Source organism: Pseudoclavibacter helvolus (assembly GCF_049707175.1).
GTDB classification, from domain to species: Bacteria; Actinomycetota; Actinomycetes; order Actinomycetales; family Microbacteriaceae; genus Pseudoclavibacter; species Pseudoclavibacter helvolus_A.
The window spans coordinates 1-57671 of the sequence record NZ_JBNAFM010000017.1 but is presented as its reverse complement, the minus strand read 5'-3'; the positions used below and the strand labels follow the sequence as shown (position 1 = coordinate 57671).

General features: G+C 69.7%; 48 protein-coding genes, 1 tRNA gene and 1 pseudogene (1 of these 50 running past the window's edge). 13 read left to right on the top strand and 37 right to left on the bottom strand.

Translation table 11 applies throughout. The features are described from left to right. Both ACPYN9_RS13765 and ACPYN9_RS13760 read right to left on the bottom strand, forming a co-directional pair. On the bottom strand, positions 1-2599 hold the 5' portion of the coding sequence (locus ACPYN9_RS13765; protein ID WP_424467110.1) for a DEAD/DEAH box helicase. Its footprint begins 23 nt before the window's first position; 2599 of the gene's 2622 nt are visible here — the first part of the coding sequence; the start codon lies at positions 2597-2599; its stop codon lies beyond the left edge, outside the window. A gap of 18 nt (positions 2600-2617) precedes the next feature. Then, positions 2618-6481 carry a chromosome segregation SMC family protein gene (locus ACPYN9_RS13760; protein ID WP_424467109.1) on the bottom strand — a complete coding sequence of 1288 codons (3864 nt, stop codon included), beginning with the start codon at positions 6479-6481 and terminating at the stop codon, positions 2618-2620. A 21-nt stretch (positions 6482-6502) separates the two neighbouring features. Here ACPYN9_RS13760 and ACPYN9_RS13755 point away from each other — a divergent pair, with 21 nt between their 5' ends. The 5 genes from ACPYN9_RS13755 (at position 6503) to ACPYN9_RS13735 (ending at position 10018) form a co-directional block, all read left to right on the top strand. Then, positions 6503-7732 (top strand): GNAT family N-acetyltransferase, encoded by a 1230-nt coding sequence (locus tag ACPYN9_RS13755; RefSeq protein WP_424467108.1) that lies wholly within the window; start codon positions 6503-6505, stop codon positions 7730-7732. A gap of 154 nt (positions 7733-7886) precedes the next feature. Then, complete coding sequence (locus tag ACPYN9_RS13750; RefSeq protein ID WP_424467107.1) at positions 7887-8576, top strand: class I SAM-dependent methyltransferase; 690 nt, start codon at positions 7887-7889, stop codon at positions 8574-8576. A 61-nt stretch (positions 8577-8637) separates the two neighbouring features. Beyond that, positions 8638-9123 (top strand): hypothetical protein, encoded by a 486-nt coding sequence (locus ACPYN9_RS13745; RefSeq protein ID WP_424467106.1) that lies wholly within the window; start codon positions 8638-8640, stop codon positions 9121-9123. A 56-nt stretch (positions 9124-9179) separates the two neighbouring features. Next, a complete protein-coding gene (rnhA, locus tag ACPYN9_RS13740; RefSeq protein WP_424467105.1) occupies positions 9180-9629 on the top strand; it encodes a ribonuclease HI in 450 nt (149 codons plus the stop codon). A gap of 23 nt (positions 9630-9652) precedes the next feature. After that, positions 9653-10018 carry an iron chaperone gene (locus tag ACPYN9_RS13735; protein ID WP_424467104.1) on the top strand — a complete coding sequence of 122 codons (366 nt, stop codon included), beginning with the start codon at positions 9653-9655 and terminating at the stop codon, positions 10016-10018. 254 nt (positions 10019-10272) lie between these two features. Here ACPYN9_RS13735 and mutM read toward each other — a convergent pair whose 3' ends face one another. From mutM to ACPYN9_RS13685, 10 genes are all read right to left on the bottom strand, one after another. After that, positions 10273-11142 carry a bifunctional DNA-formamidopyrimidine glycosylase/DNA-(apurinic or apyrimidinic site) lyase gene (gene mutM / locus ACPYN9_RS13730; RefSeq protein ID WP_424467103.1) on the bottom strand — a complete coding sequence of 290 codons (870 nt, stop codon included), beginning with the start codon at positions 11140-11142 and terminating at the stop codon, positions 10273-10275. Positions 11143-11144: 2 nt separating this feature from the next. Further along, positions 11145-11891, bottom strand: coding sequence for a ribonuclease III (rnc, locus tag ACPYN9_RS13725; protein ID WP_424467102.1), 747 nt, complete (start codon positions 11889-11891; stop codon positions 11145-11147). A 10-nt stretch (positions 11892-11901) separates the two neighbouring features. Then, complete coding sequence (gene rpmF, locus ACPYN9_RS13720; protein WP_068484295.1) at positions 11902-12105, bottom strand: 50S ribosomal protein L32; 204 nt, start codon at positions 12103-12105, stop codon at positions 11902-11904. A gap of 41 nt (positions 12106-12146) precedes the next feature. Beyond that, positions 12147-12725: a YceD family protein gene (locus ACPYN9_RS13715; protein WP_424467101.1), complete on the bottom strand. Its 579-nt coding sequence runs from the start codon at positions 12723-12725 to the stop codon at positions 12147-12149. A 62-nt stretch (positions 12726-12787) separates the two neighbouring features. Continuing rightward, positions 12788-13288 carry a pantetheine-phosphate adenylyltransferase gene (coaD, locus tag ACPYN9_RS13710; RefSeq protein ID WP_424467100.1) on the bottom strand — a complete coding sequence of 167 codons (501 nt, stop codon included), beginning with the start codon at positions 13286-13288 and terminating at the stop codon, positions 12788-12790. Positions 13289-13418: 130 nt separating this feature from the next. Continuing rightward, positions 13419-14153, bottom strand: coding sequence for a copper resistance CopC family protein (locus ACPYN9_RS13705; protein ID WP_424467099.1), 735 nt, complete (start codon positions 14151-14153; stop codon positions 13419-13421). Between the two features lie 37 nt (positions 14154-14190). Beyond that, positions 14191-16341, bottom strand: a complete 2151-nt coding sequence (locus ACPYN9_RS13700; protein ID WP_424467098.1) for an ATP-dependent DNA helicase RecG — start codon at positions 16339-16341, stop codon at positions 14191-14193. Further along, positions 16341-18779, bottom strand: coding sequence for a transglutaminaseTgpA domain-containing protein (locus ACPYN9_RS13695; protein ID WP_424467097.1), 2439 nt, complete (start codon positions 18777-18779; stop codon positions 16341-16343). The genes ACPYN9_RS13700 and ACPYN9_RS13695 overlap by 1 nt, the downstream gene beginning before the upstream one ends. After that, entirely contained in the window at positions 18776-20098 is a 1323-nt protein-coding gene (locus tag ACPYN9_RS13690; RefSeq protein WP_424467096.1) for a DUF58 domain-containing protein, read from the bottom strand. The genes ACPYN9_RS13695 and ACPYN9_RS13690 overlap by 4 nt, the downstream gene beginning before the upstream one ends. Before the next feature lie 3 nt (positions 20099-20101). Beyond that, complete coding sequence (locus ACPYN9_RS13685; RefSeq protein WP_424467095.1) at positions 20102-21157, bottom strand: AAA family ATPase; 1056 nt, start codon at positions 21155-21157, stop codon at positions 20102-20104. Between the two features lie 106 nt (positions 21158-21263). Here ACPYN9_RS13685 and rsmD point away from each other — a divergent pair, with 106 nt between their 5' ends. Next, complete coding sequence (gene rsmD / locus ACPYN9_RS13680; protein ID WP_424467094.1) at positions 21264-21875, top strand: 16S rRNA (guanine(966)-N(2))-methyltransferase RsmD; 612 nt, start codon at positions 21264-21266, stop codon at positions 21873-21875. Here rsmD and thiL read toward each other — a convergent pair. Further along, positions 21824-22957 carry a thiamine-phosphate kinase gene (thiL, locus tag ACPYN9_RS13675; protein WP_424467093.1) on the bottom strand — a complete coding sequence of 378 codons (1134 nt, stop codon included), beginning with the start codon at positions 22955-22957 and terminating at the stop codon, positions 21824-21826. The two genes, rsmD and thiL, sit on opposite strands and share 52 nt — an antisense overlap. A gap of 24 nt (positions 22958-22981) precedes the next feature. Here thiL and ACPYN9_RS13670 point away from each other — a divergent pair, with 24 nt between their 5' ends. Then, positions 22982-23479: a DUF3515 domain-containing protein gene (locus ACPYN9_RS13670; protein ID WP_424467092.1), complete on the top strand. Its 498-nt coding sequence runs from the start codon at positions 22982-22984 to the stop codon at positions 23477-23479. 77 nt (positions 23480-23556) lie between these two features. On the opposite strand, the gene ACPYN9_RS13665 is transcribed toward ACPYN9_RS13670, so the two are convergent. The 17 genes from ACPYN9_RS13665 to ACPYN9_RS13585 all read right to left on the bottom strand — a co-directional run bounded on the left by ACPYN9_RS13665 (position 23557) and on the right by ACPYN9_RS13585 (position 48239). Next, the gene (locus ACPYN9_RS13665) at positions 23557-24747 is read right to left on the bottom strand and encodes a D-alanine--D-alanine ligase family protein (RefSeq protein ID WP_424467136.1); all 1191 of its coding nucleotides are present in this window, start codon (positions 24745-24747) and stop codon (positions 23557-23559) included. A 72-nt stretch (positions 24748-24819) separates the two neighbouring features. Then, on the bottom strand, positions 24820-25824 hold the full coding sequence (locus tag ACPYN9_RS13660) for an NAD(P)H-dependent glycerol-3-phosphate dehydrogenase (RefSeq protein ID WP_424467091.1): 1005 nt from the start codon (positions 25822-25824) through the stop codon (positions 24820-24822). Next, a complete protein-coding gene (locus tag ACPYN9_RS13655; RefSeq protein WP_424467090.1) occupies positions 25821-26609 on the bottom strand; it encodes a lysophospholipid acyltransferase family protein in 789 nt (262 codons plus the stop codon). The genes ACPYN9_RS13660 and ACPYN9_RS13655 overlap by 4 nt, the downstream gene beginning before the upstream one ends. 2 nt (positions 26610-26611) lie before the next feature. Beyond that, positions 26612-27982 (bottom strand): UDP-N-acetylglucosamine 1-carboxyvinyltransferase, encoded by a 1371-nt coding sequence (gene murA, locus ACPYN9_RS13650; RefSeq protein WP_424467089.1) that lies wholly within the window; start codon positions 27980-27982, stop codon positions 26612-26614. Continuing rightward, positions 27979-28608: a 3-isopropylmalate dehydratase small subunit gene (leuD, locus tag ACPYN9_RS13645; RefSeq protein ID WP_424467088.1), complete on the bottom strand. Its 630-nt coding sequence runs from the start codon at positions 28606-28608 to the stop codon at positions 27979-27981. The genes murA and leuD overlap by 4 nt, the downstream gene beginning before the upstream one ends. Then, positions 28608-30098 (bottom strand): 3-isopropylmalate dehydratase large subunit, encoded by a 1491-nt coding sequence (gene leuC, locus ACPYN9_RS13640; RefSeq protein ID WP_424467087.1) that lies wholly within the window; start codon positions 30096-30098, stop codon positions 28608-28610. The genes leuD and leuC overlap by 1 nt, the downstream gene beginning before the upstream one ends. 161 nt (positions 30099-30259) lie before the next feature. Next, positions 30260-30826, bottom strand: coding sequence for an FHA domain-containing protein (locus ACPYN9_RS13635; RefSeq protein ID WP_424467086.1), 567 nt, complete (start codon positions 30824-30826; stop codon positions 30260-30262). Then, on the bottom strand, positions 30819-33176 hold the full coding sequence (locus ACPYN9_RS13630) for a transglutaminase domain-containing protein (RefSeq protein WP_424467085.1): 2358 nt from the start codon (positions 33174-33176) through the stop codon (positions 30819-30821). The genes ACPYN9_RS13635 and ACPYN9_RS13630 overlap by 8 nt, the downstream gene beginning before the upstream one ends. Then, a complete protein-coding gene (locus ACPYN9_RS13625; protein ID WP_424467084.1) occupies positions 33173-34399 on the bottom strand; it encodes a DUF58 domain-containing protein in 1227 nt (408 codons plus the stop codon). Before ACPYN9_RS13625 ends, ACPYN9_RS13630 begins: the two co-directional genes overlap by 4 nt. Beyond that, the gene (locus ACPYN9_RS13620; protein WP_424467083.1) at positions 34396-35364 is read right to left on the bottom strand and encodes an AAA family ATPase; all 969 of its coding nucleotides are present in this window, start codon (positions 35362-35364) and stop codon (positions 34396-34398) included. The genes ACPYN9_RS13625 and ACPYN9_RS13620 overlap by 4 nt, the downstream gene beginning before the upstream one ends. Positions 35365-35526: 162 nt before the next feature. Further along, on the bottom strand, positions 35527-40878 hold the full coding sequence (locus ACPYN9_RS13615; RefSeq protein ID WP_424467082.1) for an Ig-like domain-containing protein: 5352 nt from the start codon (positions 40876-40878) through the stop codon (positions 35527-35529). A gap of 96 nt (positions 40879-40974) precedes the next feature. Continuing rightward, positions 40975-41766 carry a hypothetical protein gene (locus ACPYN9_RS13610; RefSeq protein WP_424467081.1) on the bottom strand — a complete coding sequence of 264 codons (792 nt, stop codon included), beginning with the start codon at positions 41764-41766 and terminating at the stop codon, positions 40975-40977. Between the two features lie 26 nt (positions 41767-41792). Beyond that, positions 41793-43580 (bottom strand): serine/threonine-protein kinase, encoded by a 1788-nt coding sequence (locus ACPYN9_RS13605; RefSeq protein ID WP_424467080.1) that lies wholly within the window; start codon positions 43578-43580, stop codon positions 41793-41795. Between the two features lie 2 nt (positions 43581-43582). Then, positions 43583-45214, bottom strand: coding sequence for an FHA domain-containing protein (locus tag ACPYN9_RS13600; protein WP_424467079.1), 1632 nt, complete (start codon positions 45212-45214; stop codon positions 43583-43585). Between the two features lie 3 nt (positions 45215-45217). Continuing rightward, a complete protein-coding gene (locus ACPYN9_RS13595) occupies positions 45218-46108 on the bottom strand; it encodes a PP2C family protein-serine/threonine phosphatase (protein ID WP_424467078.1) in 891 nt (296 codons plus the stop codon). A gap of 132 nt (positions 46109-46240) precedes the next feature. After that, the gene (locus ACPYN9_RS13590) at positions 46241-47923 is read right to left on the bottom strand and encodes an ABC-F family ATP-binding cassette domain-containing protein (protein ID WP_424467077.1); all 1683 of its coding nucleotides are present in this window, start codon (positions 47921-47923) and stop codon (positions 46241-46243) included. Positions 47924-48163: 240 nt separating this feature from the next. Continuing rightward, positions 48164-48239, bottom strand: a tRNA-Glu gene (locus tag ACPYN9_RS13585). Positions 48240-48413: 174 nt separating this feature from the next. On the opposite strand from ACPYN9_RS13585, the gene ACPYN9_RS13580 reads away from it, so the two are divergent. Further along, positions 48414-49076 carry an MBL fold metallo-hydrolase gene (locus ACPYN9_RS13580; RefSeq protein WP_424467076.1) on the top strand — a complete coding sequence of 221 codons (663 nt, stop codon included), beginning with the start codon at positions 48414-48416 and terminating at the stop codon, positions 49074-49076. Positions 49077-49158: 82 nt separating this feature from the next. Here the strand turns inward: ACPYN9_RS13580 and ACPYN9_RS13575 are convergent, their stop codons facing one another. From ACPYN9_RS13575 to ACPYN9_RS13560, 4 genes are all read right to left on the bottom strand, one after another. Beyond that, complete coding sequence (locus ACPYN9_RS13575; RefSeq protein ID WP_424467075.1) at positions 49159-49485, bottom strand: DUF7218 family protein; 327 nt, start codon at positions 49483-49485, stop codon at positions 49159-49161. 38 nt (positions 49486-49523) lie between these two features. After that, entirely contained in the window at positions 49524-50405 is an 882-nt protein-coding gene (locus ACPYN9_RS13570) for an SDR family oxidoreductase (protein WP_424467074.1), read from the bottom strand. Between the two features lie 138 nt (positions 50406-50543). Continuing rightward, complete coding sequence (locus ACPYN9_RS13565; RefSeq protein WP_424467073.1) at positions 50544-51776, bottom strand: MFS transporter; 1233 nt, start codon at positions 51774-51776, stop codon at positions 50544-50546. Then, a complete protein-coding gene (locus ACPYN9_RS13560; RefSeq protein ID WP_424467072.1) occupies positions 51773-52207 on the bottom strand; it encodes an Lrp/AsnC family transcriptional regulator in 435 nt (144 codons plus the stop codon). Before ACPYN9_RS13560 ends, ACPYN9_RS13565 begins: the two co-directional genes overlap by 4 nt. Before the next feature lie 79 nt (positions 52208-52286). On the opposite strand from ACPYN9_RS13560, the gene ACPYN9_RS13555 reads away from it, so the two are divergent. After that, the gene (locus ACPYN9_RS13555; RefSeq protein ID WP_424467071.1) at positions 52287-53204 is read left to right on the top strand and encodes an AzlC family ABC transporter permease; all 918 of its coding nucleotides are present in this window, start codon (positions 52287-52289) and stop codon (positions 53202-53204) included. After that, entirely contained in the window at positions 53197-53520 is a 324-nt protein-coding gene (locus ACPYN9_RS13550; protein ID WP_424467070.1) for a branched-chain amino acid transporter permease, read from the top strand. Before ACPYN9_RS13555 ends, ACPYN9_RS13550 begins: the two co-directional genes overlap by 8 nt. Here the strand turns inward: ACPYN9_RS13550 and ACPYN9_RS13545 are convergent. Both ACPYN9_RS13545 and ACPYN9_RS13540 read right to left on the bottom strand, forming a co-directional pair. After that, a complete protein-coding gene (locus ACPYN9_RS13545) occupies positions 53468-54403 on the bottom strand; it encodes a type II CAAX prenyl endopeptidase Rce1 family protein (protein WP_424467069.1) in 936 nt (311 codons plus the stop codon). The genes ACPYN9_RS13550 and ACPYN9_RS13545 overlap by 53 nt on opposite strands. A 94-nt stretch (positions 54404-54497) precedes the next feature. Further along, positions 54498-54644, bottom strand: a complete 147-nt coding sequence (locus ACPYN9_RS13540) for a hypothetical protein (protein WP_424467068.1) — start codon at positions 54642-54644, stop codon at positions 54498-54500. Positions 54645-54739: 95 nt separating this feature from the next. Here ACPYN9_RS13540 and ACPYN9_RS13535 point away from each other — a divergent pair, with 95 nt between their 5' ends. The 3 genes from ACPYN9_RS13535 (at position 54740) to ACPYN9_RS13525 (ending at position 57324) form a co-directional block, all read left to right on the top strand. Beyond that, positions 54740-56206 carry a PLP-dependent aminotransferase family protein gene (locus tag ACPYN9_RS13535; protein ID WP_424467067.1) on the top strand — a complete coding sequence of 489 codons (1467 nt, stop codon included), beginning with the start codon at positions 54740-54742 and terminating at the stop codon, positions 56204-56206. Between the two features lie 3 nt (positions 56207-56209). Continuing rightward, positions 56210-57019 (top strand): Cof-type HAD-IIB family hydrolase, encoded by an 810-nt coding sequence (locus ACPYN9_RS13530; RefSeq protein WP_424467066.1) that lies wholly within the window; start codon positions 56210-56212, stop codon positions 57017-57019. Positions 57020-57186: 167 nt separating this feature from the next. Further along, positions 57187-57324 (top strand): hypothetical protein, encoded by a 138-nt coding sequence (locus ACPYN9_RS13525; RefSeq protein WP_424467065.1) that lies wholly within the window; start codon positions 57187-57189, stop codon positions 57322-57324. A gap of 130 nt (positions 57325-57454) precedes the next feature. Here ACPYN9_RS13525 and ACPYN9_RS13520 read toward each other — a convergent pair. Further along, positions 57455-57671: pseudogene (locus ACPYN9_RS13520) on the bottom strand (hypothetical protein); the annotation flags it as partial.

Here is a 57671-nt window from a genome sequence, read left to right as displayed (position 1 = left end):
CGCGAACGATCGCCTCGCCGGCCTCGTGCGACGCAGCGAGGTCAACCTCGGCGCGGATGCGCCAGTCGTGGTCGCCCGCCGGGTCGACGATGATCTGCTCAACGCGCCACACGCCGCTCCAGAGCCCGCCGGACTGGCGGCCCGCCGAGTCGTCGATCGTGAGGAGCTTCGGTGACCTGGCGGCCGCATCCACCCCCATCGTGTCGTGGTCGGCGAAGTAGTCGTCGAGGGCCTTTGACCAGTCGACGCCCGGGTCGAGTTCGGCGAGCGCCTCGTCGCGTTCGAGGGCGGCGAGCTGCACGCGCCGGAACATCTCGTTGCGCACGAGCACCGTGAAGGCGCGGCGGTTACCGACGACGCTCGGGGGCGCTGGCGGCACGACAGGCTCGTCGCTCGCGGCCTGCTGCTCCGGGTCGACGAGCGACGCCCACTCGTCGATGAGGCTCGAATCGACCTGACGTACCAGCTCGCCGAGCCACTCGATGATATCGAGCAGCTCTTCGGTCTTGGCCTCGTCCGGCACCGTCTGGCGGATGGCCTTGTACGCGTCGCTGAGGTAGCGCAGCACGAGCCCCTCGCTGCGCATGAGCTGGTAGAAGTTCACGTACTCGGCGAAGCTCATCGCGCGCTCGAACATGTCGCGCACCACCGACTTCGGCGAGAGCTCGAAGTCGCGCACCCAGGGTTCGTGCTGCGCGAACAGCTCGAAGGACTGGTCGAGGAGCCCCGCGAGCGGCTTGGGGTGCGTGATCTCCTCGAGGCGCTCCATGCGCTCGTCGTACTCGATACCGTCTGCCTTCATCTGCGCGACCGCCTCGCCTCGCGCCTTGAACTGCTGCTGCGAGAGCACCGGCCTCGGGTCGTCGAGCGTGGACTCGATGATGCTCACGACGTCGAGCGCGTAGTGGCCGGAGCCGACGGCGCCTTCCCCGCTCGTGTTCTCCTCGGAGCCGCGATCGCCCGGTGCGGCTTCCGCCTCGGGGTCGAGCAGCTCGATGGCGGCCAGCGCGAAGGGCGAGAGCGGCTGGTTCAGCGCGAAGTTCGCCTGCAGGTCGACGGTGAGGGTGATGCGCCCCTGCCTGCCGATCTCGACGATGCCTGCGGTCACGAGCGTGCGGAAGATGCCGATCGCGCGCAGCGCGAGCTCACGCTGGCGCGCCGGCTTCTCGTGGTTGTCGTAGACGAGCTTCTTGGCGTTGCCGAAGACGTCTCCCCCGCGCGCGATGACGTTGATGAGCATCGACGCGGTGATGTGCATGTGCGAGGTGAGCGGCTCGGGCTCCGCGCTCACCAGCTTCTCGAACGACTTCTCGCCCCAGGAGACGAAGCCCTGCGGGGCCTTCTTCTTCACGATGCGCTTGCGCTTCTTCTCGTCGTCGCCGGCCTTGCGCACGGCGGCAGCGTTCTCGATCTCGTGCTCGGGCGCCTCGACGACCACCGTTCCGGCCGTGTCGTACCCCGCCCGGCCCGCGCGCCCCGCGATCTGGTGAAACTCGCGCGCCGACAGGTGGCGCATCCGCTGCCCGTCGAACTTCGAGAGGGCCGTGATGAGCACCGTGCGGATTGGCACGTTGATGCCGACCCCGAGGGTGTCGGTTCCGCAGATGACACGCAGGAGGCCCTTCTGCGCGAGCGTCTCGACGAGGCGGCGGTACCTGGGCAGCATGCCCGCGTGATGCACACCGATCCCGGCCCGGACGTAGCGCGAGAGCACCTTGCCGAACGCAGTCGTGAACCGGAACCCGCCGATGGCCTCGGCAATCGCATCCCGGCCCGCGCGGTCGACGACCTTGAGGCTCGACAGCGCCTGCGCCCGCTCGATGGCCGCGGCCTGGGAGAAGTGCACGATGTAGATGGGCGTCTTGCGCTCCTCCACGAGCCGCTCGACCGTCTCGTGGGTCGGTGACACCACGTACGAGAAGTCGAGGGGCACCGGACGCTCGACGCCGGTCACGAGCGAGACGTCGCGCTGCGTGCGCCGCTCGAGGTCGTCGACGATCTCGGTGACGTCGCCGAGGGTCGCCGACATGAGCAGGAACTGCGCGTCGGGCAGCATGAGCAGCGGCAGCTGCCAGGCCCAGCCGCGGTCCGGGTCGCCGTAGTAGTGGAACTCGTCCATGACCACCTGGTCGACGTCGGCGTCCGAGCCGTGGCGCAGGGCGAGGTTCGCGAGGATCTCGGCCGTGCAGCAGATGATCGGCGCGTCCGGGTTCACGGAGCTGTCGCCCGTCACCATGCCGACGTTCGCCGCTCCGAAGATGTCAACGAGCGCGAAGAACTTCTCGCTCACCAGCGCCTTGATGGGGGCCGTGTAGTAGCTGCGTCCGCCCTGCGCGAGACAGGCGGCGTGGGCGGCGATCGCGACGAGCGACTTGCCGGTTCCTGTGGGCGTCGACAGGATGACGTGCGCCTCGGAGACGAGCTCCATGACGGCTTCTTCCTGCGCCGGGTACATCGTGATGCCGCGGCTCGTTGTCCACAACTCGAACGCCTCGAACATGGCGTCGGCGTCGTAGGGGTCCGGCAGCAGGGTCACGAGACCAAGCTTGGGCTCTGGCGTGGCTGGTGCTGGGGCTGAGGTGCCGTCGACGGAAGTCATTACCCCCATCGTCCCACGCTACGCGGCGGGCTGCTCCTCGTCGCGGTGGATGCGCTGGCCGACCACCGCGGAGACGCCGTCCTGGCGCATCGAGACGCCGTAGAGCGCGTCGGCGATCTCCATCGTGCGCTTCTGGTGCGTGATGACGATGAGCTGGCTCGACGCGCGCAGTTCCTCGAACACGGCGAGGAGGCGGCCGAGGTTCGCGTCGTCGAGGGCGGCCTCGACCTCGTCCATGATGTAGAACGGGCTGGGCCGCGCCTTGAAGATCGAGACCAAGATCGCGACGGCCGCGAGCGAGCGCTCGCCACCCGAGAGCAGCGAGAGTCGCTCGATCTTCTTGCCGGCCGGTCGCACCATGACCTCGATGCCGGTTGTGAGCATGTCGTCGGGCGCCGTGAGGGTGATGTCGCCGGAACCACCGGGGAAGAGGATCGGGAAGACCGTGTGGAACGCCTCGCGCGTGTCCTCGAACGCCGCCTCGAAGACGGTGCGCATGCGCTCGTCGATGTCGCCCACGATGCGCAGCAGGTCCGCCTTCGTCGCCGCGAGGTCGTCGAGCTGGTCGGCGAGGAACGCGTGGCGCTGCTCGAGCGCCGCGAACTCCTCGAGGGCCAGGGGGTTGATGCGGCCGAGGGTCGACATCTTGCGCTCCGCCGCCGCGAGCCGCGCCTGCTGCTCCGAGCGCACGAAGGGCACGCCAACGATCTCCTCGGTGTCGTCCTCTTGGAGGCTCGCCGCGAGGTCGGCGTCGAGCTGCCCCGCGAGCGCGGCGTCGGCGGTGTTGCCTTGGGTTTCGTCGGCGTCGGCGGATGCGCCCGGCTGGCCGGACGTGCCCGGCTCGACTGGTGCATCCGCACCGCCCGCTTCGCCGGTCGGCTCGGGCTCGCCGCTCGACCCGTATTCCTCGCCTGCAGCGCCCGCCTCGCCTGCGGTGCCGTCCTCGCCCTCGGCGGCGACCTCGTGCCTGGCTCGTTGTTCCGCGAGCGCCGAGGCGATGCGTTCCGCCTTTGCACGCAGCGCGTCGTCGTCGGCGGGCACGAGCTGGTCTGGCCCGTACTCGGCGACGAGCACGGCCTCGGAGAGCCGTAGCTCGCTCGCGGCGCGTTCGAGCGTCGACCGGAGCGAGCTCTTCTTCTCGTAGATCTGCAGCTCGATCGAGTGCACGTCTTCCGTGATCTCGCTGAGCCTGGCGCGCAACTGCTGCTCCGTCTGCCGCAGCTGGCCGAGCTCCTCGTGCTGCGCCGCGCGTTCGCGTTCGGCCTCGGCGAGCTGCTGCTGCGCTTCGGCGAGCGAGTCCTGCACGGCGAGGGCGAGGGCCGGGATGGCGCCGAGCACGCGTTGCGTCTGGGCGAGCTCCGCGCGGCGCACGACGGTCTCACGGGCGGCCTTGTCTGCGGCTTGGCGGTCGGCTTCGAGCTGCCGATCGAGTGCCTCGGCGCGCAGGCGCTCGCTGCGGGACCGCTCGCGCAGCGTCTCGAGCTGGAGGCGAGCCTCGACCTCGGCCTCTCTGGCGCGTTCGACGTCTGCGTTGGCGTCGACTCTGGCGGAGGAGTCGAGTTCGGGGCGTGGGAGGGCTTCGTGCTCGGCGAGGGCCGCCTTGGCCGCGCTGGCCGCCTGCTCGGCCGCGTCGACGCCGCTGGAGGCAAGGTCGAACGCCTTCGCGGCGCGCGCGAGCTCGGACGTGCCCGCATCGACGCGCGCGCTGGCGCGGTTCAGCTGCTCGCGTTCGGCCGCGAGCGCCCCGTCGAAGGCGCGCAGGGCGTCGAGGGCGCGTTTCGCCTCGGCCTTCGCGGCCTGCGAGGCGGCTCGGTGCTCGGCAAGCGCGAGGGCAGCCTGGTCGAGGTCGTCGCTGACGACGCTCAGGCGTGCGGATGCGCGATCGCGGGCCGCGAGGAGCTCGAGGCGGCTCGTGCCCTCTTCGGCGAAGCCGCCCCGCAGCGAGGTGCTCGTGACGACTTCGCCGGCGCGGGTGACGATGGTGAGCCCCGGCGCCGCGGGGTCCCCGTCGGACGCTGCTGCGGTTCCCGGTCCGGCGAGCGCCGCCCGCGCCTCGTCGAGGGTCTCGCTGATGTAGATGCGTTCGAGGAGCGCCGTGATGGCGGGGGGTCCCTGCACGAGCTCCCGCGCCGGGCGCAGCCCTTGCAGCTGCGGCGGCTCGGCGGACTCGGCCGCCCCGGCTCCCAGCTGGGCGACGACCTCGACGAGGCCCAGCTTCTCCTTCGTGGCGTGCGCCAGCACCCGGAACGCGGCGTCGGCGTCGGCGGCGAGCACCGCATCCGCCGTCGACCCGAGCGCGGCCGCGATGGCGGACTCGTACCCCTCGTCGATGCGCAGGTGCTCGGCGACGGGCCCTTCGACACCTTCGAGGCGCGCCGCGAGGAGTGCCGCCGTGCCGTCCTTCGCGGCGGTCGCCAGGGTGAGGGCCTGCACGCGAGCCTGCAGCGCGTCGCGTTCACGCTCGAGCTCGTGGGCCTTCGTGCGCCCGGCGTCGAGCTGCTGCTCGGCGTCGCGCTGGGCGGTCTCCGCACGGGTGTAGGCGGCATTCAGCTCGCTCGAGTCCGACTCGCTCTGGGCGGCGCTCGCGTCGAGCTCCTCCTTGGCCTTCGTGGCCTGGGCGAGGCGCTCCTGCGCGGCGTCCCTGGCATTGCGCTGACGGAGCACTTCGCCGCGCACGGAGGCGAGCTTCGACGCCGCCGTGTCGGCGGCACCGCGCAGCTCGCTGCGGCTGAGGTCGTAGGCCGAGATCCGGGTCGCCTGCGCCTGGATCTCGACGTCGATGCGGTCGAGCGCCGCGCGCGCATCTTGGGTCGCGACCTTCGCCGCCTCCCAGAGCTGCTCCGCCGCAGTGGCACGCTCGACGAGCGCCTCCGCCTCGCGGCTGGCGGCATCGACGGCCTCGAGCGTCACTGTCGGCACGAAGGCTGGCGTCTCGAGGCGCGAGACGAGCAGTCCCTTGCGCTGCGACGCGAGCGCGTTGAGGTTCTGGATGCGCTCGCGCACGCTCTCGAGGTCGAACACGACCCGGCGCGCCCCGTCGGCGGCGTCGCCGCGGTTCTCCGCGGCGAGCACCTCGGCGCGGTTGAGGGCGGCAGTGAGCTTCTCCTGCAGCACGACCCGCTCCTCGGAGCGCTCCTGCTCGATGCCAGTGGCGAGGCGCAACGCCGACCGCAGCTGCACGACGTCGTCCGCCAGCAGGCGCGCCTTCGCGTCGCGCGCGATGGCCTGGATGCCCTGCGCGCGGCGGGCGATGTCGGCCTGCCTGGAGAGGGGCTTCAGCTGGCGGCGCACCTCGTTGGTGAGGTCGCGCAGACGCGTGAGGTTGGCTTCCATCGCCTCGAGCTTGCGCACGGTCTTCTCTTTGCGGCGCCGGTGCTTGAGGATTCCGGCGGCCTCCTCGATGAAGCCGCGCCGCTCTTCTGGGGTCGCCCGCAGCACCGCGTCGAGCCGGCCCTGTCCGACGATCACGTGCATCTCCTTGCCGAGGCCCGTGTCGCTCAGCAGCTCCTGCACGTCGAGGAGGCGCACGCCCTCGCCGTTGATCGCGTACTCGGAGCCGCCGTTCCGGAACAGGGTGCGGCGGATCGTGACCTCGCTGTACTCGATCGGGAGCATCCCGTCGGCGTTGTCGATCGTGAGCGTCACCTCGGCGCGGCCGAGGGGGCCGCGCGTCGCGGTGCCCGCGAAGATGACATCCTCCATCTTGCCGCCGCGGAGGCTCTTCGCGCCCTGCTCCCCCATGACCCAGGCGAGGGCGTCAACCACGTTGGATTTGCCTGAGCCGTTGGGCCCGACCACGCAGGTGACGCCGGGTTCGAGGGCGAGCGTTGTCGGCTGCGCGAACGACTTGAAGCCCTTCATTGTGAGGCTCTTCAGGTGCATGCGCGCGCTGGCCTCTCTCTGATGAACGGGACGTCGCTGGTTGTCGGGCTGGCCAGGGTGCTCCGGCGAGCCAACTGGCGCCGGATCGGCGCGCTGGCGGGGCTGACGCGGCCCTGGCCCGACAGCTACGGTACCGGAGTGGACCACTTCATTCGGGAGCTCACGCCTCCAGAGCCGACGTCGGGCAGAGATGGGGAGTCCTGGCGACTCCTCGAGCAGTACTCGGCAATCGTGAACCAGAGCTACGCGGCAACGTATGGTGAGGGCCGCGTGCTCGAGACCAGCCAGCGCACCCTTGCCGACTGGACGATGCCTGGCCCCGTCACGAGCCGCCTCTTCCTCGTCTTCCGGTCGGGTGCCGACCAGACCGCGGGCGAGCATCCGGTCGCGGCGGCGAAGCTCATGGTCTCGCCGCGCGACTCCCCCACGTTGGCCTACCCGCACGTGGTCGTGGATGCGGGGCACCGGCGACGGGGCATCGGCGCGTTCGTCGCCGCACACCTGGAGGGGCTCGCTCGGGCGGACGGGCGCTCCTCGCTGCAGGCCTGGGTGGAGCACCCGACCTCGGGTGCCCCGTATGGCGAGCGGGTTGCGGCACCGACCGGCCATGGCTCGCTCGCGGCCGATGACCCCGCCGCGCGGTTCCTGCAGGCGCAGGGGTGGGAACTCGGCCAGATCGAGCGCATCAGTGAGCTGCGGCTGCCGGTGCCCGCCGAGGTGCTGCGTGGCGAGTTCGCGGCCGCCGCGGCGCGAGCTGGCGCGGACTACCGGGTGCTGACGTGGGAGGGCGAGAGCGACGCCACCTACCTCGATGACCTCGCGCGGCTCAACGGCGACATGTCGATCGACGCGCCCGCCGGCGAGCTCGCCGTCGATGAGGAGCAGTGGGACGCCGAGCGGGTGTCGCAGATGGAGCGTCGGGTGATCGCCTCCGGCGCAACGTTCCTCAACGCCGCCGTGCTGCACCTTCCAAGCGGACACCTCGTCGCGCAGTCGATGCTGCAGCTCGACCTCGACGACACGACGCGGCCAGCCCAGCAGGACAACACGCTGGTCACCGGGATGCACCGGGGCAGGCGGCTCGGGATGCTCGTCAAGGCGGCGAACCTCATCCAGCTCGCGGAACGCTATCCGGAGTGCACGGGGGTCTTCACGTGGAACGCTGAGGAGAACACGCACATGCTGCGCGTCAACGAGGCGCTCGGCTTTGTCCCCCTCGCGCCCGAGGGAGGCTGGCAGAAGCGGTTGTAGCGAGCAGGCTGGCCAACTCGCGTGATGAAACGGGTGATGACAGGCCACATGCGCCGTCGGCGGGCCCCTCATCCCGCGAGTTGGACACGCGCGCGCGTTTGCAAGGTTCGCAAACGTGGTTGCGGAAGCGCGAGCGGATGCGCATGCTGAGCGCATGACCTCGCAGCACCACCACGCATCCACCTCCTCCGACGCCGCGGACGCCGCGGCCGTCGAGCCGCAAGCCCCCGCCGAATTCTGGGAAGAGCTGTACTCGGCGAAGCCGGCGATCTGGTCGGGGCGGGTGAACGCGAACCTCGCGAGCGTCGTCGGCGGGCTCTCGCCCGGGCGTGCGCTGGACCTCGGATGCGGCGAGGGCGGCGACGCGATCTGGCTCGCCCAGCAGAGCTGGCGGGTGACGGGCATCGACATCTCGTCGGTCGCGATCGAACGAGCCCGCGCCGCCGCGACCGCGGCGGGCGTCGACGGCTCGCGCCTCGACTTCGTGGTCGGTGACCTCGAGACGTGGCGCCCGGCGGAGCCGCTGGACCTCGTCACGGCGAGCTTCTTCCAGTCACCCGTGCAGCTGCAGCGCGCGCGCATCCTCCGCGAGGCGGCCCTCATGCTGGCACCGGGCGGGCACCTCCTGACGGTCGCGCACGCGGGCCCGCCGTCGTGGGTCGAGACCTCCGAGCATCCGGAGCACCTGTTCGTGCGGCCCGACCGCGAACTCGGCGACCTCGACCTGCCCACCGGCGAGTGGGAGACGGTCATCGCGGAGCTTCGGACGCGCGAGATCACCTCGCCGGATGGCGTCGCCGGCACCCTCGAGGACAGCGTGGTGCTGCTTCGACGCAACGGGTGACAACGGCCTGAGGCGCTCGCTACGCTGACTGCGTCGGCAACGAGGACGAGACGAGGCACGCATGCTGCACCGGGCGGTTCACCTGGGCTCATTGGGGTTCGTCGTGCTCGCGGCGTTCGTCGGCTGTACCGCGACGGACGTGGGCGGCGACGCCTCGGCCGACGCTGGGGCCGGCGACTACGCCGACCTGGTGCGGGCAGCCAATGCGGCTGACCAGCTTCCGGCAGGTGCGCCGACGGATGTCGACGGCGCTCCCCTGGACCTCGACTCCGTGCGTTTGGCCGCCGAGTTCGACGGGCAGCTCGTCTTCCTCGCCACGGGCGACGTGGACGGCGCGGCAAGCGTGTGCATGGTGGTCACGGATGCGTCCGGGAGCGACGCGAACGGATCCTGCGAGATCGAGGGCGGCAGCGTGCAGCATGCCGGCCAGACGTACTTCCTCATCCCGAACGGGGCGGGCCCCGAACGGCTGCCGCAGGACATCGCGGTGCAGCAGCTGAGCGACAACGTCTACGTGAGCCCCGGCGCCTCCCCGACGACGAGCTGAACGACCTTCGTGACGCGTAAGCTGTTCGTTTCTGTGGCGAGAGGCGAGGGACGCACGTGAGCGATGTTGTGATGTACACGGATGGCGCCTGTAAGGGCAACCCGGGCCCCGGCGGCTGGGGCGTCTGGCTGAAGTCGGGCGACCACGAGCGGGAGCTGTTCGGCGGCGAGCTCAACACAACCAACAACCGCATGGAGCTCAAGGCCGTCATCGAGGGCCTCAGCGCACTCAAGAAGCCATGCAACGTCGCGCTGTACCTCGACAGCCAGTACGTGCGCAAGGGCATCACGGAGTGGATCACGGGGTGGAAAGCGAAGGGGTGGAAGACCGCCTCGAAGCAGCCCGTGAAGAACGCGGAACTGTGGAAGCAGCTCGACGCGCTCGTCGAAGACAGCGGGCACACGATCGAGTGGCGCTGGGTGAAGGGGCACTCGGGCGACGTCGGCAACGAGCGCGCCGACATGCTCGCGAACAAGGGCGTCGACCAGGCACTCGGCCGCGGCTAGGGCCTCGCACGTAGACTCGCCCCATGGCAGCGACGGCGACCACCATCGACGAATACCTCGACGCCCTGAGCCCCGAATACCGGGCCGAACTGGAGCGCATCCGCTCGATCGTGAAGCGGCTCGTGCCCGAAGTGGATGAGAAGATCAGCTACCGAATGCCGACGCTCGCCTACAAGGGCAGGGCACTCGTGTACTTCACCGCGTCAAAGAAGCACCTGAGCTTCTACCCGTCCGAGTGGGCCATCGAGGAGTTTGCGGACCGCCTCGTCGACTACACCACGACGAAGCACGCCATCCAGTTCACGGTCACGAAGCCGCTCCCGGACGACCTCATCGAGGACCTGGTCAGGTATCACGCAGCGCAGATCGACGAGAACCGGCAGCAGTAGTTGGGCACGTGCCGCTGACTGCGTCGTGGCGATCGCCTTCGTGATGCGCGCGAGCCCGAATCGCCATGCTTCGTCGACGTCTCCCCCGAGGTTGAACCCTCGGTTGAGCTCCTCGCGGTTCGCTACGCGCTTGGAGAGCTACGGGGCACGGCGCCCCGTGGAGCGGAGGCGTGAGGAGAGCAGTCGCGGCAGTCACAGCGGCCGCCACCGGGCATCGCTAGACCGAGCCAGCGTCGGTCGGCGGCGGTCCAAATTCAGCGCTCCCGCTGGCACTTCTCGCAGAAGTGCGAGCTGCGGTTCATCCACTTCTCGCGCACGATCGAGCGCCCGCACCGCGGGCACGGCTGCCCCTGGCGCCCGTACACGTTGAGCGAGTGCGCGAAGTAGCCGGCCTGCCCGTTGACGTTCACGTATTGCGCGTCGAACGAGGTGCCGCCCTCGGCGAGCGCCTTCGCGAACACCTCGCGCACGTGCTGCAGCAGCTCGCGCACCTTCGACGGCGAGAGGCCCGCCGTGTTGCGCGCGTAGTGGAGGCGTGCGCGCCAGAGCGCCTCGTCGGCGTAGATGTTGCCGATGCCGGAGATGAGCGTCTGATCGAGCAGCGCGCCTTTGACGCCCGTCTTCCGACGCAGCATCGCCGCGGCCCAGGCGTCGTCGTCGAAGTTGGGGTCGAGCGGGTCGCGGGCGATGTGGGCGACCTGAGACGGGATGCGCTCCCCCGGGACGTCCTCGGTTGGCACGAGGCGGTCGATCGCGAGCGAGCCGAACACGCGCTGGTCGGCGAACGCGACCACGAAGTCGCCCGCCGGACCATCGACCCGGATGCGCGCCCGCAGGTGCCGGTCGTCGGGTGCATCCGCCGTGCGCAGCAGCATCTGGCCGCTCATGCCGAGATGCGCGCTCAGCGCGTCCTCACGCCCCTCGAGCGGCATCCACAGGTACTTGCCGCGACGTGAGACGGCCTTGATGCGTGCACCTTCCAGCGCGCCGACGAAGTCGGTCGAGTCACCGCTGTGTCGACGCAGCGAGCGCTCGTCGATCACCTCGACGGCGGACACCGTCGAGCCCGTCACCGCTGGGGTGAGGCCGAGGCGCACGACCTCGACTTCTGGCAGCTCAGGCACGGCTAGGAGACCGGAGGGGCGACGTCGCCGCCCTCGCTCAGCTGATGCCACGCGGCGAGCGCACCCGCGACCTCAGCCTGCTTCTTGCTGGTGCCCACGCCCTGCGCCTGGGCGAGGATGCGCTTCTTCTTCAGCACGGTCACCGTCGCCGTGAAGCTGCGGTCGTGCTCGAGCCCAGAGCCCTCGACCTCGTACCGCGGCGGCTCAGCGCCACGGGTGTCGGCGAGCTCCTGCAGCGCGGTCTTCGGGTCTTGCTCGGCGCCGAGGCGCCACACGACAGCGAGCTTCGGCTCGACGAGGCGCAGAACCAGCTCGGTCGCGGCCTCGACGCCAGCCGAGAGATACGCGGCGCCGATGACGGCCTCCATGGTGTCTGCCAGTACCGAGTCCTTCTTGTTCCCGCCGGTGAGGTGCTCGCCGCGGCCGAGGTGCAGGTACGCGCCGAGGCCAATGCCCCGCGCGATCTCGGCGAGTGCCACCGTCGACACGAGGGATGCACGCAGCCGCGACAGCTGCCCCTCCGTGTAGTCGGGGTAGGTGCGGTACAGCATGACCGTCACGGCCTGCCCGAGAATCGAATCGCCGAGAAACTCGAGGCGCTGATTGTCGGCGATGCCACCGTTCTCGACCGCGTAGGACCTGTGGGTCAGCGCGAGCTCGAGGAGTTCGGGAACGAAGTCGACCCCGAGGCCGCCTGCCAGCTCAGCTGACGGTGCGGCGTCGGGGTCGATGATCTTCACGTCGTGCATGACGCGAGGATCAGACGTCTGCGACCTTGCGGCCCTTGTACTCGAAGAACAGCGGAGTGCCAGCTGCGTCCTCGACAACCTTCGCGCGGTGCGGGAGGCTGTAGGTGACCTTGCCGTTCTCAACGGTCTTGACGAGGGTCGGCACAGAGGCCTTCCACTGCGAACGACGCGAACGCGTGTTCGAGCGGCTCATCTTGCGCTTGGGGAGAGCCATCGGCGTCTACCTTTCATCTTTCATCGTGCAGGGAGGCGGGCTCAGTTCTGGCCCGGCTCCCCCTTGTCATCATGGTTGCGCAGACTCTCACGAGAACCTGTCTCATGGGGATCCGCGGCTTCCTCGGCTGCTTCTGGTGAAGCGCCAAACCCTGCCAATGCCGCCCAACGCGGGTCAACCGCGGGCGCCTGCTCTTCGAGCGGCTCCACCAGCTTCTCGCCGGTTTCGGGATCAAGGCCAAGGCAGTCCGGCCGACAAACCGGCTGGAATGGCAGTGCGAGCACTACCGCATCGCGAACGGGCGGTTCAAGGTCGACAGTGTCGTCGTGAACCTCGTACTCGAGGGCTTCGTCGCGAGCATACGCGAAAAGCTCTGCAAAATCGACCCGGAGCGGCTCGTCCAGCGGCGTCAAGCACCTGCTGCATTCGCCGCTCATCTGAGATTCGAGGCCAACCGTCGCCAGAATGCCGTCGTGGAGCACCTCGAGACGCACATCGAGTTCGAGCGGTGTGCCCTTCTCGATGTACGCGAGCCCTTCGCCGATGCGCTCAGGCGCATCGAAGTCGAGCTCGAGCGTGCGCATCGTGCCGGCCTTGCCCACGATGGTCGCGATGTTCACGAGGTACGGAGAGGAAGTCACCGGGAGATTGTACGCCCTAGGTCCAGAGTGCATTCCAAGGCCTACTCGATGGAGGTGTCGGTGTCGCCCTGCAGGTACTCGTAGACGACGCGCGGCACATACGGCGAGACGTCACCGCCGAGGGACGCGACCTGTCGCACCAGTGAGCTCGACACGTGCGCGTGACTCGGGTCAGGCAGCATGAACATCGTCTCGACGCGGGCGAGGTTGCGGTTGACGATCGCCATGGGCGTCTCGTACGTCACGTCCGCCTGTGAGCGGATGCCCTTGACGATGACTTTTGCACCCACATCGGTGCAGTAATCGACGAGGAGGCCGACGCTCCACGACGCCACCCGGACGTTGCCGCGGATGCCGCTCGCCGACACCGCCTGCTCGATGAGCTCGACCCGCCGTGCAATGGGCAGGAGCGCGTGCTTGTCGGGGTTGTGCACCACGACGACGTGCACCTCCTCAAAGACGGTGCTGGCGCGCTGGATGACATCGAGGTGGCCAAGGGTCACCGGATCGAACGAGCCGGGAACGACAGCGATTCTGCTCATGCCGACAAGACTACGGGGCGCTTCCTGCGCGTCGCGCGTAGGCGCACCTCATTCGGTCGCGGCGACCGGCCACCAGCCCGGAACCACGCCGAACTGCCGCCCAAGAGGCCGGCGCAGGTGGTGGTGATGTTCAGGGGCGGCCCGTCGCCTCGTCATCCCCGTCTGCCAAAGGCTCTTCGACCTGCGGCTTGCGGCTGGCCTCGAGGTCTGCTGCCTTCCGGCGGAACACGAGGTACGACACGAGCACCACGAAGACACCCGCGAGCCCCATGAGCACCCACGCCCATGGCGGGATGCCCGAGTCCTGCGGCGCTGCGGTGCTGGACTGCTCTGCCTCGCCGTCGGCGTTGTTGCCAGTGATGGTGACGCCCTCGGTGTTCTCGACGGACCCGAACCCTGCCGGCGCGGATGCGGTCGGCTCGGTAGCCTCGGCCGGGGTGACGCCGACCGAGACCGTGAAGGGAATTGTTCCGGAGATCGGGTGCCCATCGGAGGACACGACCTGCCAGTTGAGCGTGTAGTTGCCTGCCGCGAGCTCCGGCAGCGCCTGCGTCACGACGGTGCCGTCGACCGTGGGCGCTGCGGACAGCGCGACTGCGGTCTCCTGCACAGCACTGTCGGAGAACAGCTCGACCTGGGGCCCGAGCGTGCCCTCGGACTGCACCTCCGCGGAGAACGTCAGCGTCGCGCTCGCCGGCGCGACGTCGACGGCCTCGTCTGCAGACGGGCTGGACTCGACGAGCGAGTCGTGCGCCGACGCGAGCTGCGAGCCGAGGCCGAGCGCGAGCGCCAGGAACGCCAGCATCGCGGCGAGCATGAGGCGGGAGGCGATTCGGAGCGCGTGTGCGGAAGACGAAGAGGTCACCCGACCATGGTAGGCCAGAGCCGACCGCGGCCCCTGGTCAGGATTTGCCGAGGAACTCCCGCTCCTCGAAACTGTGCCGGCCGATGGCCGCCGTGAGCGCGGGCCAGCGCTTCAGCTCCCAGTCGTCGTCGACGAGCGGGGCCGCTTCGTCACGTGCCGACCTGATCAGGTCGGTGTCCTCGATGACGCGGAGGAGCTTCAGCGAGGTGCGCCCGCCGGATTGCGCGGTGCCGAGCACATCGCCCTCGCGGCGCAGCTCGAGGTCTCGCTCGGCGAGCTCGAAGCCGTCGAGCGTCTCCGCGACGGCAGTGATGCGCTCCCGGGCAGTCGACTCTTCCTCGGAGTTCGAGACGAGCAAGCACAGGCCGGGATGCTCGCCGCGCCCGACGCGACCACGCAGCTGGTGCAGCTGCGAGACGCCGAAGCGGTCCGCATCCATCACGATCATGACCGAGGCGTTCGGCACGTTGACGCCGACCTCGATCACCGTCGTGGCGACGAGCACGTCGATCTTGCCCTCGGCGAAGGCCCGCATGGCGCCGTCCTTCTCCTCGCTCGGCATGGCTCCGTGCACGGCCGCGACGCGCTTGCCGGCGAAGAGCGGATGCACGGCGAGCGTCGGGGCGAGCTCCATGACGGCGGCGACCGGCTGGGCAGGCTCCTCCCCCTCGGCCGGCTCGACGGGGTCGGACGGCTCGATCGCGGGGCACACGACAAACGCCTGCCTGCCCCGCTCGACCTCCTCCGAGACGCGCTGCCAGGCCCGCTCGAGCCAGTGCGGGTGCTCCCTCGTCGCCACCACAAACGTCTCGATCTTCTGCCGCCCCTTCGGCATCGTGACGATGCTCGAGATGTCGAGGTCGCCGAAGACGGTCATGGCGACCGTGCGCGGAATCGGGGTGGCGGTGAGGACGAGCAGGTGGGGCGGCTCGGCGCCCTTCGCGCGCAGCGACTCGCGCTGCTCAACACCGAAACGGTGCTGCTCGTCGACGATCACGAGGCCGAGATCATCGAACATGACGTCGTCGCTGAGCAGCGCGTGCGTGCCGACGATGATCTTCGATTCGCCAGCAACGACCCGCAGGGCCGCGCGCTTGCGCTCCGCCTTCGGCATGCTGCCCGTGATGAGGGTCGGCTTGAGCTGCTCGGCCAGCTCGGGGCCGAGCGAGTCGATGATCGAGCGGTAGTGCTGGGTGGCGAGGACCTCGGTCGGGGCCAGCATGGCTGACTGCCCCCCTGCATCCGCGACCTGCAACATCGCCCGCAGCGCGACGAGGGTCTTTCCGGACCCCACCTCGCCCTGCACGAGGCGGTGCATCGGCACGCCGCGAGCGAGGTCCTTCGCGATCTGGCGGCCCACCGTCTTCTGGTCGGGGGTCAGCTCGAACGGCACCAGTTGGTCAAAGGCAGCCAACAGCGGGCCGACGACGTCGGTCCTGGCGCGAGCCGCAACGAGCTCCGAGATGGCTCTGCGCTGCAGCAAGGCCGCCTGCAGCACGTAGGCCTCGGTGAAGCGAAGCGACTCCCGCGCACGCTCGAGCAGCTTGAAGGTCTCGGGCTGGTGGATGGCGCGCATCGCCTCGTCGTAGCTGTACATGCCGAACATCGCTCGCGTCTCGACCGGCACCGGGTCTTGCAGGAACGGCACCGCCTCAAGGACCGCCTGCACGGCCGCAGCGACCTTCCACGTGGGGAGGCTGGCTGTTGCCGGGTAGATGGGGATTGGCTCCTTGAGCCACTGGTCGCGGCGTTCGGAAACCGCGTCCAACGGTGCATTCTCGAACAGCTCGTACTCGGGGTGCGCGAGCTGGATCGCGCCCCGGTACGTCGAGGCCTTCCCGGAGAAGATGCCGGTCACCCCTGGCTGCAGCTGCTTGGCCCGCCAGCTCTGGTTGAAGAAGGTCAGCGAGACGATGCCCTTCTCGTCCGTGATCTCGACCTGCAGGATGGATCCGCTCCTGGCGCGCATCTTGCGGTCGTCGACCCGAAGCACGCGGGCCACGAGGGTGACATGCTCGCCGATCGGCAGCGACTCGATCGCGGTCATCTCACCGCGACGCGCGTAGCGGCGCGGGTAGTGCTCCAGCAAGCCCGCGACCGTCGTAACGTCCAGCTGCTTCTTCAGCTGTTGCGCGTCGCGCTTACCGAGCACGTCCTCGAGGGGCGTGTCGAGGCCGTAGCTCTCCATCAGCGCCGTCCTGTCAGGGACGCCGGAGCAAGCACCGCCCGGCGTCGGGCTGCCGGCTGGGCTGAGGAACGGAGCGCAGAACGGACCACCAGGACATCATCCCAGAGCGCGACGCGTGCGTCGGACGTCAGCGCCTCGGCGCTCCCTGGCTCAGCGAACGCGGCGTGCTCGTGCTCGACGCGAAGGCGATCCAGCGCCGCACGAGCCGCGTCGGACGGCGCCGAGGCGCCTGGCTCGTCACGCGAACGCTCGAGCGCGCGGGTGATGCTGGCGACCACCGCCTCAGGAGTCAAGCCTGCGGGCAGCGGCACGCCGTAGTCGACGGCACTCGCCGTAACCTCCTGCCACGCGGCGCTCCCCGGGCTCGGGTGCTGCGGCGGCGTCCCCGTCAGCACGGCCGTCCTGCGCGCGCGACGCCTGGCCCCGCGGAGGAACGCGGGCAGGAGCACCAGCGCAGCCAACGCGATCAGGCCGCCGACGATCGCGAGGGCGACGAAGACGGCGGTGGGGTCCACACCTGCGTCCCCACCTTCCTGCTCGCCCGCGCTCTCGGCACCATCGGATGCGGTCGGTGTGGGGGTTTCGGTCTCGGTCGGCCCCGTCGGCGCCGCCGTGCTCTCGGTCTCGACGGGCGAGGGGGACGGCGACGCCGTCTCTGCCTGGTCGAAGGTCGGCGCGGTCGTCTCGCCCGGACCAGGAGCGACGAGGTTGCCAAGAGCACCGGCAGGCGTCGTCTCGAACATCACCCAGCCGTGCCCGGGGAGGTACAGCTCGGCCCAGGCGTGGAGCTGGTCGCTGGTAACCGTGTAGACGGGCTGCCCCTCGGCGTTCAGCTCGCCGGCCGAGCCGGGCGTGAACCCGACGCCGATGCGGGAGGGGATGCCGAGCATTCGCGCCATGACCGCCATCGAGGACGCATAGTGCACGCAGTACCCGGCCCGCGCGTCGAGGAACTCGGCGATGACGTCGAGACTGGTGCCGTCGTATCCCTGCTGCACTGGGGCTGTCTCCGAGTACGCGAACCCCTGCGCGAAGTAGGACTGCAGCTGCAGCGCCTGGGTGCCGAGCGGCGCGGTCTCGTCGATGATCCCCTCAAGCACCGAACGGATGCGGTCGGCGCTCGGACCCTCAGGGACCTGTGTCAGCGGCTCGAGCTGCGGTGGCACGTCGAAGTCGATCTGGGAGATGACCTCGAAGCTCGGCGTGGGCACGACCGTCTGAATCTCGTAGTTCTGCGCGAGCGCCTCGTCGTTCGCACTGCGGACGTCGCCCGTCTGCTCGTCGAGGAGGAACTCACCTTGGAGGTCGACGATGTTGGCCGCGAAGCCTGGTCGGGGCAGGAAGGAGCTGACCCCGTCGTTGAGCACGATTCTCGTCGTGAACTCGCTCGCCTGCGCGCCGGCGGACACTCCGGCGGGCAGTGGCAGGTCACCGCCGTCGACGGAGACGTTTCCATCGAAGTCGCCCGGCATCCAGTCGTCGTCGCCGCTCAGGTCGCTGAGGGTCTGCAGGCTCAGGTACGGGAGCGCCCCCTGGTCGGTGGTCGTGGCGTACCTGAGCACTTCGACCGGGTTGTTGCGGCGCAGGTCCTCGCCGAGGTCGATGATCGGGTTCGCCCGATTCGTGGAGAGGCCGGAGGTCGAGGCCTGGCGGATGACATCGATGCCGGGAGGCGGGGGCACGACCGTCGACGCGACGAGCACGGCCACGAGGGAGACCGCGGTCACAGCAAGGGCGCCGCCGAGGCCCGCGAACCCCCTGCTGTCGACGAGGAACCCCTGGTATGAGAGCTCCTCGTCGTGCACGCGCTGGTGCCAGCTCGAGACGGCGTAGAGGAACACCGCGAGCGCGAGCGCCGCGAGCACGTACGCCCACCCGTCGAAGGCATCGATACCGAGCGCCATGGGGATGAGCGGGAAGGCCAGCAGCGGGAGCAGGGCCAGCGAGCGGCCCCTGATGCCGAAGACGAAGAAGTCACACAGCACCACGATGATGGCGACGCCGATGAGGACGAGCATCGTCATGGCGTCGGTCTCACGCAACGGGGCCGCGTCCGAGCGGAGTTGGTCGACAAGCTGCTCCGCGAGCACACCCCACCCCTCGACGGTCGCCCGAGGTGATCCCTGCGCGGTGAAGCCGATGAGCACCACCGTGCCGCCGAGGATCGACGCGACGAGCGCCCACAGCTGCGAGCCCGTGAAGGTGCGGACCAGTGCGGCGGCCCCGAGCATGATGGCGACGAGCACGATCGCCCTCGCCGACCATCCGTTCGTGTCGAAGATCGGCCAGAGGAGGTTTGTCGCGCTGAAGATCAGGACGGCGAGGGCCACCGTGACAACCCACGAGCCGTTGGCACCCGGGGTGCCCTTCCAGCCCTGGCGACGCCGCATCTGCGCGGTCGTGGTTGCAGTCGTGGTTGCGGTCGTGTGCGCGCTCATGCGGTCGCCTCCAGCTCGAGCAGCGGCACGAACGGCCTGGAGCGGTCGGGTGAGTAGACGGCGACGTTCCAGCCTGCGTCGGTGAACGACTTCAGGGTGGCCTGCGGCACCGGCTTCGCGGAGACGATGAGGACCAGGGCGGGCGAGGCGAACGAGGAGAGCGACTGGATGGCGGCCAGCCCCGCTCCCCCGAGGTGGCGATGCACGTAGACAATGGGCGTTCGTGCCACGCGGGAGATGTCGTCGACGACCTCAGCGCACGCTTGGCGGCGCTCCGCTCCCGGGGCGTCTGGTTGCGTCAGCATGAGGCGGCGCATGACGCCCTCAAGGGCCTCCTCGGACGGGGTCCGCGTGCTTTCGGTATCGCCCTCGAGGTCGGCGTGGGTCTCGAACAGTTCGGTCTCGTAGCCGAAGCGATGAAAGCGGGCGAGCACGGAGGCGGCCAGCGAGACGGCGAGCTCGAACTCGCCGTCAACGGCGGTCGCCTTCGCGGTCGGCTCGTTCATAAGGTCGATGATCGTCAAAGGCGCTTTTGGTTCCTCGGCTTGCGGCGCGCCGCTTGCGTCGAGGATCACCACGGAGGTGTCCTCCGCATGGTGCTCCTCCTGCCGAACGCGGAGCTCGCCCGCGTGCGCGGTCGCACGCCAGTGGATGCGTCGCAGCGGGTCTCCCCTGCGGTAGTCGCGGGTCAGCACGTCGTCGGAGTCGCCCGACTGCGCGACGCCTGCCTCGACCTCGCCGCCGCTCTTCCCGCTCGGCACCGACATGGCCGGGAGCTCGACGACCCTGGGCCAGACCTCGACCTCGACGGCGTCGTCGATCTTGAGCACCCGCCGTGTCAGTCCGAGGCCGTCGAAGTTGTCGAAGAACAGGGGCCCGACCTCGTGCACGCCGCGGCGCATCGAGTCGACGCCGTAGGCGACCCGGCGTCGCCGCTTGTCTTCGTTGCGGTTGAGCCGCGAGCCGATCGCAGGCAGGACGCCGCCGACGCTCGAAGGCTCGGCGCCGGGGAGGAGGTCGAGGTAGGAGCTCGGCTCGAGCGCGATCCAGGACCGGTTCCGCACCTCGGTGACGACGCGCATGCGGTCACCGACGGCGAGCGTCGTCGGGTAGATGGTGCGCTCTGCCTCGAGTCGTGGGCGCCAGATGAGGCGGAGCACGTACGCGACGAGGGGCAGCGCGACGAGGAATCCGCCGAGGGCGAGTAGCTCGCTCCGGCCGAACACGAAGGCTGCTGCGGCCAGCAGCACGCCGACCACCACCAGGCCGATTGCTCGGCTGGTGGGTCTCAGTCGCCGCTCGATGCGCCTCGTCGCCACGCGCTACGCGGTCGCCGAGCTCGTTGGGACGGCGATCTGCTGGGAGATCTGGTCGATGATGCGGGCGGCGGATGCGGAGGCCGCGGTGCCCCGCGAGCCCCTGGCGCTCAGCACAAGCCGGTGCGCGAAGACGGGGCCGACGAGCTTTGCGACGTCGTCCGGAACCACGTAGTCGCGCCCTGCGACGGCCGCGGCGGCCCTCGATGCGCGAACGAGGTGCAGCGTGGCGCGAGGGCTGACGCCGACGCGCACGTCTGGGTGCTCGCGCGTCGCCCGCGCGAGGTCGACGATGTACTGCTTGATGGCTGGGGCGACGTAGATGCGCGAGGTCTGCTCGATCATCGTCGACACGTCGGCGGCGCTCAGCGAGGCACGCACGCTGGAGAGCGGGTCGCTGGAGTCTCGTCGGTCGACCATCGCCAGCTCGTCGTCACGTTCCGGGTAGCCCATCGACATGCGGGCCATGAACCGGTCGCGCTGTGCCTCTGGCAGCGCGTAGGTGCCCTCCATCTCTGAGGGGTTCTGGGTTGCGAAGACCGTGAAGGGTGCCGGCAGCTTGTGGGTGACGCCGTCGACTGTGACCTGGCCTTCCTCCATGCATTCCAGGAGCGCGGACTGCGTCTTCGGCGATGCACGGTTGATCTCGTCGCCGATGACGACGTTGGCGAAGACAGGACCCTGCTGGAACTCGAAGCGGCGCTCGACCTGGTCGTAGATGGCGACGCCGGTGACGTCGGAGGGCAGCAGGTCTGGAGTGAACTGGATGCGGCTCACGCTCGACTCCATTGCCGCGGCCAGCGTTTTCGCGAGCACCGTTTTGCCGACACCCGGCACGTCTTCGACCAGGAGGTGGCCGCCGGCCAGCAGCACGACGACGGCGAGGTGGACCTGCTCGTCTTTCCCGGAGATGACCGAGCCCACGCTCTCGCGGATCTGGCGCGCGCCGTCCTGCAGCGCGACCGCGGCGCTGGATGTGCGCCCGCTTCTGACTGCGTCGGCGGTTCGCTGCGCTGCGGCCGACCCCGCTGCTGCGGTCTCCGCACTGTTGCCGTATTCCATGGCCACCTCCGAATTCAAGTGCCCATCATTCCACGCACCCCCGACAAGTTCGGCCAGACGCACTCCGGTGTGCGCCGTGCGGTGCACTCGCGGCTACGCTCGAGGCGTGACACGCATCATCGCAGGAACCGCACGAGGCCACTCGCTCGCCGTCCCCAAGAGCGGGACGCGCCCGACCAGCGACCGTGTCCGTGAGGCAATGTTCTCGTCTCTCGAGTCGCTCCTCGACCTCGACGGCGCCGTCGTCCTGGACCTCTACGCGGGCTCGGGCGCGCTCGCCTTCGAGGCGCTCAGCAGGGGCGCGTCGACCGCGGTGCTCGTCGAGCAGTCGAAGTCCGCGGCCGCCGTGCTCCGGACCAACGCCGAGCTCCTGGCCCGCATCGCGAGGGAGCAGGGCCGCCGCACCGTCACCTCACGCGTCGTGCAGAGCTCCGTCGCGAGCTACCTCAAGACCGCGCCAGGGCAGCTCTTTGAGCTCGTCTTCATCGACCCTCCGTACGAGCTCGGCGAGGCCGAGCTCACTGAGGCGCTCGAAGCCCTGGTCCCCCACCTCGCTCCCGAGGCGGTAGTTGTCCTCGAACGCGGATCGCGGTCGCCGGCGCCGCTTGTGCCCGAGAGCTTCGAGGCGCTCCGACGCAAGTCCTACGGAGAGACGGTCGTCTACAGCTACGAAGCGAGCCCCGTCGACGCGCCGGACGACGAGCTGTCCCAGGCGTAGGGGTCCCAGCCCCTCGCATCCCTCGCCGCTCCGTCAACGAGCACGGGCGTCTCGATGTGGTTGGCGAGCGGATGCACGCGGCCGATCGCCCTGAACCCGTCCGGCAGGGCGCTACCGGCTGGGAAGGTGGCAAGCAGCCCGTGGTCCTCGCCGCCCACGACGACGAGTTCGCGAGCACGAGCCCGCCGTTCGTCGCGATCGAGGTCGGGCATCGCGGCGGCGAGGGCAGCGTCCACCGCGTCGATGTCGGCGGTGAGGGATGCGGTCTCGAGCCCGAGCTGCACCCCGCTGGCCTTCGCGAGGCGTGACGCGTCGAGGAGCAGCCCATCGGAGACATCCATCATCGCGGTCGCCCCGGCCTCGCGAGCGGCCACCCCGAGGGCGGCTTTGATCGCCGGTGCGACGTGCCAGTCGACGACTGCGGCGACCGCTTCGCCCCTCGCCCGCAGGGCTGCGATGCCGTCAGTCCGGGCCGCGCCGTGCTCATCTCTGGCGAACGCGTAGAGCAGGGAGAGCCCGGCCCCGCTGCGGCCCGCGGGGCCACTCAGCGCGAGGACGTCGCCGACCCTCGCCCCCGAACGCCGCACGGCATCTCCCCCGCGCAGCTCGCCGAAGGCCGTGATCGCGATCGTCACCTGCCCGCTCGTCGACAGGTCGCCGCCGATCACCCCGCACCCTGGTGCCATCTCGGTGAGGCCGTCGGCGAAGCCCTCGGCGAGCTCCTCGACCCACTCGACGCGCGTGGAGCCCGGCAGCGCGAGCGCCACCGTGATCGCCGTGGGCGCAGCGCCCATCGCCGCGACGTCGGCCAGGTTCGAAGCACATGCCTTGCGGGCCAGCTCGCGAGCCGACGACCAGGCCAGGCGGAAGTCCGGGCCCTCGACCATGAGGTCGGTCGTGACGACGACCCCGCCGCCGCCCACCGCGAGCACGGCAGCGTCATCGCCTGGGCCGAGCTCCGCGGCCTCGGCTGCCGGGACCCGAGCGACGATGCGCCGCAGCAGGTCCGCCTCGCCGCACTCGGCCACCGTCAGGTCGGTGGTCGTCTGGCGGCGGGCATCATCGGCGGGGAGAGCAGGCACCCGCTCACGATAGCCTGGGGGCAAATGTCTCGAACCTTCCGCGCCGTCTCCCGCTTCGCCGCCGTGGCCCTCGCGGCTACCGCATCCGCCACACTGCTCACGGCCTGCAACAGCGCCAGCGTGCCCATGGAGCCCGCGCCGGACGCCGCCGCGCCGGAATGCGCCGAGGTATCGGTGCGCCTCCCATCGACGGTCGACGGGCTCGAGCTGCGGCACACGAACGCGCAGGCCACCGGAGCGTGGGGAAGCCCCGCCAGTGTGCTGCTGCGCTGCGGGGTGCCGACCCCGGGTCCGACCACCGACTCCTGCCAGAACCTCAACGGCATCGACTGGGTGCTTGACGACAGTCAGGCGCCCACCTACAAGTTCACGAGCTACGGCCGCACGCCCGCCGTGGAAGTCATCGTCGACTCGGATGTCGCCTCCGGCACGACCGTGCTCATCGACCTCGAAGACGCCGTCGCGAAGCTCCCGAAGACGGGCGGCTGCGTGGGCGCCGACGACGTGCTCGGCTCGCAGTAACAACGGCCAGCGCGAACCAGCGCGCACCAGCGCCGACCAGCGGGGGCGCCAGTTGCTCCCGCCGATCTCGCGATCGGCTAGCGCGTCAGCCGCGCCTCGCGGGCTGCGGCGTGCGCGCGCGCCACCTCGATGAGCTCGGTGATGAGCTCCGGGTAGCTCATGCCGCTCGCCTGCCAGCACTTCGGGAACATCGAGATCGGCGTGAAGCCGGGCATCGTGTTGATCTCGTTGACGACGAATCCGTCATCGGTGAGGAAGAAGTCGACGCGGGCGAGGCCGGAGGCGCCGAGCGCTTCGAAGGCGCGGATGCCGAGCTCCGCCATCTCCGCGAGCAGCTCCTCGCTCAGGTCTGCCGGGCACTGCAGCTCGACACCGGAATCGTCGAGGTACTTGGCCTCGAAGTCGTAGAACTCGGCCTTCGTCATGACGATCTCGCCGGCGACGGATGCGCGTGCGCGTTCGCCCGGACGCGACTCGAGCACGGCGATCTCGACCTCGCGACCCACGACGGCCGCCTCGACGAGTACGTGGTCGTCTTCCGCGAGCGCTGTCGTCATGGCTGCCGCGAACTCCTCGATGGCCGCGACCTTGCTGACGCCGACGCTCGATCCAGCCCGGGCCGGCTTGACGAACACGGGCAGCCCGAGGCGTTCGACAACCTCGGAGGCGAGCGCCTCCCCCTGCGCATCCCACTGGAGCTGCGTGATCGTGACGCCGTCGGCGACCTGGAGGCCCGCATCCCGGAGCACGATCTTCGTGTAGTGCTTGTCCATGCCGACGCTGGCCGCGAGCACCGAGGAGCCGACGAACGGCAGCCCGACGAGCTCGAGCATGCCCTGCACCGTGCCGTCCTCGCCGAACGGACCGTGGAGGATGGGGAAGACCAGGTCGACCTCGCCGAGCGACGTGCGCTCCGTGCGCTCGGCACCGGCCTCAGCGCCGAGCATGTCGCCCTCGACGCGCGACACGGTCACCTCGCGGTGCTTCGCGGAGTCGGGGAGGTGGATGCGCGTGCCGTTGTCGACGACCTCCGGCAGGTTGTCGGGGTCGAGCGCGAATTTGTCCGCATCGTCGTCCTCGAGCACCCAGGCCCCGTCGCGCGTGATGCCGATGGGCAGCACCCGGTACTTCTCGCGGTCGATCGCCCCGAGCACCCCGCTGGCCGTGGCGCACGAGATCGCGTGCTCGCTCGAGCGGCCGCCGAAGACGACGGCGATGAGCGGCCGCGTGTCGGCGGCGGCTGTGGGGTTCGGCTGGGCAGTCGACATGAGGTTCCCTTCCACGAGCGACTCTTCGCTCACGGCTTCCAAGGGTACGGGGTCGCCCGGGCGGGGTCCTCGCTACTCGCCGCTCGGGCCGTCGTCGGTGGCGAGGTGCGGCGCGAGGTCCGCCGGGCTCATGCGCCCGTGGAGCACGTCGTCGATCTGCGTGGCGATGGGCATGTCGACCCCGTGGCGCGCCGCGAGCTCGAGGATCGCGCCGACCGACCTGAGGCCCTCTGCCGTCTGCTGCATCTGCGTGACGACGTCCTCGTAGACGTAGCCCTGCCCGAGCAGCCTGCCGGCGGTGAAGTTGCGAGAGAGCGGCGACTCGCAGGTGGCGATGAGATCGCCGAGCCCCGCGAGGCCGATCATGGTCGGCGCCTGCGCCCCCATGGCGACCGCGAAGTCGGAGATCTCGGCGAGGCCGCGCGTCATCACTGACGCCTTGGTGTTCTCGCCGTAGCCGACCCCGTCGACGATGCCGACGGCGATGGCGATGAGGTTCTTGAGCACTCCCCCGAACTCGGTGCCGATCACGTCCACGTTCACGAACGAGCGCAGATAGCTGTTGCGTGCCAGCTTCGCGACGCTCAGCGCGGTCGCCTCGCTCGCCGATGCGACGACGATGGCCGTCGGCTGCTCCTTCGCGATCTCGAGCGCGATGTTGGGACCGCTGGCGACGGCGATCCGCTCCGCTGGCAGTTCGAGGACGCCCTCCAGCACCTCGCTCATGCGCAGGCCGCTGGAACGCTCGACGCCCTTCATGAGGCTCACCACCACGGCGTCGTCCTCGAGCATCGGGGCGAGCTGGGCCGCGAGCTCCCGCGCAGTTTGCGCTGGCACGGAGACGAACACGAAGCGCTGACCTCGCACGGCCTCGGCGAGGTCGGGCGTTGCGCGGAGACTCCTCGGCAGGTCGATGCCGGGCAGGTACCCGGTGTTGCGATGCGACTCGTTGATCTCGTTCGCGACTTCCTGGCGTCGCGCCCAGATCGTGATGTCGTGCCCTGCGTCCGCAAGCACCTTCGCGAACGTCGTGCCCCAGCTGCCGCTGCCGAGCACGACCGCGCGCTGCGCGCTCACACAGCCCCCGCGTCGCTGGAGGACCCGTCGCGACCCTGCGGGAACTTGCCGTGCTCCGTCTGCCCGTGCTTCGCGGGATCGTAGAGCTCGGCCGGCGCCTGCTCACCGCGGATGCCCTCTAGGAGCCCCGTGATGTCGTTCATGATGAGCTCGGTGGCGCCCTTCATCGCGCTGGCGCTTTGCATCCGCCCGCTGAACTCCGCGAGGCTGACGGGCTCGCCCACGTGCACCGTGATCTTCTTGCGCCACCCGAGGGTGAGCTTCTTGGCGTAGCGAGGCAGCAGGTTCTGCGCGCCCCAAATGGCGGCCGGGTACACCGGGATATCGGCGCTCAGGGCGATCCGGGCCGCCCCGTTCTTGCCGCGCATCGGCCACAGATCGGGCTCGCGCGTCAGCGTGCCCTCCGGGTAGATGATGACGCCCTGGCCGAGCTTCGCGAGCCGCTCCGCGGACGCGATCGCCGCCTGGTTGGCGCCGCGCGCGTCGCGCGAAACCGGAATTTGCCCGCTCTTCCTCAGGATCCAGCCGAGCCCCTTCACGCGGAAGAGGCGGTCGGCCGCCATGAAGCGCGGGGCGCGGCCGAGCTTCCACACGGCCATGCCCATGATGAGCGGGTCGACTTCGCTGGTGTGGTTCGGGGCGACGATGAACGCGCCCTGCTCCGGCAGCGTGCCCTTGATCTCCCAGCGCATGATCGGCCAGCTCAGCGGGAACGCGACCGCGGCCAGCGCCCAGAAGATCGACGGCGTGCGCTTCTCCGCAGACCCCCGCCTCGCAGCGGCCACTCTTACGCCTCGACCGTGAAGTCAGCTCCGAGGGTCTCGAGCTTCGCGATGAAGTTCTCGTAGCCGCGAGCGATGATGCCGACGTTGGAGACACGCGACGTGCCCTCCGCCGCGAGCGCCGCGATGAGGTGGCTGAAGCCGCCGCGCAGGTCGGGGACCTCGATGTCGGCCGCCTTGAGTTTCGTCGGACCGGAGATGACGGCGGAGTGCTGGAAGTTGCGCTGGCCGAAGCGGCACTCCTGGCTGCCGAGGCACTCGCGGTGCAGCTGGATGTCGCTGCCCATCTCGACGAGGGCGTCGACGAAGCCGAAGCGCTGCTCGTAGACGGTCTCGTGCACGATGGAGACGCCGTGCGCCTGCGTGAGGGCGACGACGAGCGGCTGCTGCCAGTCGGTCATGAACCCGGGGTGCACGTCGGTCTCGATCACGACGGGGCTCAGCTCGCCGCCCGGGTGGAAGAAGCGGATGCCGTCGTCGTGGATTTCGAAGGCGCCGCCCGCCTTGCGGAAGACGTTGAGGAACGTGAGCATCTCAGGCTGCTTGGCGCCGCCGACGTAGATGTCGCCCTTGGTGACCAGCGCGGCGGACGCCCAGCTTGCTGCCTCGTTGCGGTCGAACAGCGCCTTGTGGCTGTAGCCGCCGAGGCGCTCGACGCCTTCGATGCGGATGACGCGGTCGGCGTCGACCGAGATGATGGCGCCCATCTTCTGCAGGATGTTGATGAGGTCCATGATCTCGGGCTCGATGGCCGCGTTGCGGAGCTCCGTGCGACCGTTCGCGCGAACGGCGGTCAGCAGGACCTGCTCGGTCGCGCCGACGGACGGGTACGGCAGGTTGACCTTGGCGCCGTGGAGCCCGCCGGGCGCGCTCATGCGGATGCCGCTCGGCAGCTTCTCGATGACGGCACCGAAGTTGCGGAGCACCTCGAGGTGGAAGTCGATCGGACGGTCGCCGATGCGGCAACCACCGAGGTCGGGAATGAACGCCTCGCCGAGGCGGTGCAGGAGCGGGCCGCAGAAGAGGATTGGGATGCGGCTGGAGCCGGCGTGCGCGTTGATCTCGGCCATGTGGGCCGTCTCGACGTTCGTCGGGTCGAGGCGCAGGTCGCCGGACACCTCGTTGCGGTCGATCTTGACGCCGTGAAGCGTGAGGAGACCGGCGACGACGCGGACATCGGAGATGTCGGGAACGTCGCGGAGGACGCTGACCTCTTCGCCGAGCAGGGCCGCGACCATGGCCTTGGTCACGAGGTTCTTCGCGCCACGCACCTCGATGCGACCGGAGAGCGGGCGCCCGCCGTTGAAGACGATGGTGTCGCCGGTCAGACCGACTGATGCGCCGGCGCGAGCCGAGTCGTTGGTGATCGTGTTCACTGAGTTGCACTCCCTGCGGTGGTGGACCTGCGGATCGGAAGAGTCCGCGGACGCCACGCCTCACGGCGTGACTCAAAGGTGGAGATCGCGTGTTCGTCACGCAACGTCAACGAGATGTCGTCGAGCCCCTCGAGGAGACGCCATCTCGTGTAGTCGTCGATCTCGAACGTGGCCGTCATGTCTCCGACAGTAACGGTGTTCGTGGTGAGGTCAACGACCGCAGTCGCGCTCGGGTCCGCCTCTGCGGCGTCCCAGAGCTGTTCTACGAGGTGCTCCTCCAGCGTGGCGACAAGCAGCCCTTGCTTGCCGGCGTTGCCGAGGAAGATGTCTCCGAATCTGGAGCCGATGACGGCTCGGAAGCCGTAGTCCTTGAGGGCCCAGACGGCGTGCTCGCGTGAGGAGCCGGTACCGAAGTCTGGTCCGACGAGCAGGATGCGCGGGTGCGCTTGGTATTCGGGCCGGTTGAGCACGAAGTCCGGATCTTGCCGCCAGCCGTGGAACAGCGCATCCTCATAGCCGGTCTTGGTGACTCGCTTGAGGTAGACGGCGGGCAGGATCTGGTCGGTGTCGACGTTGGAGCGCCGGAGCGGAACGGCGGAGCCCTCGATGCGGGTGATCTTCTCCATCAGACGGACACCTCCTGCGGGTTCTGGGATGCGGCGCTGGCCGCGGGCGCGGCGGGTGCATCGAGATCGGACGGACTGGAGAGCGTACCCCGAACCGCGGTCGCCGCGGCGACGAGGGGCGACACGAGGTGCGTGCGCCCGCCCTTGCCCTGGCGGCCTTCGAAGTTCCGGTTGGAGGTCGAAGCACAGCGCTGGCCTGGCTCGAGCTGGTCCGGGTTCATGCCGAGGCACATGGAGCAGCCGGCGAAGCGCCATTCAGCGCCGAACTCTTCGATGATCTTGTCAAGTCCCTCGGCTTCCGCTTCGAGGCGGACGCGCGCGGATCCCGGCACGACCATGACCCTGACGCCGTCGGCCTTCTTCCGCCCCGCGATCACGGACGTGAAGGCTCTGAGGTCTTCGATGCGGCTGTTGGTGCAGGAGCCCATGAAGACCACGTCGACGGGGATGCTCTTCATCGGTCGGCCGGCTTCGAGTGCCATGTAGTCGAGCGCACGCTCGGCGGCCTGCCGATCGTTGGGGTCGGCGAACTCGGACGGCTCCGGCACGACTCCGTTGAGGGAAACGCCCTGGCCGGGGTTGGTGCCCCAGGTGACGAACGGCTCCAGCGTGTTGGCGTCGATGGACACCTCGGCGTCGAAGACGGCGTCGTCATCGGTCCTCAGCGTGCGCCAGTACTCGATGGCGACGTTCCAGTCGTCTCCGCGTGGCGCGTGGTCGCGGCCCTCGAGGTACGCGAACGTCTTCTCGTCGGGGGCGACCATGCCGGCGCGTGCGCCAGCCTCAATGGACATGTTGCAGATCGTCATCCGCCCCTCCATGGAGAGGGCCTCGATCGCCGAGCCGCGGTACTCGAGCACGTACCCCGCGCCGCCTCCGGTGCCGATCTTCGCGATGACGGCGAGGATGATGTCCTTTGCCGTGACCCCTTCGCGGAGCGTGCCGTCGACGTTGATGGCCATGGTCTTGAACGGCTTGATCGCGAGCGTCTGCGTGGCGAGCACGTGCTCGACCTCGCTCGTGCCGATGCCGAAGGCGATGGCGCCGAAGGCCCCGTGGGTGGAGGTGTGCGAGTCGCCGCAGACGACGGTGATGCCAGGCTGCGTGAGGCCCAGCTGCGGGCCGACGACGTGCACGATGCCCTGTTCGGCGTCGCCGAGCGGGTGGAGCCGGATGCCGAACTCCTCGGCATTGCGGCGCAGGGTCTCGATCTGCGTGCGGCTCGTGGTGTCGGCGATGCGATTCAGGATGTCGACGGTGGGGGTGTTGTGGTCTTCCGTGGCGATCGTGAGATCGGGTCGCCGGACGGGCCGACCTGCCACGCGCAGCCCGTCGAAGGCCTGCGGGCTGGTCACCTCGTGCATGATGTGCAGGTCGATGTAGATGAGGTCTGGAGAGCCGTCTTCGCCCTTGGCGACGAGGTGGTCTTCCCACACCTTCTGCGCCAGGGCCCTCGGCTGTCTCGCGGTCGTGCTGCGTTCCGTCTTCATGCTGCGTGTGTCTCCTCGCATCTGCTCAGGCGCGTTCAACACCGCGACGGGATGCACCTGCGAAGTCAGGCCCCGCCGCGGCCGCGAAGGAGGAGCGTGCCGACAGACATGCGGACCATGCTAACACTGCGCTCCTGACGGGGTGGTGGCGAGCGCGGGCCTCAGCTTCGGCGGATCGAGAGCCGGTACTCGCCGAGCTGCACGACGTCACCTGAGCGGAGTTCCGCTGGGACTCCAGGCTCAACCGCGAGGGCCCCGTGCGCATTCCCGCCGGGGAAGAGGGCGACGCCGTTGGTTGAGTTGAGGTCGTCGACGTAGAGGCGGTCTCCGTCGGCCCAGAAGCGGGCGTGCGTCTTCGACATGGTCTGCGTGCGGTCGGCGACGGCCGAGACGGATGCGTCTGGGAAGCGTTCCTGCGAGGGGTTTCGGCCGATGACGACGGGCCCGTAGATGGGGAGGCTCACGCCGTCGGAAAGCACGATGACCCATTCGGGCAGCGGCGGCTCGATGTCAGCGCTCGGGTCGTGCTGCGCGGGCTGCGGGGCGTGCGGGGCGTGCGGAACAGCGGGAGCAGCGCCGGGGGCCGGCGTCGCCTGCCGCGGCGCAGGCATTGGCGGAAGCGGGTACTCGTCGTCGAGTTCAGCCCGCAGCCAGTCATCAGCTCGAGGGTCGCCCTGCGGCTGGGCTGCGCGCCCGAGTCGGTCGGGGTCGCTGCCAGCTTCAGGCATGACCGCCCCCTGGCCGGCGATTCCCGGCGGTACCTGGATGAACCCCGAACGTTCCACGTCGCAATGATACGACTCGCTGGGCTCGGTGGTACGCATATCGTCCTCGCAGACGGCGCCAGAACCCCACGCTTCCTCTCGCCTCGGCGACCGAGGCGTCGATGTCACCCCAGAGCTCGTTGAGCTGCGTATCGGTCGGGGTCTCGTCGCCGAACACGGCCCGGTCGCTGCGGTCGGCGATTGCGACGAGTGAGGGATGCAGGGCCTCGGCCGTCTGGCGCCGAGTCTGTCGCGGAGGCACGTCGTAGCCGAGTTCGGCGAAGCGATCGATACCGTCGCTCCACGCCCCGGCCGCACGCTGATCCGGGCTGCCTTCGTGCTGTCGCTTGCGGCGTCGCCTCCGCTTGAGGATCGCGACGACGAAGAGGGGGGCGAGGAAGAGCACGAGCGGGATGACGAGCGAGGCCCCGAGGGTGACGATCCACCCCGGCAGGCCTTCCTCGTCGTCGGGTTCCTCCTCCTGTCGCCGTTCGTCTGCGCTCGTGAGCAGCTCGTCTGGTTTCTCCTGGGTCTGCGGCGGCTGGCGCACCTGCGCCTTGGGCTTCGACTGGGGGTCGGTTGTCGTGTTGACGGGAACGTCGGTCTGCTCTGGGGTCGGGTCGAAGGCGACCCAGCCGAAGCCTTCGAACGGCACTTCCACCCAGGCGGTGACGTCTGCACCGCGAACTTCGGCGCTGCCTTCTGCGGAGAGCTGCTCGGGCGCGTAGCCCATGACGACTCGGGCGGGGAACCCGAGCTGTCGCGCCATGATGGCCATGGCCGACGCGTACTGCTCCTGGTCACCGACGAGGTAGCGCAGCTCGAAAAGCTCCTGCATGCGGTCGAGGCCGTGGCCCGCGCGCGACGGCACGGTGTCGCTCGCCGTTCCGTGGCTGAGGAATCCCTCGGCGACAAGGGCGTTCTCGATGGCCTTGAGCTGCAGGTAGGGCGAGGTCTCGCCGGCGACGAAGCTCTGCATCCGCTCGACGAGCGCCGATGGGGTGGCGGGCATCGCCGGGTAGTCGAGGTCGAGGACCGCGACGTTGTCGAGCTGCCCCTCGATGGGGAGGTCTTGCACCAGCGCGGTGATCTCGTAGGTGTCACCCTCCCGGAGTCCGGATGTCACGAGCCCACCGCCCGCGCGGGCGTTGTATCGGAAGTCTCCGCTGCGGTTGGGCAGACTGCCGCCGGTGAACTGCACGTCGGTCGGGACCCCGACGCTCGGCAGCCAGATGTCGGAGTAGTCGCGGACGGTGACGCCGAGCGTCCTCGTCGACGACGAGGTGATGAAGGGGTTGCCGGGTACGACGCGCCCCGAGAGGTTGTAGCTGCCGGTCGCGTCGAGCGACTCCTCTGGGGCGGTGATCTGCCAGGACTTGCCCGAGTAGCTCTCGAGGGTGGCGAGGCGGATGCGGTCGCCGGTGTCGAGCCCGGTCGCCTCGAAGAGCACGGCGTCCGGCTCGAGTTTGGAGTACTCGCGGAATCCGGCCAGGGGGCTCGTGTGCGTGAGGGGGTCAAAGGGCGGCGTGATCTGCTCTCGCGCGACGACCCGCTGGTCGGCGACGGTGCCGGAGGCGACGAGGCCGCCTGCGCCGGTCAGGAGGGCGGCGACGAGCACCAGCACGCCGACCCCGAATACCCGGGCGCGGGCGAGCGCTCGGCGGGCCTCCTTCGAGGCGACGTTGCCGAGCCCTCGGCGCCAGCTGAGCCAAACGAGCGCGATGACAGCGAAGCCCGCACCGCGGAGCACGCCGGCGACGCTGTCGTCGGTCCCGACGAAGATCGCGCTGGCGAACACGGCGAGGGGGCAGAGAAGGGCGACGGCCGGTGGCCAGAGGGCCGCGGGTCGGGCGGGGGCCACCCAGAGCAGCAGGATCATGGCGGTCAGGGATGCGAACGCCGCGGTGAAGTACGGCAGTACCGCGAGGTGGGTGGGTGCGAGGAGCGGGGTCGAGAGGGTCACGGCATCGCGCCAGGCGAAGATCGGTCCTCTGGCAAGGTCCGCAAGCGTCGCGAGGGTCGGCAGCACGCCGCCGAGCCCGGCTCCGGGGAGCGCGAACGCCGTGCCGAGGAGGAAGTACGCCGCGGTGGCGATGAGGAGCGTGTTGACCCTGGTGAGGCCCAACCTCGCGCCGAGCAGCGCCGAGCCGATCCCGACCACGAGGCCGCCGGTGACGGCCAGGAGGAACCAGGCGCTGCCATAGGCGGGCGCGAAGCCGAGCGACGCGATCAGCGTGAGCACGGCGACCGCGCCGCCGTCTATGAGCGCGCGTGTGCCTGAAGCCGAGGTACTCCCCTGCGCTGCCGCGGTCACGCGCGCACCCGTGTCTCGCGCACGAGGCGGGGCAGGTCTTCGAGGTCCGGCACGGTGCAGACCACGGTCTCACGAAGACGCGTCCGGCTCGCCGGGTGGCCGATCGCGCAGCGGAAGACGACGAGGGCGACATCGGCCGAGAAGACAGATTGGAGCTGCCCGAGCTGGGCGTCGCTCGTGCCGCTGCCGCACACGAGGAAGACGATGGTGGCCTCGGGCAGACGCCGTGCGCTGAGCGCAACGAAATCGCGCAGCGCGGCTTTGGCCGTCGTCTGGGGCTCGAGCCGACTGGTGCCGTCGAGCATCGACGAGACAGCGCGGGTGGGCAGGCGACCGCGCTGCGTCATGGCGCTGACGGAGACACCGGAGCGGATGAGCTCCTGGGCGAGGGAGGCAAGCACCTCAACGCCCAGCTCGAACTCGTCTTCCGAGGCGTACGCGGTCGTCTCGAGGGTCTGCAGCACGCTGGCCTGCGAGCGGCGAGTCTCCTGAAACTGGCGGACCATGAGCAGTCCGGTGCGGGCGCTGGTGCGCCAGTGGATGTTCCTGCGGTCGTCGCCGGGCTCGTAGGGCCGAAGCGCGTGGAACGCGAGGTCGTCGTCAGTGATGCGCTCGCCGGTCACGCCTTCGAGGTCGCGCAAGAGGCCTGCGACCTGCGCGGTGATGCGCACGGTTCGCGGGTGCACGAACAGCTCGATGATGCCCGTCCACTTCGTGGCCCGTTCGAGGAGTCCGAGCGGATCGCCGCGCAGCGAGCGGGCGGGCCCCGCCTCGATCACGGCACGTCGTGTCGTCGGCACCGCGAAGAGGTCCTCGTGGGTGTCCTCCGGCGGGAGCTGCGGAACACTGAATTCTGCGGTCGCCTGTCCGACGGGCAACACGAGGCGCGTGGGCAGCACGCGACGCTCGCCCAGGTTGGTGACCTGGAGCCGTCCGAGCGCCCGTTCCCCGACCCGCACCCGTCGCGGCTCGAGCTCGACCTGCACCGCGAAGCTCTCGCGACCGATCGTGAACGGCACCGCTGCGGCGAAGACCCCGACGAGGATCCCGCCGATGCCGATGAGCTCGAGCCATCCGAACGCCACGCCGAGCCCCAGCAGCACGATGCCTGCGCCGAGCACGATCCAACCGAGCGGCGTGACGCACCTGATGGCGTCGCCGATCGTGAGCCGGTCGCGCGTGGCGGACTCGGCTGCTGCGGATGCGTGCTCGTCGTGCATCATGCGGCCCGGAACTGGGGCGGTTCGACCTCGAGGAGGCAGCGGTCGATGACCTGGTCTGGGGTGGTGCCGGAGAACTCGGCCTCCGGGTCGAGGATTAGGCGGTGCGCGAGCACCGAATGCGCGAGGTCGCGCACGTCGTCCGGCACGACGTAGGTGCGTCCGTGGGCGAGCGCCCAGGCCTTGACGGCCCTCGCGAGGGCGAGCGCGCCCCGCACCGAGACGCCGACGAGCACGTCGCGGTCGGCGCGAGTGGCGGTCACGATCTGCGAGACGTAGGCCATGATCGACTCGTCGACGTGCACCTCGGCCGCGAGTTCCTGCATGACGACCACGTTCTCGGCGTGGAGGATCGCTGGCACGCTGTCGGCGCGCTGCCGGTTGCCCGCATCCATGAGCAGGCGCACGGTGCTCTCATGGTCGGGGTAGCCGAGCGAGGTCTTCATGAGGAAGCGATCGAGCTGCGCCTCAGGCAGCTTGTAAGTGCCGGCCTGCTCGACGGGGTTCTGCGTCGCGATGACGAGGAAGGGCGCCGGGACCGGGTGCGGGCTTCCGTCGACGGTCACCCGCCCTTCCTCCATGACCTCGAGGAGCGCGGACTGGGTTTTGGGCGACGCACGGTTGATCTCGTCGGCCAGCACGATCGAGGCGAAGATCGGACCCGGGTGGAACTCGAAGTCACGCTTGGCCTGGTCGAAGATCGTCACACCCGTCACGTCGGACGGCAGCAGGTCGGGCGTGAACTGTACGCGGCTGTTGGTGCCGTCGATGGTCTTCGCGAGCGCCTTGGCGAGGACCGTCTTGCCGGTGCCAGGCACGTCCTCGAGGAGGAGGTGCCCCTGGCTGAAGAGGGTTGTCAGGGTGAGTTCCACCACGTGGCGCTTGCCGACGACCGCCTGCTCGATGTTCGCCGTCAGCCGCCGGAAGGCATCCTGAAACCAGGCGGCCTGCTCATCGGTCACTGTCATGCTGGCTCCTCTTCGCGACACCGGCTGGCGTCAGCTCTGGTGCTGGTGGGCTTGATGGTTGGTGGGTCTGCTGGGGCTGCTGGGTCTGCTGGATCGGTTGGGCCCGCTGGGTTCCTGAGGTGGTGGTCGACTCGAGTGTCGATCGGACCGCCGACATTCGGGTCACCACTTGTCGCGCACCTGGCTTCTCGCGACTTCCGCGTTGTTCTGGTAGACGATCACCCAGTACCCGCCGAGACTGCCCTCGCAACCGGTGAGGGTGGTGCCTCCCTCGCCCTTGATGGCGGCGCCGCTCACGTTCGTCTGCGTGCCGACGAGCTTGTTGTCGCCCGGTTTGCCGTTGCTGTAGCACTCGACGGTGTAGGCGACGTCCGCGAAGTCCTTCCCGGTGATGACGAAATTGCGCACGTTGTCTGGCTTACCCGGCACCGGCGAACCGCCGGCGACGCTGACCGTCATGGGTGTGGTGTAGAACAGGTTGCCGATTTTCCGGTCGGTGGTCGCCGTCGAGACGCCGGCTTCGTTCGTCGCGGCGACGGTGACGGCGACCGGGGTGCTTCCGCCCTCCGGCACAGGGATGCCCGTGATCTCGAACGTGACCTGGGTGGCGGGCACGCTCGTGGTGGTGGGCGGCTGCGTGCCGATCTGCACCGTCACCTCGTACCCGGTCAGGCCCCCACCGCCGGTGTCGGCTGGCGGCGACCACGTGGCCGTGAGCGTGCCCGTCAGCTCACCGGGCTTGGTCCGCCCGTCAGGCACCTCCAGGTTCTGCGGGGCCTGCGGGATGTTGATCGGTTTGGCTTCGGTCGAGGTCGCGGGCAGCCCGAAGCCGAGGGAGTTCTGGGCGCGGACGGTCGCCGTGTAGTCGACCCCGGTCTTGAGCCCGTCTGCCCCCGTGAAGGTGGCGGTGTAGGTGCCGCCGTCGGTGGTCTTCACAAACGGCGCCATGCCCCCGCCAGCGAGCGTTACCTCGTAGCCGGTGACCTCCGGCCCGTTGCTGACCGAACTCGACCAGTTCACGACGAGCGAGCCGAGCTCGGCGCCCTTGACGAGCGTCACCGACCCGGGCGGACCGGGCACGTCCTGCACTTCGACGGTCGCGAGCCCGGTGGTCTCGCGCAGCGGGTCCTGCGTCTGGTCGCCGATGCGGTAGCTCACGGTGATGGTGCCGATGAAGTTGTTGGCGGGCACGACCCGCACCTGTCCGTCGATCCGTTCGACGGTCGCGTTGGATGCTCCGCCGGCGGCAACGCTCGCCGAGATGAGCCTCAGCGGCGACTCGGGGAACGGGTTGAAGTCGTTTGCGGTGACGTCGATCATCACCGGCTGGTTTCGGAGGGTCTGCCGCTCGTCGGGGACCGCCCGGGGCAGGGGCTTGGAGGTCGACACGACGGTCACGGTCACGGTGCCGGTCTGCACGAAGTCGCGGAAGGTGTAGGTGACCGAGTACTTCGCGACGGTGCCGACCTTTGCCGTCACGCCCGCGCCGACCTGCACCGTGCTGCCGCTGAGCGCCGCGGTCAGCTCCCCGGTGCTGCCCGTGAGGTTCGAGAACTGCACCTGCGGAACGACGTCCTTGTTGGGGTGGCCGGTGGCCGTATGCAGGTCGAAGCTCTGCGACCCGCCCTGCTCGACGGTCAGCTGGGGTGCCACGAACGTCGGCGCGACGTCGAAGAAGTCGGGGTCGCCGACCGTGATCGGGACGCGGATGGTCGCGATGCCCGCGTTCTGATCGTCGGCGCCCTGCGCATCCGACACCTGGAACGTGATCGATGCCGGACCGCGGAACCCGGGCTTCGGCGTGAAGCTCAGCCTGGTGTCGCCCTCGACGAGCGGGCTGCCATCGGCCTGCTCGGCCCACGCCTGCTCGGGGTTGATGATCGCGACGCGATTGCCGGATGGCGCGCGCACGAGATCGTTGACGTCCCACGAGATCGACTCGCCCACCTTGACCTTCTGGCCCGGGAGGTCCGGGATGAGGAACGGCGACTGCCGCTTCGACTCCTCCGTGATGAGGGCGGGAACCATGAGGAAGCCCGCCGCGGTGAGCCCCGTGTCCGGCGCAGTCAGCCGGTAGACCATGATCTGCCTGACATCGCTCAGGGTCACCGTCACCCGACCGTCCTCTTCGACCTGAGCGGCGCCAGCGCCGGCGCCCACCAGGTCGACGGCGAGCTCGCTCACGCGCCCGCCCGGGTTGGCCGCGCCGTCGCGGACGTTCACCGAGAGCGTCGCAGCACCCGCGAAGTCGTCGAGCCGCACGACGTGGTCGGTCGCCGTCGGCGGCAGCGTCGGCGCATCCGCGCTCATCGTCACGTGGATGAACGCGGCGTCCTGCCCGCCCTGCCCGTTGGTGATCGTGTAGGGCACGGAGATGAACTCGCCCTCGGTCGGCACCGTCACGATGATCGAGTCGCCGTCGACCTCCGCGTCGAGGCTCGGGTCAACGCCAACCAGCTCGGGGACGAGCTGGAGCGTGTAGCCGTTCGGGTCGGAGTCGTTCTGGAGGACGGGAACCGCGATGCGGGAGCCCGGCTTGGCCCGGACGTTGTCGTCGACCGCTACCGGCGGTGCCGTCGCCGCTGGCCGGGCAACGACGCCGACCCGGATCGTCCCCTCGGCACGCTGACCGTAACCGTCGACGACCTCGTAGCGCAGGACGTCCGTGCCCGCCGCCCCGGGGAAGGCCTCGTAGATGAAGGACGTCTGTGTGACCTCACGCACCGAGCCGAGCTTGGGCACGTCGACGAGCTGGGTGAGCTCGACGGAGTCCCCGTCAGGGTCGATGCCGTTCAGCGGCACGTCGATCCGCACGCTGGCACCCTCGAACACCCTCGCGGTGTCGATGCCGGGAGCCGGCGGCCGGTTGCTGGACTCATCGGGGGCCGTGACTTGGAAGGAGACGGTGGCCCCAGCCTGCTCGCCGTGCTCGTCGACCACCGTGTAGCCGAGCGAGTAGGTGCCCGGCTCGCTGGGCGCCTGCAGTCGGACGTCGTCGCCGGAGACGAAGGCGTAACCGTCGCCGACCTGGACGTTGTTGAGCTCGGGCGCCAGCGACATCTGCGCCTCATCAGGGTGCGAGTCGTTGTCGAGCACCGAGACGCTCGTGTAGTCGCCGGCGCGGACGCGGCGAGTGTCGTCCACGGCGACGGGCGGCTCGTGGGTCACCGCTGGCTCGACCGGGACGACCACGATGTAGCCGACCGAGGAGGAAGTGCCGTCGGTGATCGTGTAGGGAAGCTCGATGGGTGCCTGGATCGCCGACTGCGAGGAGAGACGGACGACCGTGTTGTCGATGAGTTCGACGGCGAGACCCGCGATGCGTGCCTCGTCGGTGGTCTCGACGCTCTGCACCGAGAGCACCCCGGTGCCGGTCGTGACATCGTTGCCGAGTACGTCCACGGCGTTCGACTGGCCCGGCCGAAGGTAGGCCAGGTCGCGCACGGCCGTCACCTGGGCAGGCTCCGTCGAGGGCTCTTCGATGTCGAAGCGGATGATCCCGACCGAGGTCGCGTTCCCCGCGGTGACCGTGTACTGGACGTAGGCGGTCATCGGCGTGTCGGCGACGAAGCTCACGGTGCCGAGATCGGGGTTGAAACTTGCGCCTCCCGTTGCCGTGCCGAGCTCGGCGATCTCGACGAGGCCCAGCGCCTGCCCGTTGGGCGACAAGTCGTTCACGAGCGGTTGCGCGGTGACGGCCTCCCCCACCATGCCTCTCGCGAAGTCGGGGGTGCCGATCGGGCCGAGTGTGCCAGGCGCCTCGACGCGGACGCGCAGCTCACCCGCCGCCTGCGAGGTCCCGTCAGAGACGAGGTAGGGCACGACCCGCTCCCCCAGCTCCGCGTTGGCTGCGGTGAAGGTGATGCGGCCGTCCGGGGTGAAGCTGACCGCGTCTCCGACCGGGGCCGTGGCGCCCTGCAGGAAGATCGGGTCGCCCTCCGGGTCCACCCAGTCGGGCATGACGTTGTACGAGATCTTCTGCCCGGACTCGACGGCGACGGCGCTCGTCCGGTTCGTCGTGGGCGGCTGGTTCTCGGCGTCGGCCGAGTGGATGCGGATCGTGAGCCGCGCATCCGCGACGCCACCCGGCCTGCCGTCGGTCGCCGTGTACGTGAGGGTCTGCTCGCCCGATGCCCCGTCGGCAGCCTGGAACTGCAGGGCGCGCCCGTCGTCGATGAGGCGCAGCTCGCCGAACGAGGCAGGCAGGTCCGCGCTCAGCCCGGTGATCGTGAGGATGTCTCCGTCGACATCGGAGTCGTTATCGAGCACCGGCAGGTAGGCCGTGGACCCCGCGCGAACGCCGAAGACGTCGTCGACGAGCTCCGGCGGCGTGTTCTCCTCGCCCCGCTCGGCGAGCGTCGCCTCGAACGACTCCTCGGTCGCCTCGTTCTCGCCCTCCATGCCGTCGGTGTCCTCCGGCGGCACCAGTTCGTTCCAGTTCTCGACGAGCCGCATGTTTTCCTGTGGCAGCCACACCTGGCCCGTCGCGACGTCGTTGAGGGCGACGACGTTCCGGTTGACCCGGTAGAGGATCTCGCCGAGCGGCGGGGTCGACATGGGCTGCACCTTCGGCTGCTCGTCGCCGCACACCACCATCGTCGCGGCCGGCTGCGACCAGGCCGCGTGCGTGCATCCGCCAACCACGGCAGGGCGCGCGGTCCCTGCGGCGCTCGACTCGGGGGCCGTGAGTCCCGCAGACACGGTCAGGGGTTCGCCGCCGTCCAGCGGCACGCGCAGGACCCCATCGACGCTCGCGAGGACGACCTCCGGGGCCGCGGCACCAGGCAGCTGCACGCGAAGCGCACTGCTCGGCAGCTCGCGAGCCGCGCCGTCGACGAGCAGCTCGCGAGTCTGGGTGTCGAAGACGACGGGTGTCTCCCCCACGGCGGTGAGCTCGTAGCTGCGCGGCGCGGCCGCGAGCGGCTCCCAGGTCTGCTCGGCGTCGAGGCCCTCGATGCGCAGGATCTGCTGCTGCTCCGGCGAGACCGCGAGCACCGTGCCGAGCGACGTCACCAGGACCTGCGCGTCCTTCCCGAGCTCGGCAACGGGCTCGGTCGTTGCGGCGTCGAAGGCGAGCGGCTGCGTGGCGTCGAGGAGCCAGAGCCGGCCCGAAGCGGGGTCGAGGAGCGCGATGACGCCGTCGCCGTAGGAGCTGCGGCTGCCGGCCGGCGTCAGGATGCTCTCGCGCAGGTCGGTCAGCGCCGGGTCGACGCGACCGAACGAGCCGCTCGTCTGGTCGTGGAGGAAGACCGTGTCGCCGTCCTGCAAGATACCGACGTCGGCCGTGGCGAGGCTCACGCTCGCGTCGAGCTCCTTGATCTGCGCGTTGAGGCGCCCGGCGCGGAGCTCTTCGCTGTTCGACACCCAGACGTCGCTGCTCTCGAGCTCGATCTCGGCGGCTGGGAAGCCCTCGTGGAGCAGCGCGAAGAGCAGCGGGGTGCCGATGAGGAGCGCCAGGATGAGCGTCATCGCGAGCTGCCTGCGGCCCGGTGCGGTCGACGCTGGTCGGCGCATGTCTCGACACCCCCAGCGGAACTCGTCAGCGCCTCATCTCAGAGCGCAGCAGACTTCATTGTGCACGAGGACTCGGCGCAGGCGCGACCGGGCGAGCTACTTCCGGTCGAGGGTGTCGAGGTCCTCTGGCGTCACGAGGCGGGTCGAGATCGCGTACTCGACGAGGCGCGCGCGACGGTTCGAGGCGAGCTTGTTCCGCCCACCCCTGAGCCCCGAGACGCCGAACTTGTCGAGCTTGTCGCACACGTTGTCGAGCTTGCGGTTGAAGGTCGGCAGCGTCCAGCCGAGGCGGGCGGCGGCGTCGGCGGAGCTCGGGATGACGCCGCGGCCCGGCACAGAGTTGCGCAGCACGTCCTCTGCGAGCGCGAGGATGAGCTCGCGTTGGGACTCGGTGAGGTGGATGACCGCCTGCGTGGTGTTGCCGGACGGCGACATGTTGACGTGGGAGGTGTTGTAGAAGTCGGACGCCGAGTGGATGGCGAAGTCGTAGGTCGTGGACCCTGCGGTGAACATGACCTGCGTGTGCTGGAAGACGACCGGCAGCTTCGCACCGGGCGACAGCCATGACTGGACCTGGCCGGAGTCGTCGGTGACGGTCGCAGAGAGCACGGAGCCGACGTTGGAGAGCCACCACATGCCGAACTCGGCCTGCAGCACCAGGAACTGGCGGTGCAGGTAGGGGTTCTCGTCGATGACGAGGTCGGCGTCGCGACCGATCGTGAACGGCTCGGCGGGGTCGAGCTCGTACCACTCGCCCACGAACTCGAGGCGGAGCGGCCCGAGCGGCGGGACCTGGCTGATGACTCGCTCGTCGCTGTCGGAGATCTCGACAGCCTCTTCGGGGGCCTCACCCGCGTCCGCGGCCGAGGTGTACTTGCTCTCGCTCATGCCACCATCATGGCGGATCGGCGAGGTTATTGCGGGTAGCAGATCTCGAGCGGCTCGGGGCTGACCTTCCCGCCTCGACGGACCTCGACGTCGATGCAGGTCTGCGTGCCCTCTGGAACGCTCGGCACAACCACCGATGTCTCGCTGGTCGTCGCCCCGTCTCTGGCTCCCTCCCCCATGGTCCAGTAGTAGACGTCGCCTGGCTGTGGGTCGGGGTTCGACCATGAGAAGGTGACCGAGCCGTCGACGCCTCGCACGGCGACCGGGGCCACGAGCACGGGTGGGAACCCTCCCGCCTCGATGACGACGGGGGTCGTGGTCGCGCGACCGAGCTCACCATCGTCCGGCGTGAAGATCCACGCGAGGGCCGCTGCGATGCCGACGACGGCCACGAGACCGCCGGCGATGATGCCGACCAGCCCGTTCCGCGAGAGCTTCCGTGCGCTTGCGGCCGCATTGGCCTCACTGACCTTGGCGAGCTCCTCGACCATCGAGGCCTCCTCGGCGGCACGAGGGTCGCGATGGTCAACGTCCTGGTTGCCGCGGTGGGTGGTGGATGCGTCACCGAAGGCAGGGGCAGAGGGGGCGGGCCCGGCTGCGGCCTGCCCAGGTGTCCGGATGGGGCGCGCCGTCGTCGGGCCAGAGTCCTCGGTCGGCGCACCGCCGGTGTGCTCGACTCCGTGGGGTCGCCGCCCCGTCCTTGGCCCGCTTGCCGTCTCGTACCTTGCTGCGAAGCCTCCCGGAGCCTGCTGGGCGGCGACGCGGACGACGGCGCGGGCCGAGGTCAGCTCGGCCTTGCTGGCTCGCGCGCCCTCGTGCACCTGGGCGTTGACCAGTGATACGGGGCGGAGGCTCGTCGCGTCCGCCTCCCCTCCCGCGTCGGCCGCGGCGGCGGAGATCGTCATGTTCGGGACGTCGATCGCGGTGGGGGCGTAGTTCAGCTCGAGCTCGACGCGCTGGAGCGCGTAGGCGAACTCGACCGCGCTCTGGTAGCGGTGCGCGGGGTTCCGAGCCATTGCCTTGTGGAGCACGCTCACGAGGGAGCGGGGCACGTCGCGTCGGTCGATGGGCGAGATCGCGCCGCGCTCGATACGGGAGATGAGATCGAGGGTCGTGTTCTTCTGCCCCGGCCGCTCGAAGGGCGTGTGCCCGGCAACCAGCGAGAACACGGTCGCGCCGAGCGAGAAGACCTCGCTGCGCACGTCCGGCTTCGGCTCGTCCTCGAACATCTCGGGCGGCGACCATGGGACCGAGAGCCCGCCTCCACCTGCCGGGGCAGACTCGACGAGCTCCCCGGCGTCGGCGAGCTCGTCGTCGACGGCGGAGGAGATCCCGAAGTCGGTGAGGGCGGGCCAGCCGAAGTCGTTGGTGAGGATGTTCGCGGGCTTCACGTCTCGGTGCAGGATGCCGACCGCGTGTGCCGTGGCTACCGCGCTGGAGATGCGCACGCCGGTGCGCAGCACTTCTTCGACCGGGATCTGCTCGCGCTTGTAGCGGTCGGAGAGACTCAGCCCCGACGCGAACTCCATGACGAAGTAGGGCCTGCCGTCGCCGGCCACGTCGGCCTGGAAGATCGTGACGATGTAGGGATGCGACGACATCTGCGCCATGAGGTTCGCTTCGCCGATGAACGCCTGCCTGCTCGTCTCGCCGAGGTCGTCGCCGCCGAGGAGCACCTTGACGGCAACGAGCCGTCGTGGGAACTGCTGCTCGTAGAGGAAGACGTCGGAGAACCCGCCCGAACCTAAGTGCTTTCGGTAGACGTAGCCGGGAATCTCGGGCGGCTCTGCTGGGGTGCGTCGCTGCCCGGCCATCGCTACTCGCTCGCCGTCATCGAGAGGTTCCGCACGGTCAGGAAGACACCGCTGCCGAGATCGACGACCGTGCCAGGCATGACGGCCGTGGGCTCGCCTGCACGAAGTCGCTGCGGGCCACGACCCGGCATGATCACGTCGGTGCCGTTCCTCGAGTGAAGGTCGGTGACGACGATGACGCCGCCCTCGACGCTCATGAGCACGTGGTTGCGCGAGATGTCCGTGGCGCCCGAGAGCTTCACGTGCCTCGGCGGGGTCCCCCCGGTCTGCTCGGAGCCCATGCTGGGGGCACGGCCGAGCACCAGCGGTCCCGTGAGCTCGACGCTGCCACCCGTGGACAGCTCGACGACGTACCCGGCGCGCGGGGCGGACCGCGCCGGCGCGGCTGGCGCGGCTGGAGCGGCCGGCGGCACGGATGCGGTGGGCGGCGCGACCGGCGCGACCGGCGGCGCGAGAACGCCGCTCCGGCCTTCTGGGTGCGTCTCGAAGGACAGCGCCTGCGCGAGAACGGTGTCGCCGAGCTCACCGAACGCGGACTGCTCGGCCGGCACCTGTTGATCTGGCACCGGTCGATCTGGCACCTGGCCCGCTGGGCCGCGTCGGAGTTCGCGAACGGAGCCGCCCACCACGGTGTGCCCGTCGTGGTCACCGAGCTGGAGCGCCTGCTCCTGGGGCGCGAGATCGTGGAGCGATGGGGCCGGCTGCGACGCATCGGGCTGCGCCTGGTCGGCGGAGTCCTGTTGCGTGGCGCGGCGGGCGAAGGCGGCTTGGCGGATGCGGCTCGCTTCGTCGCTGAGGACCGTGTGACCGTCGTGCTCGCCCACGAGGTGCGCGTCCGTTTCCGCGTCCGCATCGACGATCGGCACGGGGGCGGTCTGCGCGCCGCGCTGCGGGATCGGGGGCTCCGCACCCTCGTCGTCGTCGGCGTCTTCCGAGGGCAGCTCGACGATCGTGGCCTCAGCGATCGTCGCCTGAGCGAACATCCCCTCAACAAGGGGACCCTCGCCGGGGCCGACGGCTCCGTCGAGGTCGGGGTCTGCGGTGACCTCGGCGGCGTCCGAGGTGGGGGCGATCGTCTCAGCGACCTCCTCGTCGGCTTCCGCGAAGAGCAGCTGCAGGGGAACCTCGTCGAGTCCGTGGCACACATCCTCGACCGTCACCTCGACGCCACGCGCAGCCGGAAGCACCGCCTCGACCCAGGTCAGCGCCTCGCCCGAGGTGATGACGGCGGGGCGGATTCCGACATGCGGGGCGTTCGGGAGCTCCACGACTCGCAGCGGTCCCCGAGCGATCACCCTGAGGCCATTGCCCTCGCGGACCAGGTACACGAAGGGGGCGAGGGCACTGAGTGGTCCGCCGCCAAGCAGGGCCGCGAAGACCCGGTCAGGCGAGAGCGGCCCATCGGCGAAGGCCAGGCGTGCGGCGCCGACCGCACCGGCTGCCTCGCAGTCGCCATCGAGCGCTGGGCTCTCGAGCGCTGGGTCTGCCAGCGGTTGCTCGGCGAGCGGTTGCTCGGCGAGGGGTGGGTCGGCGAGCCGAGACGACGACAGCGGCCGCAGCACGAGCAGGGCGTGTCGTCGCTGACGGAAGATCACCGATCTCTCCGCCTCGACCTCATGGGGTGCCTCGGTCATCGATTACCTCGGGGTCGTATCTTCGAAGGTGTCGTCTGCGGGCGGGGCCGCGATCGGCCCCGTCGTGGTGGGCGGGGCCGCGGACGCCTGGTCTGCGTTGGCGTACTCCGAGTCGATGACGACGACGCTGACGTTGTCGCGCCCACCGACCTCGACGGCCGTCTGCACGAGCGTCTCCGCGAGCGTGAGCTCCGGCTCGGGGTCGGAGTGGTACTCGAGCATGACCTGCGAGATCTGCTCGTCGCTGAGCTCCTTCGTGAGCCCGTCGGAGCAGACGAGGAACACCTGGTGCCCGTGCACGGGCATGAGCCAGATGTCGGCCTCGACGTCGGTCTCGGAGCCCACCGCGCGGGTGATGACGTTGCGGTCGGGGTGGATGAGCGCATCCGCGGCCGAGATGAGCCCCATGGCCACCATCTCTTGCACGGCCGAGTGGTCGACGGTGACCTGCACGAGGGCGCGACCGTTCCATCCGTAGACGCGAGAGTCGCCGACGTTGAAGATCATCCAGTGGAGGAGTTCGGCGCCCAGGTCTGCGAGGTCGACGAGGGCGATGCCCGACAGCGTCGTCCCCGCGACGGCCCCGGGGCCGTCAGCCTCGGTGACGAGGTCCTGCACGGCCTTGTTGGCGCGGTCGATGGTGCGCAGCACCCGGTCGGGTGTCGCCGGCTCCTCGACCTGGAACTCCTCGTCGAACGTGGCGACAACGGTCTGGCTGGCCCGGTCGCCGTACGCGTGGCCGCCCATCCCGTCGGCGACGAAGAAGACGGGCATGCGCGCGAGCACGGAGTCCTCGTTGATCTGGCGCACGCTGCCGACGTCGCTGGCAGCGCTGACGCGCAACGCGACAGCTTCCTCCGCGCGTGCGTACGAAGAAGCCAGTTCAGTATTCACAAATAGCACCTCTGGAACTCTGCCCGGGTGGCCTGCCCCGAAGGCACACCTTGTACGCGTAGATCGCGCGTGCGTCCATTGTGGCATTGCGGAGGCTCGGCTGCGAGACCGCCCCGCAAGACCGCCGCAGTCTCAGGCGCCCTCCACGATTCCGCTCTTCGCGCCGGGGCCCGCGGTGCCTACTGCTTCGAGCCTCCTCGTCAGCTCGAGCGTCGCGAGGAAGCGCTGGTCGTGGCTCACGACCAGCACGGCGCCCCGGTAGTCGCGGAGCGCGTCGACAAGCTGCGCGGCGGACTCCCGATCGAGGTTGTTGGTGGGCTCGTCGAGCAGCAGGAGCTGAGCGGGCGGGGTCGCGAGGAGGAGCCTGACTAGAGACACCCTGAAGCGCTCGCCTCCCGACAGCGAGGAGACGGGTCTGTCGACGACGGCGCCCCGCAGGAGGAACCGCGCGAGTTGCGCCCGCAATTCCTGCACGGGCGTCTCCGTGGCCGCGCGCTGGACGTTCTCGAGCACGCTCGCGCCGTCGTCGAGGCTGTCGAGGCGCTGACGCAGGTAGCCGACTCGGCTGGTGGCTGCGGTGACGCACACGCCACCGGGCGTGCGGACGCTGGCCGTGGCGGGCCCGCCGTCCGCGCCCCACGCCCGGGCCGACGCGGCGATCGCGTCGAGCAGCGTGGTCTTGCCAGACCCGTTGGGCCCGGTGAGGGCCACCCGCTCGGGGCCCATGATGACCAGCCGTCGCAGCTCGTCGCCGTCGCTCGGCACCTCGATGGTCACGAGGCGACGGGACGCCGCGACGTCAGGGTCCGGGAGGTGGATGCGGATGCTCGCGTCGTCGCGCACGCGACCCTCCGCCCGCTCGACGGCCTGGCGGGCCTCCGCCACGCGCGACTCGTGCTCGCCGCGGAGCTTCCCGGCGCTGACCTGGGCCCTCGCCTTCTGCCCGTTCATCAGGATCTTCGGCGCGCGTTTGTTGGCCTGCGCCTTCTTTCCCGCGCGGAGGCTGCCCGCGATGCGCGATTCGGCCTCCCTCCGGTCGCGCTGCTCCGACTTGAGGGTGCCCTCGGCGGCACGCAGCGCCTGCGCCGCGGCAGCCTGCTCACGCTCGAGCTGCTCGAGGTAGGCCGCGTATCCCCCGCCGGTCACCGAGAGCTCGCCGTTTCGAAGCTCGGCGATCTGATCGACGTGTTCGAGGAGCTCCTCGTCATGGCTCGCGATGACGAGGGTGCCGCGCCACGACGAGACGAGGGCGATGAGCCGTTCCCTGGCGCCGCGGTCGAGGTTGTTGCTCGGCTCGTCGAGCAGGACGATGGGCGCACCGCCAAGGCGGAGCCCGGCGACGGCGAGCAGCATGGCTTCGCCGCCCGACAGGCCGCCGACGGTCCTGCCGAGCATCCGCTCGTCGAGACCGAGGCCGCGGAGCGCGGATTCCGCGCGCACCTCGACGTCCCAGTCGTCGCCGACGGTGTCGTAGTCGACTGGGTCGACGGAGCCCGCCTCGATGGCGCGGAGCGCGCGGAGCTTCGCGTCGACGCCCAGGAGGGTCGTCACGGGCAGCTCAGTCTCGAGGGTCAGCTGCTGCGGCAAGTAGGCGATGTCGGCCTCGGCGCGCAGCGTACCGCCGGTCGGGGCGAGCTCCCCGGCGATCAAGCGCAGCAGCGTCGACTTGCCGCTGCCGTTGCGGCCGACAAGGCCGGTTTGTCCCGGAGGGAAGGCCCCGCTCAGCGAGTCGATGGCCGGGTTGCCGTCCGGCCAGGTGAGGCTGAGGTCGGCGAACGAGATCGGAAAAGTCTTGTGGGGTGTCGGCGTAGACACGGTGCTCCCTGGTGGTGTTCAGTGCGTGCACTGACTCCGGGAGCCTCAGAAGGCGGGTTCGACGGTCGTCAGCGCACAGTGTGCGTTGCGGGGGCGTCGAGAATCCTCACCGGCCTGCCAATCTTTCGGGAACAAGACCATGCAAACGTAACTCGGCACGAGAGAGGCGTCAACCTTGGCACGACGGATCGACGCATGCGAAAAGCCCGGCACGAGACGCGTCTCGTGCCGGGCTTTTCTTGGTGATCCCAGCGGGATTCGAACCCGCGCTGCCGCCGTGAGAGGGCGGTGTCCTAGGCCGCTAAACGATGGGACCGTTTTGGCAACTCGGATATTCTGGCACACCCGACGAAGCGAGCGCAACTCCGTCCAACGGCGGCGGCGCGTCGCCCGGTATTCCGGGGAAGCTCTGCGCTCGGACAGCCGCGGGTTGCTACCTTGGTCGGATCGTCAGGCCCCGAGCTGGGGCCTGCAGTTCTGAAGGGGGAACATGCGCCTCACCAAGCTCGAGCATGCCGCACTCTCGATTGAGAAGAGCGGATCGCGCCTCTTCATCGACCCAGGGAAGTTCACGACCCCCATCACGGAGGCAGCTGGGACGGTCGCGATCGTCATCACGCACGAGCACGACGACCACTGGACCCCAGAGCAGCTGACGCGCATCCTGTCCAGGAACCCGAAGACGCCGATCTTCACGACGCCGGCAGCGGCCGAGAAGATCCTGGCCGCGGACCTCCCCGACTTGGGTGAGGTCATCGACGTCGCCGCCGGCGAGTCGGTGCTGGTGGGGGGTTTCGACCTGCAGTTCTTCGGTGGCGAGCATGCGATCATCCACAGCTCGATCCCCCGCGTCGAAAACATCGGCGTGCTCGTCGAACGCGGCGCGCTGTACTACGGCGGCGACGCGTACATCGCGCCGGAGGGCATCGACATCGACGTGCTGGCGGTCTGCGCGAACGCCCCGTGGATGCGCATCGCGGAGTCGATGGACTACATCGAGCGGGTGCGTCCGAAGCGGGTACTGCCCGTGCACGAGATGCTGCTGGCGAAGGTCGGCAAGACGCTGGCGACGACGCGACTGCGCGAGTCGGCGGACCGCGCCGGGGCGACCCTCATCGACCTCCAGCCATTCGAGACGCTCGAGCTCGACTAACCCACCAAGGCACTCGTGGGCCGAACCGCAAACAGGAAGCGTCCGGTGCTCGCTGAGCGGACTCAGTGCTCTCGGGGCAGGCTCAGTGCTCTCGGAGCAGGTCGATGAGCTCGCCCTTGCGCTTTCCGGAGTACCCGGTGAGGCCGAGCTCCTTGGCTCGCGCGGTGAGTTCGCGCACCGTCCAGTCGTCGTAGGACCCGGCCTCTCCGCCCTTCCGTCCGACCTGCGACCGCCCTCGGTTGGCGGCCGCGTTCGAGATGCGGGCCGCTTTCTCCTTCGAGTTTCCCTCGTCGCGGAGCTTCTCGTAGAGCTCCTGGTCCTTCAGGCTCGGCTCCCCGCCGGAGCTCTTGCCCGATCCCGTGCTCTTGGACGTGCTCTTAGATGTGCTCTTAGACGTGCTCTTGGCCATGGTGTCGCGCTCCTCTCAGCCGTGCGTGTTGCGCCCGGTCACAGGTTCTTGCCGCCGGTGACGGCGATGATCGCCCCCGAGGTGTAGGTGGCGTCATCGGAGGCGAGGTAGACGTAGGCGCCCGCCAGTTCCGCCGGCTGGCCGGCTCGTCCGAGGGGCGTGTCTTGGCCGAAGCTCGCGAGCTTCTCTTCGTCCCAGCCCGTGGCTGGGATGAGCGGCGTCCACACCGGGCCGGGTGCGACCGCGTTGACGCGCACGCCCTTAGGCCCGAACTCCTTGGCCATCGACTCGGTGAGGGACGCGAGGCCCGCCTTCGTCATCGCGTAGTCAAAGAGCCCATCGCTTGGCTCGTAGCCCTGCACGGACGAGGAGAAGATCACGGATGCACCCGGCGGCAGGTGAGGCTCGGCGGCGCGGAGCGTGTAGATGGGGGCTTCGAGGTTCGTCGCGAGAACTCGGCGGATCTCGTCAGTGGAGGTGTCGCCGATGCTGGCCCGGTCTCGCTGGTAGGCGGCGTTGAGCACGAGCAGGTCGATGCCGCCGAACGCGGCCACGGTCGCGTGGACGATCTCGGTGCAGTACTGCTCGTTGCGAAGGTCACCGGGGAGCAGGAGCCCGGTCTCGCCTGCCTCGTTGATGAGACGAGCGGTCTCCTGCGCGTCGTCCTCCTCCTCCGGGAGGTAGGAGATGGCGACCTTTGCCCCCTCGCGGGCGTAGGCGATGGCGACGGCTCGGCCGATCCCGGAGTCGCCGCCGGTGATCAGAGCCCGGCGCCCCTTCAGCCTGCCGTGGCCGACGTAGCTGTGCTCGCCGTGGTCGGGGGCCGGCGTCGTCTCGCCGGTGAGTCCCGGCTGCTGCTGCTCCTGTTCGGGGAACCCAGCGTCGCGGTACAGGGTGCGGGGGTCCGTGAGGTTGGTCATCGTGCGCCTCCGTGGGGGTCGGTCGTGCGTCGTGCCGGGCGGACGGCTGGCCGCGGGCGGGGCCGTCGGAAGGACCTGCCCCACGCTAGGGATCAAACGTGGGCGTTCACTGATCGGCAGGTGCGCGCCCGCCCAGCTTCACGCCCTGGGGTCCTGCGTGCGCCGCGCTCCGAGGGCGACGAGCACCGCGCATCCGCTCGCCGTGACGGCGACCGCCACGAGGAGCGCCGCCATGCCGAAGACGGGCGCGAGCGCTGAGAGGAGGGCGGGCAAGGCAAAGCCGATGTAGGTGAGGGCGTAGTAGAGCCCGGTGAGGCCGGCGAGGTTGCGGCCGCCCGCCATGGCCTGCACCTCGACGAGGCCGGTGAGCATGCAGACGCCGTACGCGGCGCCGAGGAGGACGCCGGCGACGCACGCCAGGAGCGGCGACTGCAGGGCGACGTTCGCGGCCACGAGGAGCGCGCCGGCCGCGAGGAAGGCGAGCCCGACCGACCCCGAGGCACCCCGGACGCGCGCCGCGAGCCGCGGCACGCTCGGTTGGACGAGGAATCCGACGGTCAGCGTCACGAGCGTGAGGAGGGCCGCGAAGGCGATCTCGAGGCCGCCGAGCTGGTCGACGACGATGGCGGGTGAGATGGCGAACGCCAGGGCGGGGGCCGCGAACACCCAGGGCGCCATCGGCAGGACCACAAAGAAGAAACGGCGGCGGTGCTCGGGCGCGATCGTCACGTCGATGAGCGGTCGACGCGCACTTCCCCGCCCGAGCGTTCCCCCGCTGGGGCCGGCGGTCTCGGCGCCGCGCAGGAGGGCGACGGCGGCGATCGACGTCAGGGCGAGCTGCACGACGTACGGGGTGAGGGTCGGCCAGGGCGCCCACTGGGCGAGGAGTCCGGCGGCAACGGCGCCGAGGAGGAACCCGGCGGTGATGGTGAGGGATGCGCGCTTCGCGGCGGCGGCCGGTGGAACGGCGCCGCTCGACAGTTCGCGGATCCAGGTGGTACCGACCACCATGGCGACCGCCACCGAGACGCCGGAGAGGAGGCGCCCGATCATCATGGCGAGCGGACTCGCGCTGCCGAGCGCGAGCACGGCCGCGGCGGCGACGCTCAGGGCGACGGCGGCGACCATGAGCGGCTTGCGGCCGAACCTGTCGGACAGCGACCCAGCCACGAGGAAGCCAGGGATGAGGCCGAGGATGTAGGCGCCGAAGAAGAGGTCGACTTGCAGCGCCGAGTAGCCCTCGACCTTGCGGTAGAGCAGGAGGAGGGGCGTGAACTGGTTGCCGCCCCAGGCCATCATGAGCACCGCCGGAGCCGCCGCGAGCCAGGCCCGCGGGCTTCGCTGCGCGGGCGTCGAGCCTGGTGCGCTCACCCCTTGAGGACCTTCATGGTGAAGTGCGAGGTCACGCGGTGCACGCCCGGGAGGCGCCACACCTTCTCGCGAAGCAGCTTCTCGAAGCTTTCGAGGTCGGCGACCTCGACACGAAACGCGTAGTCGGGCGAGCCGAACATGCGGCGCACCTCGGTGACCTCGGGGAGCTCGACGGCCTGCGACTCGAACGCCTCGACGGTGCTGTGCGCCTGACTCGTCAGGTCGACGTCGATGAGCACTTTGAAGGCGCGTCCGATCTTGTCGGGGTTGACCTCGGCGTGGTAACCGAGCAGCACACCGTCCTCCTCGAGGCGCCGCACCCGTCTCAGGCAGGGCGCCGGGGTCAGGCCGACGCGCTGCGCGAGCTCGGCGTTGGTGAGGCGAGCGTTGGCCTGCAGTTCGCGCACGATTGCGCGATCGATGGTGTCCACACCTGATTATTGCGGAGAATGGCGCTGACGCGATCACATTCGCTCTCGTGATGCGCGACTTCCGTGCCAAGATCTCCGCATGACCACCGCAGACCCCGCCGCGCGAGACGCGTGCCCGCAGGATGCGGCGGCGACACTACCCGGAGCGCCGGACGGGCACGGGGCGCTCGATGCACTCCGGGTGCCGGGTGGCCCCGCATCCGGTGGCGGGCCAACCGCACCCCACGGGCGGCCCTTGCCGGGCGGCCCGAACTCGCCCCACGAGGCGGGCGCACACGTCGCCGTGCCTGCAACCCGTGGAGAGCGCATCCGCGCCGGACTCCGCGACTCGCTCGCGGCTGGCCTCGGCGTTGTCCCGCTCGGCGTGGCGTTCGGCGTGCTGGTCATGCAGGCGGGACTCCCCTGGTGGGTGGCACCGTCCCTGTCGGTGTTCGTGTACGCCGGCTCGATCGAACTCCTGCTCGTCGGGCTCATCGCGGCAGGAACTCCCATCGCGACGATGGCGCTGACCACGTTCTTCGTCAACTTCCGCCACGTCTTCTACGCGTTCTCGTTTCCGCTGCACCTCGTGCGCGGCCGCTTCGCGCGCCTCTACTCGATCTGGGCCATGACCGATGAGGCGTACGCGATCGTCACCCCGATCCCGCGCGAGCAGCGGTCAGCGACCCGCCTCCTCACCCTCCAGCTCGCCCTGCAGACGTATTGGGTCGGCGGGGGCCTGCTCGGGGTGGCGCTCGCGAGCATCCTGCCCGGCGAGATCAAAGGGCTCGAGTTCTCGCTGTGCGCGCTGTTCACGGTGCTCGCGCTCGACGCGATCCGCTCCAGAGAGGACGTCCCCTCGCTGCTCATCGCGGGACTGAGCGTGTCGTTCGGGCTGCTCGTCGTGCCGGGCGCGCCCCTGTTCGCCGCCCTCATCCTGTTCGCGGTGGCGCTCGCGGTGCGCGCCCTGTTCGCCGCGAGGCGGGACCGTCGAGGAGGTTTGGGCGACGATGTTTGACGTGTGGTGGTTCATCGGTGCGCTCGCGGTGTGCGGAGGCATCACGTTCGGGCTGCGCGCGCTCCCGTTTGCGGCGCTCAAGCCGTTGCGCGACTCGAAGACGGTGCAGCGGCTCGCCGTGTGGATGCCGGCGGGCATCCTCGCGATCCTGGCAGTCGTCACCTTCAGCGACTTCACCGGCGAGCCGCGGAGCGCGCTGTGGGCCGCGATCGCGCTCGCCGTGACGATCGGCGTGCACCTGGGGTTCGGGCGCAGGACGCTCCTCAGCGTGGGGCTCGGGACGGCGACGTTCGTTGTGCTCGTGAACTTCTTCTAGACGCCCGCCGCAGCCAGCTGAACGCAACGATCGAGACGGTGGCGTAGCCGGCGAAGAACAGGAGCGACCCGAGCTCGTCCATCTCGAACTGCACGCCCTCCGCGCCGAGCACGATCCGGTTCATGGTGAGCCAGCCGAGGTGGGCGCCGACGGCGGTCCAGATGGTGGCGGATGCGGTGGCGTCCCGCGCGTAGATCAGCAGGTACCCGAAGGCGACGAGCATCGTGTAGTAGACGATCGGGTCTTCGCCGGACGGCGCGAGCCGGCCACCTTCGCCGTTCCCACGCACGAGCGCGATGAGGCCTTGGAGCGCGAGTGCCGAGACTGCCACGAGGAGAAACGCGCAGATGTTGAGGACCACGGCCACGGCTGGCGGGAAAGCGTCGCGCAGGTTCGTGAGGGCGTAGCCGCGAATCGCGAGCTCTTCCGGCAGCGCTTCGAGCAGGAGGGCGACGACGGCGTTCGTCGCGACGAAGCCGAGGAGTTGGAGCGGGGCGACGGCGAGAACCGTCACGACCCCCGTGAGGTCGAGGAGAAGGAGCACGGCGACCCCGGCTCCGACGAGCACCCCGAACCCGATGGCGAAGCCAGCGGCGCCGGTTCTGGGGCCAGTGAGGCCCATCTCGGTCAGGGTCCGCCTGTCCCAGCGCCGTCGGAGCAAAAGGATGAGGCCGACGACGATGACGGTGACGCTCCCGGCGACGAGCACGCGCGACCCGAAGCCACTCGCGGCGGTCGCGTCGGCACCGAAGAGGAGCCCGGAGAGTTCCGTCGACGCGAGGAGCCCGAACGCCATGATGAAGGCCGCGGCAACGGCCCTACCGATCGCGGCGACCCGGCCGACCTGGTGGCTTCGAGATCCGTGCTGCGTCGTTGCGGTCATGGCGCCTCCCCCAAGATTGCGGACAGTGTAGGTGGCGCACCTTCAGGGGGCCAGGTGGCGCACTTTCAGGGGGCCAGGTCTGGCCGGAGCGCAGTCAGCGCGGCAGTCGCGAATCGTAACTGGACTGGAAGGGGCGGGCACGGTAGCCGTCGCGCAGCAAGATCACGATGGTCGCCGACACCCCGAAGGCGGCGGCGATGACGGCAATGACGCCGCCAGCGATGAGCATGATGAGATCCATGAGCCATCTCCGTGACGGTCGGGGAACGTTCGGTAGGCACATCCAATCCCCATATTGGCCTGGCCGTCTCGGTCCACTTCGCGCATACTGGACCCATGGAGTCGAATTCTGGTTCTCGCATTTCCGCCCGTACGCTGCTCGCGTTGGCCGGTGAGCTGCGCGATGACTCGGCGGCGTATGAGGCGCTCGCCGAGCGCATCCGTCTGCTGATCGTCGATGGCCGCATTCCCGTTGGCACGCGGCTCCCGTCGGAGCGGGAGCTCGCGGTGCAGTCGGGCCGCAGCCGTACGACGATCGTGGCCGCGTACCAGTCGCTCCGCGACAGCGGGCACGTCGTGAGCAGGCAGGGGTCGGGGAGCCGGGTGACGCTCCCCCGGCTCGGCAGGCAGGACTACCGCCCGAGTGGCGAGGGCGAGAACTTTGGCGTGGACTTCGCTCGGGCGGTGCCGCCGCCGGTGGAGGGGCTGGCTGAGATCATCGCCGACGCGTCGGCGTCCATGCCGCTCGCGCTCGGCGCCCCAGGGTTTGACCTCCTCGGCACGCTCTCGCTCAGGTCGGCGATCGCCGACCGTTACACGTCACGCGGGCTGCCCACCACGCCTGACCAGATCATCGTGACGATGGGCGCGCAGCATGCGATCTCGCTGACCGCCCACACGCTGCTGACGCGGTCGGACGTGGTGCTCGTGGAGTCGCCGACGTACCCGCACGCCTACGAGGCGATGCGGCGGGCGGGGGCGAGGCTCATCGCGACGCCGGTCACGACGGGCGGGTGGGAGATCGAGCATCTCATCGAGACGATCGAGCGGATGCGCCCGGCGCTCGCCTACCTCATCCCCGATTTCCACAACCCGACGGGGGCGTCGATGCGCCCTGAGGACCGTGTGCGGGTCACTGAGGCGGCGCGGGCCGCCGGAACGATTCTGGTCGTCGACGAGACGACGGCGGACCTGTCGATCGACCGCCCCTGGGACGACGGGCCGTTCGCGCGTCACGCGCGGGGCGCGTCACCGTTCTCCGGTTCGGGGGTCGTCACGGTCGGCTCGCTCAGCAAGGCAGCTTGGGCGGGGCTGCGTATCGGGTGGATCCGGGCGGATGCGGCGCTCATCCGTCGGTTTGTGCAGGCGAGGCCCGCGGGCGACCTGGGGACGCCGCAGATCGAGCAGCTGCTTGCGGAGCGGGTTGTGCGTGCCCTGCCGGAGTTGCTGCCGCGGCGCCGGGAGCAGATGCGCCGGCACCGCGATGCCCTCCACGAGGCGCTGAGCCTGCACTTGCCGGAATGGTATGTGCCGCTGCCCGACGGGGGCCTGTCGATGTGGGTGCATCTCGCTCAGTCGGCGAGTTCGGCCATGACGTCCCTGTCGGAGGCGCGGGGTCTGGCGCTGGTCGCGGGTCCGAAGTTCTCGATCGATGGGAGCCTTGAGCGGTTCCTCCGGGTGCCGTTCACGGCACCGGTGGCGGATCTCGAGGCGGGCACGCGCATCCTCGCGGATTCGTGGGCCCAGCTGTCGGCGCGCGACGTTCGCTCGATGGCAGACACGCGTCTGCCTGAGATGGTGTAGCTCATGGCTCTCTTCTTCAGCGACATCGATGGCACCCTGCTGAGCGCGCAGCGCACGCTCTCCCCTCGCACGATCGAGGCGATTCGGGCGCTGCGGGCTGCCGGTCACCAGTTCGTGCTGTGCTCGTCGCGGCCGCCGGAGTCGATGCGCGTGCTTGAGCGGCTGTATGGCGGCCTTGGTTCGCCGCTTGTGGCGTACAACGGCGGGCTGGTGCTGTCGGGAAGCGGCGAGGTGCAGCACAGTGTGCCGATCGCGCCGTCGGATGCGCGTTTCATCGCCGAGCACTGCGAGGCGGCTGGCCTGCACGCGAGCTTCTTCGCCGGGGAGCACTGGTATGCGTGGGGCGAGGACACGTGGATGGAGCGTGAGCGGACGCACACGTGGGTGCATCCGGAGCCGCGGTCGACGTTGGAGTTCGTCGCGTCCGGGGCCGTGGATGCGACTCCCCCGCACAAGGTGATGTGCATGGGAGATCCGGCCCTCGTGGATGCACTCGAGGCGGCCCTCGCGGGGCGACTCGGGGTGGTGAGCTACCGGTCGAAGGACACGTACCTGGAGATCGCGAACGCGGACTGCTCGAAGGGCACGGGTCTGCTGGCGGTTGCGGAGCAGTTGGGGGTGGGCCGCGAGGACCTGTACTACTTCGGCGACAACTACAACGACCTGCCGGCTTTCGAGGTGGTCGGGCACCCGATCGCGGTTGCGAATGCGCGCTCGGAGGCGCTCGCGGCGGCACGGGTCGTGATTCCCAGCAACACGGATGACGGCGTTGCGGTGTTCGTTGAGGAGTGGCTGGCGGAGAACGCGGCCTGACGCGGGCCCAACGCGGGCTCGCCATGGGCCCGACGCGGGCTCGCCACTGCTGGGGTCCAATCGCCGGCGACCAGTCCACTGACCCTCGAGTGGACCGCGACACGCCCGGGCGGAAGCGATTGGATTGCAATATCCGGCGCCTGCCGGCAGATCACGGAGGTGGACTCATGGAACTTCTTGCTTTTGGTATCGGGGTTGTGGCGGTTGTCGCCTTCGCCGCTGAGACTGTTCGCGCTGTCCGCAAGGATGGCTACGCGCAGCGTCCCACGCGCTTCGGCTACAACACTCGTCAGCCGCAGCTCTAGTCGCGCTGCTGCACCTCGCTCTTCCTGGGCGGGGTAGGACAGCAACCGGTGCCGCCCTGGTCTTCGTGATCTCGGCGGCACTTTCGCGTCTGCGGCGCCGCTTCCAAGTCCGGCCGTTTCATGTTCGGGTTCATGTTCTGGGGTTCCAGTCGGGTTGTGGCGCGTCGGTGCGCGCGGGGAGGCGGCGTCGTGGCCGTCGCCGTCGCACGTAGTGCGGGGGTGTGGCGCTCACGTGCCATCGGCCGTCCGGCCCGTGGGTCACGTGTAAGCGTCCGCGGTGGACTTCGTGGTGGTGGAACGAGCACAGCAGGATGCCGTGGTCCACGTCGGTGGGTCCGCCCTCGCTC

Coding starts and splice junctions, on each gene's coding strand:
- ACPYN9_RS13760 (WP_424467109.1), bottom strand. CDS start 6,481: ATGCACCTGAAGAGCCTCACAATGAAGGGCTTCAAGTCGTTCGCGCAG.
- ACPYN9_RS13755 (WP_424467108.1), top strand. CDS start 6,503: ATGAACGGGACGTCGCTGGTTGTCGGGCTGGCCAGGGTGCTCCGGCGA.
- ACPYN9_RS13750 (WP_424467107.1), top strand. CDS start 7,887: ATGACCTCGCAGCACCACCACGCATCCACCTCCTCCGACGCCGCGGAC.
- ACPYN9_RS13745 (WP_424467106.1), top strand. CDS start 8,638: ATGCTGCACCGGGCGGTTCACCTGGGCTCATTGGGGTTCGTCGTGCTC.
- ACPYN9_RS13735 (WP_424467104.1), top strand. CDS start 9,653: ATGGCAGCGACGGCGACCACCATCGACGAATACCTCGACGCCCTGAGC.
- rnc (WP_424467102.1), bottom strand. CDS start 11,891: ATGCACGACGTGAAGATCATCGACCCCGACGCCGCACCGTCAGCTGAG.
- rpmF (WP_068484295.1), bottom strand. CDS start 12,105: ATGGCTCTCCCCAAGCGCAAGATGAGCCGCTCGAACACGCGTTCGCGT.
- coaD (WP_424467100.1), bottom strand. CDS start 13,288: ATGAGCAGAATCGCTGTCGTTCCCGGCTCGTTCGATCCGGTGACCCTT.
- ACPYN9_RS13700 (WP_424467098.1), bottom strand. CDS start 16,341: ATGGAGAGCTACGGCCTCGACACGCCCCTCGAGGACGTGCTCGGTAAG.
- ACPYN9_RS13695 (WP_424467097.1), bottom strand. CDS start 18,779: ATGAGCGCGCACACGACCGCAACCACGACTGCAACCACGACCGCGCAG.
- ACPYN9_RS13685 (WP_424467095.1), bottom strand. CDS start 21,157: ATGGAATACGGCAACAGTGCGGAGACCGCAGCAGCGGGGTCGGCCGCA.
- ACPYN9_RS13670 (WP_424467092.1), top strand. CDS start 22,982: ATGTCTCGAACCTTCCGCGCCGTCTCCCGCTTCGCCGCCGTGGCCCTC.
- ACPYN9_RS13665 (WP_424467136.1), bottom strand. CDS start 24,747: ATGTCGACTGCCCAGCCGAACCCCACAGCCGCCGCCGACACGCGGCCG.
- leuD (WP_424467088.1), bottom strand. CDS start 28,608: ATGGAGAAGATCACCCGCATCGAGGGCTCCGCCGTTCCGCTCCGGCGC.
- leuC (WP_424467087.1), bottom strand. CDS start 30,098: ATGAAGACGGAACGCAGCACGACCGCGAGACAGCCGAGGGCCCTGGCG.
- ACPYN9_RS13635 (WP_424467086.1), bottom strand. CDS start 30,826: ATGCCTGAAGCTGGCAGCGACCCCGACCGACTCGGGCGCGCAGCCCAG.
- ACPYN9_RS13625 (WP_424467084.1), bottom strand. CDS start 34,399: ATGATGCACGACGAGCACGCATCCGCAGCAGCCGAGTCCGCCACGCGC.
- ACPYN9_RS13620 (WP_424467083.1), bottom strand. CDS start 35,364: ATGACAGTGACCGATGAGCAGGCCGCCTGGTTTCAGGATGCCTTCCGG.
- ACPYN9_RS13615 (WP_424467082.1), bottom strand. CDS start 40,878: ATGCGCCGACCAGCGTCGACCGCACCGGGCCGCAGGCAGCTCGCGATG.
- ACPYN9_RS13610 (WP_424467081.1), bottom strand. CDS start 41,766: ATGAGCGAGAGCAAGTACACCTCGGCCGCGGACGCGGGTGAGGCCCCC.
- ACPYN9_RS13605 (WP_424467080.1), bottom strand. CDS start 43,580: ATGGCCGGGCAGCGACGCACCCCAGCAGAGCCGCCCGAGATTCCCGGC.
- ACPYN9_RS13600 (WP_424467079.1), bottom strand. CDS start 45,214: ATGACCGAGGCACCCCATGAGGTCGAGGCGGAGAGATCGGTGATCTTC.
- ACPYN9_RS13580 (WP_424467076.1), top strand. CDS start 48,414: ATGCGCCTCACCAAGCTCGAGCATGCCGCACTCTCGATTGAGAAGAGC.
- ACPYN9_RS13575 (WP_424467075.1), bottom strand. CDS start 49,485: ATGGCCAAGAGCACGTCTAAGAGCACATCTAAGAGCACGTCCAAGAGC.
- ACPYN9_RS13570 (WP_424467074.1), bottom strand. CDS start 50,405: ATGACCAACCTCACGGACCCCCGCACCCTGTACCGCGACGCTGGGTTC.
- ACPYN9_RS13555 (WP_424467071.1), top strand. CDS start 52,287: ATGACCACCGCAGACCCCGCCGCGCGAGACGCGTGCCCGCAGGATGCG.
- ACPYN9_RS13550 (WP_424467070.1), top strand. CDS start 53,197: ATGTTTGACGTGTGGTGGTTCATCGGTGCGCTCGCGGTGTGCGGAGGC.
- ACPYN9_RS13545 (WP_424467069.1), bottom strand. CDS start 54,403: ATGACCGCAACGACGCAGCACGGATCTCGAAGCCACCAGGTCGGCCGG.
- ACPYN9_RS13540 (WP_424467068.1), bottom strand. CDS start 54,644: ATGGATCTCATCATGCTCATCGCTGGCGGCGTCATTGCCGTCATCGCC.
- ACPYN9_RS13535 (WP_424467067.1), top strand. CDS start 54,740: ATGGAGTCGAATTCTGGTTCTCGCATTTCCGCCCGTACGCTGCTCGCG.
- ACPYN9_RS13530 (WP_424467066.1), top strand. CDS start 56,210: ATGGCTCTCTTCTTCAGCGACATCGATGGCACCCTGCTGAGCGCGCAG.
- ACPYN9_RS13525 (WP_424467065.1), top strand. CDS start 57,187: ATGGAACTTCTTGCTTTTGGTATCGGGGTTGTGGCGGTTGTCGCCTTC.